Source organism: Hylemonella sp. GW821-FHT12C09 (assembly GCF_058807395.1).
In genome coordinates this window covers 1-57,671 of record NZ_JBXAQQ010000004.1, presented here as the reverse complement: position 1 = coordinate 57,671, position 57,671 = coordinate 1, and the positions used below count along the sequence as shown (strand labels likewise).

The 57,671-nt window shown below is 65.1% G+C and carries 48 protein-coding genes and 2 tRNA genes (1 of these 50 running past the window's edge); 17 read left to right on the top strand and 33 right to left on the bottom strand.

Going from position 1 to position 57,671, the window contains the following annotated elements; genetic code table 11:
• Positions 1 to 220, top strand: the 3' end of a protein-coding gene (locus AC1RRP_RS08190) for a DUF3237 domain-containing protein (protein WP_493035009.1). Its footprint begins 248 nt before the window's first position; the window shows 220 of its 468 coding nt (coding positions 249-468); the start codon falls outside the window, past its left edge; the stop codon is at positions 218 to 220.
• Positions 221 to 238: 18 nt separating this feature from the next.
• On the opposite strand, the gene AC1RRP_RS08185 is transcribed toward AC1RRP_RS08190, so the two are convergent.
• The gene (locus AC1RRP_RS08185) at positions 239 to 676 is read right to left on the bottom strand and encodes a DUF2917 domain-containing protein (RefSeq protein WP_493035007.1); all 438 of its coding nucleotides are present in this window, start codon (positions 674 to 676) and stop codon (positions 239 to 241) included.
• Between the two features lie 145 nt (positions 677 to 821).
• Here AC1RRP_RS08185 and AC1RRP_RS08180 point away from each other — a divergent pair, with 145 nt between their 5' ends.
• Positions 822 to 1,778 (top strand): LysR substrate-binding domain-containing protein, encoded by a 957-nt coding sequence (locus AC1RRP_RS08180; protein ID WP_493035005.1) that lies wholly within the window; start codon positions 822 to 824, stop codon positions 1,776 to 1,778.
• A 16-nt stretch (positions 1,779 to 1,794) separates the two neighbouring features.
• Here AC1RRP_RS08180 and AC1RRP_RS08175 read toward each other — a convergent pair whose 3' ends face one another.
• Entirely contained in the window at positions 1,795 to 2,235 is a 441-nt protein-coding gene (locus AC1RRP_RS08175; RefSeq protein WP_493035003.1) for a PilZ domain-containing protein, read from the bottom strand.
• A 346-nt stretch (positions 2,236 to 2,581) separates the two neighbouring features.
• Here AC1RRP_RS08175 and AC1RRP_RS08170 point away from each other — a divergent pair, with 346 nt between their 5' ends.
• Positions 2,582 to 2,800, top strand: coding sequence for a SlyX family protein (locus AC1RRP_RS08170; RefSeq protein WP_493035001.1), 219 nt, complete (start codon positions 2,582 to 2,584; stop codon positions 2,798 to 2,800).
• A gap of 14 nt (positions 2,801 to 2,814) precedes the next feature.
• Here AC1RRP_RS08170 and AC1RRP_RS08165 read toward each other — a convergent pair whose 3' ends face one another.
• From AC1RRP_RS08165 to AC1RRP_RS08120, 10 genes are all read right to left on the bottom strand, one after another.
• Entirely contained in the window at positions 2,815 to 3,282 is a 468-nt protein-coding gene (locus AC1RRP_RS08165; protein WP_493034999.1) for a nuclear transport factor 2 family protein, read from the bottom strand.
• A gap of 2 nt (positions 3,283 to 3,284) precedes the next feature.
• Positions 3,285 to 3,728 (bottom strand): cyanase, encoded by a 444-nt coding sequence (gene cynS / locus AC1RRP_RS08160; protein WP_493034997.1) that lies wholly within the window; start codon positions 3,726 to 3,728, stop codon positions 3,285 to 3,287.
• 37 nt (positions 3,729 to 3,765) lie between these two features.
• Positions 3,766 to 4,620 carry an ABC transporter ATP-binding protein gene (locus AC1RRP_RS08155; protein ID WP_493034995.1) on the bottom strand — a complete coding sequence of 285 codons (855 nt, stop codon included), beginning with the start codon at positions 4,618 to 4,620 and terminating at the stop codon, positions 3,766 to 3,768.
• The gene (ntrB, locus tag AC1RRP_RS08150; RefSeq protein ID WP_493034993.1) at positions 4,610 to 5,467 is read right to left on the bottom strand and encodes a nitrate ABC transporter permease; all 858 of its coding nucleotides are present in this window, start codon (positions 5,465 to 5,467) and stop codon (positions 4,610 to 4,612) included. Before ntrB ends, AC1RRP_RS08155 begins: the two co-directional genes overlap by 11 nt.
• Before the next feature lie 10 nt (positions 5,468 to 5,477).
• On the bottom strand, positions 5,478 to 6,881 hold the full coding sequence (locus tag AC1RRP_RS08145) for a CmpA/NrtA family ABC transporter substrate-binding protein (protein WP_493034991.1): 1,404 nt from the start codon (positions 6,879 to 6,881) through the stop codon (positions 5,478 to 5,480).
• 174 nt (positions 6,882 to 7,055) lie between these two features.
• Positions 7,056 to 7,628 carry a histidine phosphatase family protein gene (locus AC1RRP_RS08140; RefSeq protein ID WP_493034989.1) on the bottom strand — a complete coding sequence of 191 codons (573 nt, stop codon included), beginning with the start codon at positions 7,626 to 7,628 and terminating at the stop codon, positions 7,056 to 7,058.
• A 14-nt stretch (positions 7,629 to 7,642) separates the two neighbouring features.
• Positions 7,643 to 8,023, bottom strand: a complete 381-nt coding sequence (locus AC1RRP_RS08135) for a PilZ domain-containing protein (protein WP_493034987.1) — start codon at positions 8,021 to 8,023, stop codon at positions 7,643 to 7,645.
• 78 nt (positions 8,024 to 8,101) lie between these two features.
• Positions 8,102 to 10,684 carry a sensor domain-containing phosphodiesterase gene (locus AC1RRP_RS08130; RefSeq protein ID WP_493034985.1) on the bottom strand — a complete coding sequence of 861 codons (2,583 nt, stop codon included), beginning with the start codon at positions 10,682 to 10,684 and terminating at the stop codon, positions 8,102 to 8,104.
• Complete coding sequence (locus AC1RRP_RS08125) at positions 10,681 to 11,505, bottom strand: creatininase family protein (protein ID WP_493034983.1); 825 nt, start codon at positions 11,503 to 11,505, stop codon at positions 10,681 to 10,683. The genes AC1RRP_RS08130 and AC1RRP_RS08125 overlap by 4 nt, the downstream gene beginning before the upstream one ends.
• A gap of 52 nt (positions 11,506 to 11,557) precedes the next feature.
• Entirely contained in the window at positions 11,558 to 12,784 is a 1,227-nt protein-coding gene (locus AC1RRP_RS08120) for a class I SAM-dependent methyltransferase (RefSeq protein WP_493035518.1), read from the bottom strand.
• 252 nt (positions 12,785 to 13,036) lie between these two features.
• Between AC1RRP_RS08120 and AC1RRP_RS08115 the strand changes: the two genes are divergently transcribed.
• The 12 genes from AC1RRP_RS08115 to AC1RRP_RS08060 all read left to right on the top strand — a co-directional run bounded on the left by AC1RRP_RS08115 (position 13,037) and on the right by AC1RRP_RS08060 (position 29,057).
• Positions 13,037 to 15,190, top strand: a complete 2,154-nt coding sequence (locus tag AC1RRP_RS08115) for a protein-disulfide reductase DsbD family protein (protein WP_493034981.1) — start codon at positions 13,037 to 13,039, stop codon at positions 15,188 to 15,190.
• Positions 15,191 to 15,206: 16 nt separating this feature from the next.
• A complete protein-coding gene (locus AC1RRP_RS08110) occupies positions 15,207 to 15,818 on the top strand; it encodes a redoxin domain-containing protein (RefSeq protein ID WP_493034979.1) in 612 nt (203 codons plus the stop codon).
• A complete protein-coding gene (locus AC1RRP_RS08105; RefSeq protein WP_493034977.1) occupies positions 15,818 to 16,240 on the top strand; it encodes a CoA-binding protein in 423 nt (140 codons plus the stop codon). The genes AC1RRP_RS08110 and AC1RRP_RS08105 overlap by 1 nt, the downstream gene beginning before the upstream one ends.
• On the top strand, positions 16,233 to 16,601 hold the full coding sequence (locus AC1RRP_RS08100; RefSeq protein ID WP_493034975.1) for a hypothetical protein: 369 nt from the start codon (positions 16,233 to 16,235) through the stop codon (positions 16,599 to 16,601). The genes AC1RRP_RS08105 and AC1RRP_RS08100 overlap by 8 nt, the downstream gene beginning before the upstream one ends.
• A 44-nt stretch (positions 16,602 to 16,645) precedes the next feature.
• Complete coding sequence (hemE, locus tag AC1RRP_RS08095) at positions 16,646 to 17,746, top strand: uroporphyrinogen decarboxylase (RefSeq protein ID WP_493034973.1); 1,101 nt, start codon at positions 16,646 to 16,648, stop codon at positions 17,744 to 17,746.
• A 376-nt stretch (positions 17,747 to 18,122) separates the two neighbouring features.
• On the top strand, positions 18,123 to 20,195 hold the full coding sequence (gene priA / locus AC1RRP_RS08090) for a replication restart helicase PriA (RefSeq protein ID WP_493034971.1): 2,073 nt from the start codon (positions 18,123 to 18,125) through the stop codon (positions 20,193 to 20,195).
• A gap of 312 nt (positions 20,196 to 20,507) precedes the next feature.
• Complete coding sequence (locus AC1RRP_RS08085; protein WP_493034969.1) at positions 20,508 to 21,113, top strand: restriction endonuclease subunit S; 606 nt, start codon at positions 20,508 to 20,510, stop codon at positions 21,111 to 21,113.
• Between the two features lie 21 nt (positions 21,114 to 21,134).
• On the top strand, positions 21,135 to 22,661 hold the full coding sequence (locus AC1RRP_RS08080) for a type I restriction-modification system subunit M (protein WP_493034967.1): 1,527 nt from the start codon (positions 21,135 to 21,137) through the stop codon (positions 22,659 to 22,661).
• Entirely contained in the window at positions 22,654 to 23,781 is a 1,128-nt protein-coding gene (locus tag AC1RRP_RS08075; RefSeq protein WP_493034965.1) for a virulence RhuM family protein, read from the top strand. The genes AC1RRP_RS08080 and AC1RRP_RS08075 overlap by 8 nt, the downstream gene beginning before the upstream one ends.
• Complete coding sequence (locus AC1RRP_RS08070) at positions 23,771 to 24,997, top strand: restriction endonuclease subunit S (RefSeq protein ID WP_493035516.1); 1,227 nt, start codon at positions 23,771 to 23,773, stop codon at positions 24,995 to 24,997. Before AC1RRP_RS08075 ends, AC1RRP_RS08070 begins: the two co-directional genes overlap by 11 nt.
• Positions 24,994 to 28,305 carry a type I restriction endonuclease subunit R gene (locus AC1RRP_RS08065; RefSeq protein WP_493034963.1) on the top strand — a complete coding sequence of 1,104 codons (3,312 nt, stop codon included), beginning with the start codon at positions 24,994 to 24,996 and terminating at the stop codon, positions 28,303 to 28,305. The genes AC1RRP_RS08070 and AC1RRP_RS08065 overlap by 4 nt, the downstream gene beginning before the upstream one ends.
• Positions 28,306 to 28,307: 2 nt before the next feature.
• Entirely contained in the window at positions 28,308 to 29,057 is a 750-nt protein-coding gene (locus AC1RRP_RS08060; RefSeq protein WP_493034961.1) for a M48 family metallopeptidase, read from the top strand.
• Between the two features lie 217 nt (positions 29,058 to 29,274).
• Here the strand turns inward: AC1RRP_RS08060 and katG are convergent, their stop codons facing one another.
• The 3 genes from katG to AC1RRP_RS08045 form a co-directional block, all read right to left on the bottom strand.
• The gene (gene katG / locus AC1RRP_RS08055; RefSeq protein WP_493034959.1) at positions 29,275 to 31,479 is read right to left on the bottom strand and encodes a catalase/peroxidase HPI; all 2,205 of its coding nucleotides are present in this window, start codon (positions 31,477 to 31,479) and stop codon (positions 29,275 to 29,277) included.
• 309 nt (positions 31,480 to 31,788) lie between these two features.
• The gene (locus AC1RRP_RS08050; RefSeq protein WP_493034957.1) at positions 31,789 to 32,754 is read right to left on the bottom strand and encodes an AEC family transporter; all 966 of its coding nucleotides are present in this window, start codon (positions 32,752 to 32,754) and stop codon (positions 31,789 to 31,791) included.
• Positions 32,755 to 32,772: 18 nt separating this feature from the next.
• A complete protein-coding gene (locus AC1RRP_RS08045) occupies positions 32,773 to 34,179 on the bottom strand; it encodes an ATP-binding protein (RefSeq protein ID WP_493034955.1) in 1,407 nt (468 codons plus the stop codon).
• A gap of 182 nt (positions 34,180 to 34,361) precedes the next feature.
• On the opposite strand from AC1RRP_RS08045, the gene AC1RRP_RS08040 reads away from it, so the two are divergent.
• Entirely contained in the window at positions 34,362 to 36,485 is a 2,124-nt protein-coding gene (locus AC1RRP_RS08040) for an ATP-dependent helicase (protein ID WP_493034953.1), read from the top strand.
• Entirely contained in the window at positions 36,482 to 37,603 is a 1,122-nt protein-coding gene (locus tag AC1RRP_RS08035; RefSeq protein WP_493034951.1) for a phospholipase A, read from the top strand. Before AC1RRP_RS08040 ends, AC1RRP_RS08035 begins: the two co-directional genes overlap by 4 nt.
• Before the next feature lie 135 nt (positions 37,604 to 37,738).
• Here AC1RRP_RS08035 and AC1RRP_RS08030 read toward each other — a convergent pair whose 3' ends face one another.
• From AC1RRP_RS08030 to AC1RRP_RS07945, 18 genes are all read right to left on the bottom strand, one after another.
• Positions 37,739 to 38,134: a carboxymuconolactone decarboxylase family protein gene (locus AC1RRP_RS08030; RefSeq protein ID WP_493034949.1), complete on the bottom strand. Its 396-nt coding sequence runs from the start codon at positions 38,132 to 38,134 to the stop codon at positions 37,739 to 37,741.
• An 82-nt stretch (positions 38,135 to 38,216) separates the two neighbouring features.
• Positions 38,217 to 39,554, bottom strand: coding sequence for an MATE family efflux transporter (locus AC1RRP_RS08025; RefSeq protein WP_493034947.1), 1,338 nt, complete (start codon positions 39,552 to 39,554; stop codon positions 38,217 to 38,219).
• Between the two features lie 131 nt (positions 39,555 to 39,685).
• Positions 39,686 to 40,087, bottom strand: coding sequence for a hypothetical protein (locus tag AC1RRP_RS08020; RefSeq protein ID WP_493034945.1), 402 nt, complete (start codon positions 40,085 to 40,087; stop codon positions 39,686 to 39,688).
• Between the two features lie 166 nt (positions 40,088 to 40,253).
• Positions 40,254 to 40,329 (bottom strand) — tRNA-Phe (locus AC1RRP_RS08015).
• A gap of 47 nt (positions 40,330 to 40,376) precedes the next feature.
• Positions 40,377 to 41,057 carry a response regulator gene (locus AC1RRP_RS08010; RefSeq protein ID WP_493034943.1) on the bottom strand — a complete coding sequence of 227 codons (681 nt, stop codon included), beginning with the start codon at positions 41,055 to 41,057 and terminating at the stop codon, positions 40,377 to 40,379.
• A 36-nt stretch (positions 41,058 to 41,093) separates the two neighbouring features.
• Positions 41,094 to 43,382 (bottom strand): sensor histidine kinase, encoded by a 2,289-nt coding sequence (locus AC1RRP_RS08005; RefSeq protein WP_493034941.1) that lies wholly within the window; start codon positions 43,380 to 43,382, stop codon positions 41,094 to 41,096.
• Positions 43,379 to 44,017, bottom strand: coding sequence for a DUF4390 domain-containing protein (locus AC1RRP_RS08000; RefSeq protein WP_493034939.1), 639 nt, complete (start codon positions 44,015 to 44,017; stop codon positions 43,379 to 43,381). Before AC1RRP_RS08000 ends, AC1RRP_RS08005 begins: the two co-directional genes overlap by 4 nt.
• Positions 43,968 to 45,290, bottom strand: a complete 1,323-nt coding sequence (gene rsmB / locus AC1RRP_RS07995) for a 16S rRNA (cytosine(967)-C(5))-methyltransferase RsmB (protein ID WP_493034937.1) — start codon at positions 45,288 to 45,290, stop codon at positions 43,968 to 43,970. The genes AC1RRP_RS08000 and rsmB overlap by 50 nt, the downstream gene beginning before the upstream one ends.
• 100 nt (positions 45,291 to 45,390) lie before the next feature.
• Positions 45,391 to 49,590 (bottom strand): DNA-directed RNA polymerase subunit beta', encoded by a 4,200-nt coding sequence (gene rpoC / locus AC1RRP_RS07990; protein WP_493034935.1) that lies wholly within the window; start codon positions 49,588 to 49,590, stop codon positions 45,391 to 45,393.
• A 20-nt stretch (positions 49,591 to 49,610) separates the two neighbouring features.
• Positions 49,611 to 53,723 (bottom strand): DNA-directed RNA polymerase subunit beta, encoded by a 4,113-nt coding sequence (gene rpoB / locus AC1RRP_RS07985; RefSeq protein ID WP_493034933.1) that lies wholly within the window; start codon positions 53,721 to 53,723, stop codon positions 49,611 to 49,613.
• Positions 53,724 to 54,022: 299 nt separating this feature from the next.
• Positions 54,023 to 54,400, bottom strand: a complete 378-nt coding sequence (gene rplL / locus AC1RRP_RS07980) for a 50S ribosomal protein L7/L12 (RefSeq protein WP_493034931.1) — start codon at positions 54,398 to 54,400, stop codon at positions 54,023 to 54,025.
• A gap of 40 nt (positions 54,401 to 54,440) precedes the next feature.
• Positions 54,441 to 54,947, bottom strand: a complete 507-nt coding sequence (gene rplJ / locus AC1RRP_RS07975; RefSeq protein ID WP_493034929.1) for a 50S ribosomal protein L10 — start codon at positions 54,945 to 54,947, stop codon at positions 54,441 to 54,443.
• Between the two features lie 234 nt (positions 54,948 to 55,181).
• Positions 55,182 to 55,877, bottom strand: a complete 696-nt coding sequence (gene rplA, locus AC1RRP_RS07970) for a 50S ribosomal protein L1 (protein ID WP_493034927.1) — start codon at positions 55,875 to 55,877, stop codon at positions 55,182 to 55,184.
• Complete coding sequence (gene rplK / locus AC1RRP_RS07965) at positions 55,878 to 56,309, bottom strand: 50S ribosomal protein L11 (RefSeq protein ID WP_057674553.1); 432 nt, start codon at positions 56,307 to 56,309, stop codon at positions 55,878 to 55,880.
• 121 nt (positions 56,310 to 56,430) lie between these two features.
• The gene (gene nusG, locus AC1RRP_RS07960; RefSeq protein ID WP_493034925.1) at positions 56,431 to 57,015 is read right to left on the bottom strand and encodes a transcription termination/antitermination protein NusG; all 585 of its coding nucleotides are present in this window, start codon (positions 57,013 to 57,015) and stop codon (positions 56,431 to 56,433) included.
• Positions 57,015 to 57,398 carry a preprotein translocase subunit SecE gene (secE, locus tag AC1RRP_RS07955; RefSeq protein ID WP_057674551.1) on the bottom strand — a complete coding sequence of 128 codons (384 nt, stop codon included), beginning with the start codon at positions 57,396 to 57,398 and terminating at the stop codon, positions 57,015 to 57,017. The genes nusG and secE overlap by 1 nt, the downstream gene beginning before the upstream one ends.
• Before the next feature lie 112 nt (positions 57,399 to 57,510).
• Positions 57,511 to 57,586 (bottom strand) — tRNA-Trp (locus tag AC1RRP_RS07950).
• A gap of 9 nt (positions 57,587 to 57,595) precedes the next feature.
• Positions 57,596 to 57,671: EF-Tu C-terminal domain-related protein (locus AC1RRP_RS07945; protein ID WP_493035514.1), on the bottom strand; the 76-nt coding region annotated here is incomplete at its 5' end.

Genomic DNA, 57,671 nt, shown 5'->3' with positions numbered 1-57,671 from the left:
GATCTTCGTGCAGAACCGGGCGGTGCGCGTGGCCGAGCCCGAGGTGATGAGCCGGCTCATCCGCGGCGAGGCGGTCGACCCGCAACTGATCTACTTCCGCTGCAGCCCGAGTTTCGAAACCGCGTCACCCTCCCTGGGCTGGATCAGCGAACGGCTCTTTGTCGGCACGGGCGTACGCCGCCCGGACCGCGTGGAGATGCAGTTCTTCACCGTGGCCTGAATTGCGCCACGAACGGGCTCAACGGCGCGTGAGCACGCGGTAGCCCGCGAGCAGCAGGAGTTCGGGATAGGCCACCAGCCCGCGCAGAAAGCGCAGCAGTGCACCGCCGGCCAGTTGCGCTGCCGTGTAAAGGTCTCCCAGTGATTGCAGCAGCGGTTCGGACCGGTGCTGCGGGCGGGCCGCGGCCAGCGGCAGCCATTCGAAGCCCAGCACGTCCTGGTCCAGCGACTCCAGCACCAGATGCCGCCCGGGCGCCACCGCCAGCCGATCCCCGGCCCGCAGGAAATAGTCGCCCGCGTCCGGACCGTGCCCGGTGGGCCGCTCATCCAGCGTGACCCAGGCCCGGCCCTCCCGTATGCGCAAGGTACCGGCGCCGCGCGGACGCAGGCTCAGCACCTGCCCAGCCGCCAGATTCCAGCAGCGTGCGACGCCGATCGCGTCGAATGATTGTTGCAATTCGTGATCGCCGAGAGAGACCATGACTGACTCCTTTTGAGAGTGTTCGGCATTGCATCATCAGCAAAATCTGCTGGTCCGTCTAATGAAGTCCAGTTAGGCTATTGATTCCGGATACGCATCAATCAACCCCCCACGGTATTCCATGTCCAGCCCTGACTTCCCGCCCCGCAGCCGCCCCATCGGGGTAGGCCAGTTGCGTGCCTTCGCGGCCGTCGCGCGGCACCTGAATTTCCGCGCCGCCTCGGAAGAACTGGCGCTCACGCAGAGCGCGGTGACACGGCAGATCCAGGCCCTCGAGGACGAGGTGGGCGTGAGCCTGTTCCTGCGCCACACGCGCGCCGTGGAGCTCACTGCCGCCGGGGTGCAGCTGCTGCAGGTCGTGCTGCCCTCGCTGGAGCGGCTGGACGGCGTGGTGCGCCAGGTCCGCCGCAGCGCCGGGCGCAAGAGCGTGGCCATCAGCACCTGGGCCTCTTTCGCCTCCATGTGGCTGATCCCGCGGCTCGAGGCCTTCCAGAGCCAGCACCCCGACATCGACATCCGCATCGACGCCTCGGACGCGCTGATCGACCTGGACACCGCCGATGTGGACCTGGTGCTGCGCTACACCCAGGCCTCCAGTGTGCCGGCGCACGCCGTGCACCTGTTCGACGAACAGCTCACCCCGGTGGTCAGCCCCTGGCTGCTCAAGAACCGGCCCCTGCAGCGCGCCGAGGACCTGGCGCATTTCACCCTGATCGAGGCCAACGAGGCGCAGCACAGCCACCCCATGACCTGGCTGACCTGGCGGCACTGGCTGGACGTCTACCGCCTGCGCAAGCTCGAACCCAAGCGCTGGCTCTACTTCGGTTACGCCTACCAGATCGCCCAGGCTGCACTGGCCGGCCAGGGCGTGGCACTCACACGCATGCCGCTGGTGGCCGACAGCCTGCGTTCCGGGGACCTGATCGAAGTGTTGCCCGGCATGCGCCTGGACTCGCCCATGGCCTACTGGCTGATCGCGGCGCCGCACAGCCATGCGCGGCCCGAGGTGCAGGCTTTCTGCGAGTGGCTCACGGGACAGGCAGCGCAAACGCGCCAGGCGATCGGCAAGGACCGCTGACGCGACCAGCCAAGACTCAGGCGGTGGCGCCCACCAGCACCGAGAGCTCGCGTGCCAGCAGGGCCGGATCCTGGGAGTTGCGCTCGATCAGCTGGCGCAGGTGCGTGACGCTGTCGAGGTCGATGTGCAGGCACTGCAGGCCCAGCTGGCTGCCCTGCACGCGCGTCACTGCCACCTCCATGGCAATGAAGACGGTGGGTGACAAGAGCAGGCGCAAGCGGCCGCGCACCCCCACCGGACAGGGCAGGGCTGCGCCCATGTCGACCAGCGCCCCCTTGAGGGAGACATCGAGCACCTGGACCTCGCGCATATACCCCGCAAGATTGAGCCGCGCCGGCGCCTGGTACACCGAGCGCAGGAAACGACGGTAGGCCGTCGAACGGTTGAGCACCGGAACAGCGTCCATCACCTCGACGGGTTCGGGGCGCGTGGCGAATTTCTTCCAGGTCTTGAACATGGTGTCGCGCCCTCCGTGTTGGTGTGGTTTGGATGTCGCAAGTCTTGCACCCGATGTGCAAGTCTCGCTCAGTAACGATAACCCGGATCCCTGTGGGAAACCCTCAGAAATCGCACTGTTACGAATGAACGACCAACACATTGCAGCTTAGGGCCGAGACTTGAGAAAGCACTTGAAGTACGACGTCTTCCGGCAGCAACAGTTCGCCAAAGAACACTTGCCTATCGACGCGGCCTCGCCCCCGAAATGGCACTGGTCTCGCACGTGCACACCGTCCGCCAAGGCACCATGGCTTGCAGTGCGCACCACCCAGCGGCAAGGCGGCTTTTTGAGGTCCAATACGGCCATGGATTCCACCCAAGACACCGACACCCGCCTGACCGAGCTGGAGATCAAGGCCAGTTATGCGGAAGACCTGCTGGATCAGCTGAATCAGACCATCTATCGCCAGCAACAGCAGATCGACCTGTTGCTGCGCGAAGTCATGGGCCTGCGCCAGCAGCTGCCCGAAGGCAGCGCGCCGGTGCTACGCAATCCACGCGACGAACTGCCGCCGCACTACTGAGGGGGGCTGTCCGCCTAGAGGCCGAGATCAATCAGGCCGGGATGGTCGTCGGGACGCCGACCCAGGGGCCAGTGGAATTTGCGTTCCTCGGCCCGGATGGGCTGGTCGTTGATGCTGGCAAAGCGTCGCTGCATGTAGCCGAGCGCATTGAACTCCCAGTTCTCGTTGCCGTGCGAGCGGTACCACTGACCCGAATCATCGTGCCACTCGTAGGCAAAGCGCACCGCAATGCGGCTCTCACTGAAAGCCCAGAGCTCCTTGATGAGCCGGTAGTCCAGCTCACGCGCCCATTTGCGCTGCAGGAACTGCCGCACCTGCTCGCGCCCCACTGGGAACTCGGCACGGTTGCGCCAGCGCGTGTCTTCGGTGTAGACGAGCACGACGCGGTCGGGATCACGCGAGTTCCAGGCGTCCTCGGCCAGACGCGCCTTCTCCGCTGCGGTCTCGGCAGAAAAGGGCGGCAGCGGGGGCTTGGCTTCCATGCTCAGTACTGCTTGTAGGGCAGGAACTTGCCCGAGAGCACCACGTTGACGCGGTCGCCTTTGGGGTCGGCCTGGCGCTGGATGTCCATGCTGAAGTCGATGGCGCTCATGATGCCGTCGCCGAACTCCTCGTGGATCAGCTCCTTGATGGTGGTACCGTAGACGTTGACGATCTCGTACCAGCGGTAGATCAGCGGGTCGGTCGGCACGGCGGTGTCCAGCGAGCCCTTGTAAGGCACGACCTGCAGCCACTTCTGCTCTTCGTCGTTGAGGCCGAAGATCTTGCCGAGCACCTTGGCCTGCTTGGCATCGAAGGTCATCTGGCCCAGGCAGCCGGCCGTGACCCACTCCTTGCTCAGGCCGACCTTTTTGGCCACGTCCTCCCATTTGAGGCCCTTGGCGACCTTGACGGTGATGATCTTCTCGGTGACGTCGTTGCGGTTCATGTGAACTCCTTCATGTTGTGGTGGCGAAAAGAAAACTTCAGTGCGCTGTGGCACGGGTGACCAGAAAATCCACGATGTGGTTGCGCAGCGCGTAATAACCGTCCAGGTGGTGCAGGCCGGCGCGGCTGCGTTCACGCGGCAGCGGGTTGACCACCACCTCGGCAATGCCGCCGGGCGTGTAGACACCTTCGTGCTCACTGCCGTTGCTCATGAGCAGGATGCGGTCGGCCAGCAGAATGGCCTCGTCCACATCGTGCGTGATCATGAAGACGGTCTGCTGGGTCTGGCGCACGATGCCCATCAGCTCGTCCTGGATGGTGCCGCGCGTGAGCGCGTCCAGCGCGCCGAAGGGTTCGTCCAGCAGCAGCATCTTGGGCGCGATGGCAAAGGCGCGGGCGATGCCCACGCGCTGCTTCATGCCACCGGACAATGCGCTGGGTTTGCGATCGATGGCGGGGCTCAGGCCCACCATGGCCACGTACTTCTCGACATGCACGTTCACCTTGGGCGCGGGCCACTCAGGCCAGCGCGACTTGACGGCAAAGGCAATGTTCTGGCGCACCGTCAGCCAGGGCATGAGTGCGTGGCCCTGGAACACCACACCGCGTTCCAGGCTGGGGCCCACCACTTCTCGGCCGTCCATGAACACGTGCCCGTTGGAGGCCTGGTCCAGGCCGGCCAGCACGTTGAGGATGGTGGTCTTGCCGCAACCGGAGTGGCCGATGATGCAGACGAACTCGCCGCGGTCCAGGGTGAAGGACACATCGGCAAACACGGGCTTGCCGGCCTGGTAGGTCTTGCCCAGCTGTTCGATCTTGAGAAAATCTTTCACGCCGAATTCCTTTGCTTGCGCAGCGCCGGCCAGTCCTTGCGCCGGCATCTCACTCCACATAGGTCACCGCCTTTTGCAGTCGGCCGAAGAGCAGGTCCAGCCCCATGCCGACCAGGCCGATGACCAGGATGGCAAACATCACATTGGTCAGCGACAGGTTGTTCCACTCGTTCCACACAAAGTAGCCGATGCCGGTGCCGCCCACCAGCATCTCGGCCGCGACGATGACCAGCCAGGCGATGCCCATGCTGATGCGCATGCCGGTGAGGATGGTGGGCGCCGCCGCCGGCAGGATCACCAGGAAGGCCTTGCGAAGGGGGCTGACCTCCAGCGTGGCGGCGACGTTGAGCCAGTCACGCCGGACCGAGGCCACGCCAAAGGCCGTGTTGACCAGCATGGGCCAGACCGAACAGATGAAGATGACAAAGATGCCCGACACCGAGGAGTCCTTGATGGTGTAGAGCGCCAGCGGCATCCAGGCCAGCGGGCTGATGGGCTTGAGCACCTGGATGAAGGGGTCCAGGGCACGGTGCAGCAGCGGCGACATGCCGATGGCAAAACCCAGGGGAATGGCGACCCCGCACGCCAGCAGGAAGCCCAGCGCGACCCGGCCCAGCGAATGGGCCAGCTGGATGGCGATGCCCTTGTCGTTCGGTCCGTTGTCGTAGAAGGGGTTGGCGAGGTGGCCCCAGACCGTGGCGCCCATCTGGGCGGGCGTGGGGAAACCGCCGCTCTTGCTCACGCCCGGGTCCTTGCCCATCATGCGGGCGTACTCCAGCTGCTCGGGCGTCAGGTTCGCCGCCGGCGCAGCCGGGCTGCCCGTGGCCGTGGCGAGGTACCAGATGCCCAGCAGGGTCAGCAGGATCAGGGTCGAGAGCAGGGCCGAGCGCAGTCGCAGCGATTGCATACGCGTGCCTTCAGGACGTCTTGCGGATGGGGAAGCTGCGCGCGTACTCGGCGGCCTGGGCCGGGTCGAACTCGCGGCCCATGATTTTGAACTTCGGGTAGGCGCCATCGGGCACCTTCTGGTCCAGTTCCTTCATGTGCTTCTTCGCGTCGGTCAGCAGGAACACCTTCTCGGCGATCTGCCTGTAGTTGACATCGCCCTTGATGTAACCCCAGCGCTGCATCTGCGTGAGCATCCACACCGCCATGCTCTGCCAGGGCATGGGATCGAAATCGGCGCGGTCGGGCACGTTCCGGATGCCGCCCAGGCCGTCGGCAAACTTGCCGGTCAGCACCTGGGTCAGCACCACCTCGGGCTGGTTCAGGTACTGGGCCGGCGCGATGACCTTGGCGATCAGCTCGCGGTTCTCGGCCTTGCGCGCCATGGCTGCCGCCGTCAGCACCGCACGGTACAGGGCGGCGAAGGTGTTCGGGTTCTTCTGAATGAACTCGGTGCTGGTGCCGAAGGCGCAGCAGGGGTGGCCGTTCCACAGGTCCTTGGTGAGCACGTGGATGAAACCCACTTCTTCGTATACCGCGCGCTGGTTGAAGGGATCGGGGCCGAGGAAGCCATCGATATTGCCGGCGCGCAGGTTGGCCACCATCTCGGGCGGGGGCAACACGCGGATCTGGATGTCGGTATCGGGGTTCAGCCCGTGCTCGGCCACGTAGTAGCGCAGCAGGAAGTTGTGCATGCTGAACTCGAAGGGCACGGCGAACTTGAAGCCCTTCCAGTCCTTCGGGTTGCGCTTGTCCTTGTGCTTGAGCGCCAGCGTGATGGCCTGGCCGTTGGTGTTCTGGATGGTGGCCACGTTCATGGCAGACGCGGTCGAGCCGATACCGAGGGACATGGCCAGGGGCATGGGGCTGAGGAAGTGCGTGGCGTCATACTCCTTGTTCAGCATCTTGTCGCGGATCAGCGCCCAGCCAGCCGTCTTGGTCACCTCGACGCTCAGGCCCTGCTTGCTGTAGAAACCCAGCGGGTGCGCCATGATCAGCGGCGTGGCGCAGGTGATCGGGATGAATCCGATCTTCAGCTCCTTCTTCTCCAGCGCGCCTTTTTCCTGCGCCATGGCCTGCAGGCTGGCCACGGGCAGCACGCTGGCGATGGCCGACATGGCCGCCCCCTTGCCCACGGCGCGCAGGAAACGGCGGCGTACCGCGTCCTGCGGGAACAGGGCCTTGACCAGCGTGGCCTCGATGAACTCGTTGCTGTAGGCCTCGAACTCGGCCGTCTCGCTGCGCGCCCGCAGCGTGGCAGCGGCCTGCGCGCTGGCGACCTCCTGCTGATGCTCGGCCACCGTGTGCTCGCGCCCGCAACTGCACTTGAGCATCAGCGGACGGTCAGCGTTGTAGGGATCGAAGTAGGGGGTCATGGCAGCACCTCGGGTAGTGGAATGCCATGTCTTATGCAATAGTCAGGCCAGCTTGTGTACAAGGCGGAGTCCCCCGGCAGCCAGCGGCAAGGCGGGCGGGCGGGGATCGTGCACGCGACTGGTGCGCGCGCGGGCACCACCTTGAGGCCCGCCCCCCGATGAAGAAGGGAAAGGTCAGGACAGGGGCGGAGGCGCGTAACGCACCGTGTCCTGCGGCCGGCCCTGGCGATCCACCCGCACCAGCACCATCTCGCTGCTGGCCACGCCACCACCCGCATAGGTGCTGATGTTCACCTGGTGCGTGACCAGGATGGGCGCGCGGTCCGGCGGACCACTGAGCAGGCGCGCCACGAAAGCCTGCAGGGCCTCGTTGCGCCGAGACGCCAGTTCGTATCGTCCGAAGAAGGAACCCAGGCTTTCCTCCACGCTCACCGCGCCAAAACCGAGCAGCTGCGCCGTCTCCAGGCAGCGGCACCAGGGGCTGGACCAGACCTGCGCCCTTTGCACACCCTGGCTGCGCAGCCACAGGCCGGCGGCGCGGGCCTGCTCACGGCCGGCCGGCCCCAGATTGCGTTGCGTGGCACAGTCGCCCCGGCGAAAGCCCGGCGGGTCGCCCACACCCGGGGCATCGGCGTGGCGCATGAGCAGGATGTGGCGGCCCGAGGCCAGCAACTCGCCAGGCGTGGCAGCGTAGCCCGGCGGTGCCAGCATCAGGGCGGGCAGACCCAGGACGAGACGGCGTTGCATCGAAGAAACCGGGCTCAGGCTTCGGCGCGGCCCTGGGTCACCAGGGTGGCGAGGTCACGCTCCAGCAGGGCCGGGTCATCGGCATTGTGTTCGACCAGCTGGCGCAGGTGCGTCATGCTGTCGAGGTCCAGGCGCTCGCAGTGCAGGCCGACATGGATGCCCTCGACATGGGCGACCGTGGTCTCCATGGTGATGGCCGCATCGCTGGCCAGTTCCAGGCGCAGCAGGCAGGCGTCACCCACGCTCCCGCCCCAGCTGGCCGGGACTTCGACCAGCGCGCCCTTGAGCGACACATCATGCAGAAACGCCTGGCTTTCGCGTTCGCCCAGGCGCAGACGCACCGGCGCGTGGAAAACGGAACGCAGGAACTGACGGCGATCGTGGGAGGTGTTCAAAGGCGGCTCCTGTTCCTGGAACGGATTCGGAGAGTATCCGCAGCGCGGCCGGGACTGTCAAACCGGCCCTGGGAGCCTTCAGCCGCGCAAGCCCATGCGCGCGAGCCAGTCTTCCAGCGGCTGCGGCTGGGCAAACAGATAGCCCTGCATGCGGTCGCAATGGTGGGCCTTCAGGAAATCGGCCTGGGCGCGGTTCTCGACACCTTCGGCCACCACTTCGAGGCCCAGGTGCCGCGCCATGGAAAGTATGGAACTGACGATGGCCGTGTCGTTGACGTCGTGTGGTGTGTCCTGCACGAAGCTGCGGTCGATCTTGAGCTCGAACAGGGGCAGGCGCTGCAGGTAGCTCAGGCTGGAGTAACCGGTACCGAAGTCGTCGATCGAGAAACGGATGCCCATCTTCACGAGTTCGATGATGCGGCGCAGGGAGTTGTCCCAGTCCTGGATGAACAGGCTCTCGGTCACCTCGAAGACCAGCTGCTGCGCCGGCGCGCCGGTCTCCAGCAGGATGGCCTGCACGCGCGGCACGAAATCCTCGTTGCGGAACTGGCGCGCGCTGACGTTGACCGAGAGCGATTGCGTGAGCCCTGCGCCCTGCATGCGCGCCAGGGTCTGGCAGGCCTGCCCGATCACCCATTCCCCCAGCGGCAGGATCAGGCCGGTTTCCTCGGCCAGCGGGATGAAACGCATGGGCGGGACCAGGCCGCGCAAGGGGTGCAGCCAGCGCACCAGCAACTCGCCCGCGACCTCCCGACCCTGGGCGTCGACCTGGGACTGCACATGCAGGCGCAACTGGCCGCTGGCCAGCGCCTCCTTGAGCTCCTGCTCCAGGGCCAGCCGCTCCTCCACCTCGTGCTGCATGGACAACTCGAAGAAGGCGATGCGGTTGCGCCCGGCAGACTTGGCGCGGTACATGGCGGTATCGGCCTCGCGCAGCAGGTCGTCGATCTGCTGGCCGGCCTTGGGGAACAGGCTGATGCCGAGGCTGCCCGTGCTGGTGTAGCTGAAGTTGTCGATCAGGAAGGGCCGGTCCAGCGCGGCGCGCACCTTCTCGGCCACGGCCATCGCCCCGCGGGCGCTGGCTTCCACGTCCTGGCCGAGTTCGTTGATGAGCAGCACGAATTCGTCGCCGCCGATGCGCGCCACCGTGTCCTCGGCGCGCAGCAGGGCCTGCAGGCGCCTGGCCACCTCGGTCAGCAGGTCATCCCCCACCGAATGGCCGCGCGCATCGTTGATCTGCTTGAAGTTGTCCAGGTCGACGAACATCACGGCACCGTACTGGTGGCTGCGCCGTGCCTGCGCCAGCGCCTGCTCGATGCGGTCGCGCAGCAGGCTGCGGTTGGGCAGGCCGGTGAGGGCGTCGAAATAGGCCAGGCGGAAGGTGTGCGCCTCCGCCTCCTTGCGCTCGGTGATATCGGTGTTGAAGCCGTGCCACAGGGTACCGCCGTCGGGCAGACGTTCGGGCTGGGCATTGCACAGGCGCCAGCGCAGGCCCTGCTCGGGCAGGATCACCCGGTACTCGATGCGCCAGGGCTGCAGGGTCTCGGCCGATACCCGGATCGAGTCGAGCACGGGCTGCAAGTCGTCCGGATGGATGCGCTGCAGGGCCAGTGCGGCGTCCTCGCGCACCGACTCGGGCGTGACCTCATAGATCGTGCGGATGCCTTCGCTGGCGAAGGGAAAGCTCAGGTCGCCGTGGGAATCCAGCCGGAACTGGTACAGCGAGCCGGGCACGTGGCGGGCCAGGTTGTCGAGCAGCGCAACCTGGTCCTGCAGCTGCTGCTGCCAGCGCAGGCGTTCGGTGATGTCGCGGAACACGATGCTGCTGAGCCATTGCCCGTCATGGTCGCGGTAGAGCGCCGAGGTGATCTCCACCTCGAACAGCGTGCCATCGCCACGTCGCATGCGCAGTTCGCCGCGGGCCTGGCCTTCACGCTGGCGAACGTCCAGCAACCGCGCCAGACGGAGATCGCTCAGGTCCAGCACGCCCGTGCGCCCACGCTCGCGTATCTCTTCCTCGTTCATGCCCAGCATGGCGCAGGCGGCGGCATTGGCTGCCAGCACTTCGCCGCCGGGTCGCGTCTGCAAGACGCCGTCGAGCGTGTGGTCGAACAGCTTCTGGTAGCGGTCCACCGCCAGCTGCAGCTCGGACTGCTTCTTGCGCAACTCCAGCTGCGCCACCACCTGCCGCGCCAGCAGGGCCAGGGTCTGGCGCTGTGCCTCGCTGAAGTCACGGGCCTGCCGGTCGATCACGCACAGCGTGCCCAGGGCCTGGCCATCGGGCATGACCAGGGGTGCACCAGCATAGAAGCGGATGTGGGGTTCCCCCGTGACCAGCGGGTTGTCGCGAAAACGCGGGTCCAGGCTGGCATCCGGAACGACCATGAGCTGCGCCGGCTGCTCGATGGCCACGCTGCAGAAAGCCTGGCTGCGCGGCGTCTGGTCGGCGTCCAGTCCCACGCGTGACTTGAACCACTGGCGCTCTTCATCGATCAGGCTGACCAGCGCGATCGGCATCCCCAGCCACGTCGAGGCCAGCTGTGCGATCTCGTCGAAACCCGCCTCGGGCGGCGAGTCCAGCACCCCATAACTTTGCAGGGACTGCAAGCGCCGCTGCTCGGCCGTGAGAGGGGCGCCGGGAGCCGGGTGGGCCGGATTCATATCGTCGCCAGCGTGTCCGGCGGCAGGCGGTCGATCTCGGCCAGCAGCTGCGCCAGTGCGCGGCCGGCGGCATCGAGCACGGTGCGGCCCTGCTCGGCCGTGGCCGCAGCCGCATTGCCCACGGCACCCGCCGAGTTGTAGTCCTGTATCTGCCAGCCCAGCTTGGCACTCTTGCCGTTGCCCAGGATGGGGAAGGCCTGCGCGCGCTGCTGCGAAGCGGAGGCAAAGTTCCGCGCCAGCGCCATCTGCACGCGCCCGGGCTTGAGCGCCAGCATCATGGCGGTCTCGATCTGGCCGGCGTGGATGCCGAAGCGGTGCTCCTCGGCACTGAACTGGCCTTCGACCTGCGCGCCCAGCGGCAGGTTGAACCAGTTGACGCTGTAGACCAGCATCCCCAGCCGCGCGCGCAGGTCACGCGCCACGATGTCCATCACGCCGACCTGACCGCCGTGTGCATTGAGCAGCACCAGTTTCTTCAGGCCGGCGCGCGCCACCGATTCGCCGATCTCGGTCCACAGGCTGATCACGGTGTGCGCCGACAAGGTGAGCGTACCGGGGAAGGCCTGGTGCTCGGGGCTCAGGCCCACGGCCTGCGTGGGCAGGAAGAGCACGGGCAGATCCGCGGCAATGTGCGGCAGGGCAGCGGCCACCACGCCATTTGCAAGATCCGAGTCCACGCTCAGCGGCAGGTGCGGGCCATGTTGCTCGGTGGCGGCCACCGGCAGCACGGCAATGGCCCGCGCCAGGTCGAGTGAGGCGAAGTCACGCGTGCAAAGGTCAGCCCAGAAACGCGGGGGGGTACCGGGGGTAGATGTGCCCATGCGCCTATCTTAGGGCAAGGCTCTCAAGGCAAGGCCGGACCAGGGCCGCCGGTCAATGCGGGTACATCCAGCGACGCGACCAGGGCAGGCCACGGGCCGGACGGCCCGCCTTGCGGCACAGCACCTGGTAGAGCGAGATCTCGTCGTGCTCGAAGGCCCACTGGCAGCCCGCCAGGTAGACACGCCAGATGCGCCAGCGACGCTCGCCCACCATGTCGCGCAGCGTCGCGCCGCCCGCTTCGAAGGCCTGGCTCCACAGCCCGGTGGTGCGCGCGTAGTGGCGGCGCAGGCTTTCCACGTCCAGCGCCTCCAGGCCGCCGGCCTGCAGGGTCTTGAGCACGGTGCTGATGTGCGGCAACTCCCCCTGCGGGAACACATAACGGTCGATGAAGCGGCCGCCGCCGTAGGCGGTCTCGCCGTCGTTGACGTCGGTGGACGTGATGCCGTGGTTGAGCACCCAGCCTTCGTCGGCCAGCAGGCCGTTGATGCAGGCGAAATAACCTTCCAGGTGCTTGAGACCCACGTGCTCGAACATGCCCACGCTGGTGATGCGGTCGAACTGGCCCTGCACGTCGCGGTAGTCCTGCAGGCGGATCTCGATGCGGTCCTGCAGGCCGGCCGCGCGCACGCGCTCCGTGGCCAGCTCGAACTGGCGCTGCGACAGCGTGATGCCGGTGCAGCGCGCGCCAAACTTCTCGGCCGCACGGATCACCAGCGCACCCCAGCCGCAGCCGATGTCCAGCAGGCGCTGCTTGGGCTGCAGCTGCACCTTGGTCAGGATGTGGTCGATCTTCTTGAGCTGCGCTTCCTCGAGGCCCTCGTCGCCATGCTCGAAATAGGCGCAGGAATAGACCATGCGCGGGTCCAGCCAGGCCTGGTAGAAGGCATTGGAGACGTCGTAGTGGTACTGGATGGCCGCGCTGTCGCTCTTCTGGGTATGCTGGAAGTGGCGGGCGATGCGCGTGAGCCGACTCTCGCTCCGGCTGCCGGCTTCGGCCAGGCGGTGCGCCATCTCCAGGATGTCGTCCACGCTGCCCTCCACATCGATCAGGCCTTCGACATAGGCCTCGCCCAGGCTGTCCAGTGTGGGAGAAAGCAGCAGGGGCACGGCGCTGGCCTTGCGCACCCGGATCACGACCTTGGGGGTGCTGAAATCGCCCAGGCGCAGGCCCGAACCGGGTGCCGGGTTCTCGCCCCATTGCACGAGCAGGGGCAGGTTGGATCTGGACTTGAGTTGAGCCACCCAGGGGCTCAACACCGCCTCCATGCTGGACGTCATCATGAATCTCCCTTGGATCGAGCTTTTCATGGACAGGCCAGGATGGACGGCCTGCGGTCATCTCCACGCATTATTCGGACCCGGGCCCGGGCGTGGAATTTGATAGTGTCTATGAGGCCCATAGGGAATTCAAGGTTTTCAGCCCTGGCTTATATTCATGGTTGGCCTGCGCTGCCCGCCCTGCGGTTGGCGTCTGCGGGGAACTTGCACCCGTCTGGCGCACTCCCACCTGTTTCCCCCACCCTGGTACCCATGACCTCTCTCCGGCTTCTGCGCTCCCTGCTGCTGGCCCCGCTCTTTGCCGCCGCCGCCCTCTTTGCTCCGTACGCCAGTGCACAGGTGAGTGCCCAGAAGGCCGTCGTCACCACCGACCAGGCCCGTACCGAACTGCTGGCCCATGCGCCTGAAGGCGTGTCCCCCGGCCAGCCGGTCTGGGTGGGCCTGCAGATCGCGCACAAGGAACACTGGCACACCTACTGGAAAAACGCCGGCGACTCCGGCCTGCCCACCGTGCTGGAATGGACGCTGCCGCCGGGCGTCCAGGCCGGCGAGATCGCCTGGCCCATCCCGAAGAAGATCTCGGTCGGTCCCCTGGTCAACTACGGTTATGAAGGCACGCTGCTGCTGGCCGTGCCGCTGACCATCACGCCCGACTTCAAGCCGCCCCTGCTGGGTGACGAGCTCACCGTCAAGCTGCGCGCCAGCTGGCTGATCTGCAAGACCGAGTGCATCCCCGAGGAGGGCGAGTACACCCTGCGCATTCCGCTCAAGGGCTCCACCGCGCTGAATGGCCCCACTTTCGAGGCCGCGCTGAAAGCCCAGCCCCGGGCGTTGGACGCCGGCAAGAACAGCCGCATCCAGATCGACGGCCAGACCCTCAAGCTCACCGTTGCGGGCCTGCCCGCCAGCCTGCAGGGCAAGCCGCTCGACGCCTTCCCCGAAATCGCCGAAGTCATCAACCCCTCGACACCCTGGCAGCAACGCTGGCAGGGCGCCGTGTGGACGGCTGAACTGCCGCTCATGGCGCAACGCAGTGCCAGCCCCGCGCGGCTGCCCGTGGTGCTGACCCAGGGGGGCCAGGGCTGGCGCATCGAGCTGCCGGTCAACGGCAACTGGCCGGCCAGCGCCGCGCCGGCCGCCCTCTCGCCGGCGCTGCAGGCGGCCCTGGCCGCCAATGCCGCACAAGTGCCGGCGGCCGCGCCGCCGCTGGGCTTCTACGCCGCCCTGCTGGGCGCGCTGATCGGCGGCCTCATCCTCAACCTCATGCCCTGCGTGTTCCCGGTGCTGGCCATCAAGGTGCTGAGCTTCACGCGCCACGCCGACGACCACCGCAGCCACCGCATCAGCGGACTGGCCTATACCGCCGGGGTCATCGTCAGCTTCGTGCTGCTGGGCCTGCTGCTGCTGGGCCTGCGCGCCGCCGGCGAGAGCCTGGGCTGGGGCTTCCAGCTACAGGACCCATGGGTGGTGGCCGCCCTGGCCGCGCTGTTCACCGTCATTGCGCTCAACCTGGTCGGCGTGTTCGAGTTCGGCCAGTTCGCGCCCAGCTCGCTGGCGGCCTTCCAGGCGCGCCATCCGGTGATCGACGCCTTCCTCACCGGCGTGCTGGCCGTGGCCGTGGCCTCGCCCTGCACCGCGCCTTTCATGGGCGCCTCGCTGGGCCTGGCCGTCACGCTGCCGCCCGCGCAGGCCCTGTTGATCTTCGCCGCGCTGGGCCTGGGCCTGGCACTGCCCTACCTGACTGTCAGCTTCGTGCCGGCCTTCGCGCGCCTGCTGCCCAAGCCGGGGGCGTGGATGGACGCGCTGCGCAAACTTCTGGCCTTCCCCATGCTCGTCACGGTGGTCTGGCTGGTCTGGGTCATGGGCCACCAAAGCGGCGTGGACGGCGCGGCCGCCCTGCTGACCCTGCTGATCGCGCTCAGCGCCGTGATCTGGGCGCTGACGCTGCAGGGCCGCCTGCGCACGGTGATCGCCGCGCTGCTGGTCGCCGCCGGCGCCTGGGCGGCCTGGGCCCTGGGCCCCTACATGTTCAAGATCGAGAACACCACGGCCAGCCAGGCCAGCGGCGAACGCTGGTCGGCCTGGAGTCCCGAACGCGTGCAGACCCTGCTGGCCGGTGGCCAGACGGTCTTCGTGGACTACACCGCCGCCTGGTGCGTGACCTGCCAGTACAACAAGCAGACCACGCTGGCCGACGCGCAAGTGCTCGCCGACTTCGATGCCAAAAACGTCGTGATGTTGCGCGCCGACTGGACCCGGCGCGACCCGGCCATCACCGCCGCCCTGGCCCAGCTGGGCCGCAACGGCGTGCCGGTCTACGTCTTCTACCGCCCCGGCCGTGCGCCCCAGGTGCTGTCCGAAGTGCTGAGCGTGGGCGAAGTGCGCCAGGCACTGGCCGCCCTCTGAAACACCGGAGTTCACCGTGATACCTCGCCTGCTCGCCGCCCTGTTCTTCCTGTGCAGCGTTCTGTTGCCGGGCCCGGCCTCGGCCGCCTTGGGCCTGGGCCAGACCGCCCCCGACATGGCACTGACCGACCTGCAGGGCAAGCCGGTCCGCCTGAGCGACTACCGCGGCCGCCACGTGGTGCTCGAATGGAACAATCCGGGCTGCCCCTTCGTGCGCAAGCACTACCGCAGCGGCCAGATGCAGGCCCTGCAGGCCGAGGCCCGGGGCAAGGGCGTGGTCTGGCTCACGGTGAACTCCACCGCCGACGGCAGCGCCGACTTCCTGACACCGCAGCAGATGGCACGCTGGCTGGCCGAGCAGAAGGCCGCGCCCAGCTCTGCCGTGATGGACGAAAGCGGCGCGCTGGGCCGGGCCATGGGCGCGCGCAGCGCGCTGCACATGTTCATCCTCAACCCGCGCGGTGAACTCATCTATGCCGGCGCCATCGACAGCATCCCCTCGACCAAGGCGGAAGATATCCAGACCGCCACCAACTACGTGCGCCAGGGCCTGAAGGAGGCGCTGGCCGGCCAGCCGCTGAGCGTGGCCACCAGCCGGCCCTACGGCTGCCCCATCACCTACCGCTGATGGACCAGGCCGACGACATCCGCTGGGTTCTGGACCACTGCCGCACGGTGGCCGTGGTCGGCCTCTCGCCCAAGCCGCACCGCGACAGCTACATGGTGGCGCGCTACATGCAGGCCCACGGCTGGCGCATTGTGCCGGTCAACCCCATGGCCAGCGGCCAGACCATCCTGGGCGAGCCGGTCTATCCCAGCCTGACGGAAGCGGCGCGCCACGAGCGCATCGCGCTGGTGAACTGCTTTCGCAACAGCGCCGACATCCCGCCCATCGTGGACGAGGCCGTCGCCATCGGCGCGCAGGCCGTGTGGATGCAGCTGGGCGTGGAACATGCAGCCGCCGCAGAGCGGGCGCGCCAGGCCGGGCTGCGCGTGGTGCAGAATCGCTGTCTGAAAATCGACCACGCACAGAACCAGAACCATGAGTGAGACAGCTACCCCCGGCATCGTCGACGGCCCCGAGCCGATCTACGTGCCTTTTGAAGAGTTCCGCACCGGCCTGCCCGCCGGGCGTTTCCGTCTCATCGTCAACCCGGAGCGTGCGCGCAAGTACGTCAAGCACCGCCTGATGCTGACCGCGCTCATCCTGCCCATCATCGGCACCGGCATCGGCATGGCCTATTTCGGCTACCCCTGGCTGGGCCTGGGCCTGGTGCTGTTCGGCGTGGGCGCGCACCGCGTGGTGGCCCACCAGGCGCCCAAGATCCTGCTCTACATGGCCACGCACGACATCCGCATCTACCGCGAAGCGATCGACTTCGAGATCCTGGAAGTGCGCCTGGCCCAGTAGCCGGCCCGGCCGGGGGCCCGGCCAGCCTGCGACAATCGGGGGCTATGAGTTCCAGCTACGCCCCCCTGCAAAACGACACCTTCCTGCGCGCCTGCCTGCGCCAGGCCACAGCCTACACCCCCCTGTGGCTCATGCGCCAGGCCGGGCGCTACCTGCCCGAGTACTGCGCCACGCGCGCCAAGGCCGGCAGCTTCATGGGCCTGGCCACCAACGTGGACTACGCCACCGAGGTCACGCTGCAGCCCCTGGCGCGCTACCCGCTCGACGCCGCCATCCTGTTTTCCGACATCCTCACCGTGCCCGACGCCATGGGCCTGGGCCTGTCCTTCGCGCAAGGCGAGGGCCCGCGCTTTGCCACGCCCGTGCGCGACGAGGCCGCGGTCGCCAGGCTGGCCGTGCCCGACCTGGACAAGCTGCGTTACGTCTTCGACGCCGTCACCTCCATCCGCAAGGCCCTGAACGGCCGCGTGCCGCTGATCGGCTTCTCCGGCAGCCCCTGGACCCTGGCCTGCTACATGGTCGAGGGCGCGGGCTCGGACGACTATCGCCTGGTCAAGAGCATGCTCTACAGCCGCCCGGACCTGATGCACCGCATCCTGCAGGTCAACGCCGACGCCGTGGCCGCCTACCTGAACGCGCAGATCGACGCCGGCGCGCAGGCCGTGATGGTCTTCGACAGCTGGGGCGGCGTGCTGGCCGACGGTGCCTTCCAGGAATTCAGCCTGGCCTACACGGCGCGCGTGCTCGCCGGCCTCAAGCGCAACGGCGTGGACGGCAAGATCGTGCCGCGCATCGTCTTCACCAAGGGCGGTGGCCTGTGGCTGGAACAGATGGGCCAGCTGGACTGCGAGGTGCTGGGCCTGGACTGGACCATGAACCTGGGCAAGGCGCGCGCGCTGGTCGGCGGCAGCAAGGCCCTGCAGGGCAATATCGACCCCAATGTGCTGTTCGCCCCGCCTGCGGCCATCGAGGCCGAGGTCAAGAAGGTGCTGGAAAGCTTCGGCGCCCCGCACCGCGACCCCAAGGCCAGCGGCCCCACGCAGATCTTCAACCTGGGCCACGGCATCAGCCAGTACACCCCGCCGGACCATGTGTCCGCGCTGGTCGAAGCCGTGCACACGCATTCGCGGCGGATGCGGGCCTAGACCGTCAAGACCGGGCACGTCATGGTTTTCCCGAATTCCGGTGCCCAAGCCTGGCAGCCCCAAAAATGCTCAGTGCAGACTCACTTATGCACAAAATCCGTGCTGCGGTGCGCCAAAGTGCCCCCCGGGGGGTGACTGTTGCTACAAAACCAATAGCGTCGGTAAGTTGTTGATTTATAAGAAATTAGCTCTTTGCTTTTTTTGAGGGCATTTTGAGCAAAGCCTTGATTTTCAAGGCTTCGGCGCGGCTCATGACAAGCTATCAACAAAGTTATCCACAGAAACCTTGGATCGTTCTCAAAGTCATTCCAGATCAAGCACTTAGCGCGACTTTCGACAGTCGGCATGAAGACTTGGCCCCAAGCACCTCCTTCGCATGACGCAGCCGCTTCCCGTCCTGGTCCAGACCCCGGCCCACAGCCAGGTGGCCGGCACGCTGAGTTATCTGAGTGAGCCGGCACTTGCGGCTGGCACGCTGGTGCGTGTGCCGCTGGGCCGGCGCGAGACCCTGGGCATCGTCTGGGATGCTGCATCGCAAGGGCAAACCGAGGTCGAAACCAGCCGCCTGCGCCCCATCGCCACCGCGCTCACCGCCCTGCCCCCGCTCAGCGCCGCCTGGCGCCAGCTGGTGGGTTTTGCCGCCAGCTACTACCAGCGCGCCGCCGGCGAGATCGCCCTGGCCGCGCTGCCGCCCCAGCTGCGCGAACTCAGCAGCGAACAGCTGGCGCGCCGCCTCAAGCGCCCGGCCGTGGCCGCCGGCGGCGCCCCCGCCGCCAGCCGGCCCACGCTGACGCCCGAGCAGGCCGAGGTGCTGGCGCAGATCGAGGCCCAGGCCGGCCCCTTTTTGCTCTTCGGTGCCACCGGCAGCGGCAAGACCGAGGTCTACCTGCGCTGCGTGCAGACGCTGCTGGAACGCGAGCCCGAGGCCCAGGCCCTGGTCATGGTGCCCGAGATCAACCTCACGCCCCAGCTGGAGGAACGCTTTGCCGCGCGCTTTGGCGCCGAGGTGGTGGTCTCGCTGCACAGCGGCATGACCAACCCGCAGCGCCTCAAGGGCTGGCTGGCCGCCCACAGCGGCGCGGCGCGCATCGTGCTGGGCACGCGCATGGCGGTGTTTGCCTCCATGCCGAAACTGCGCCTGGTGGTGGTCGACGAAGAACACGACCCCAGCTACAAGCAGCAGGAGGGCGCACGTTACTCGGCGCGCGACCTGGCCGTCTACCGCGGCCGGCTCGAAGGCGCCAAGGTCATCCTGGGTTCGGCCACGCCCTCACTGGAGTCCTGGCACCACAGCCGCCCGCTCGCCGAAGGCGGGCGTTATGTGCGCCTGCTCATGCCCAGCCGCGTGGGTGACGGCAGCGCGCTCCCGCTGGTGCGGCGCGTGGACATGAACCACCAGCCCAAACACGCGGTCTTCTCGCCCCCGCTGCTGGACGCCATCAAGGCCCGCATCGCCAAGGGCGAGCAAAGCATGGTCTTCCTGAACCGGCGCGGTTACGCCCCGGTGCTGCATTGCAGCGACTGCGAGTGGAAAAGCGAGTGCCCGCACTGCAGCGCCTACCGCGTCTTCCACAAGCTGGACCGCACCCTGCGCTGCCACCACTGCGGTTTCACTGAACGCGTGCCGCGTGCCTGCCCCGGCTGCGGCAGCCCCGACATCCGCCCCATGGGCCGCGGCACCGAGAAGCTGGAAGAACACCTGGCCGAACTGCTGGCCGACGTGCAGCGGCGCGATGGCACGCCGGTGCGCATCGCCCGCATCGACGCCGACACCACCAAGCTCAAGGGCGAACTCGAAGCCCAGCTGGCCCAGGTGCACAGCGGCGAGGTGGACGTGCTGGTGGGCACGCAGATGATTGCCAAGGGCCACGACTTCCGCCGCATCACCCTGGTGGCCGCCGCCAACCCCGACAGCGCACTCTTCTCCAGTGACTTCCGCGCCCCCGAGCGCCTGTTCAGCCTGCTCATGCAGGCCGCCGGCCGCGCCGGGCGTGACGCGGGCATCAGCGCGCAGAGCGAGATGTGGGTGCAGACCCAGCACCCCACGCACCCGCTGTACGAAAACCTCAAGAAACACGACTACCCGGGTTTCGCCGCGCAGCAACTCAAGGAACGCGAACAGGCCGGCCTGCCGCCCTACAGCTTCCAGGCGCTGGTGCGGGCCGAGGCGCGCACGCAGGAGACCGCGCAGGCCTTCCTGAACGCGGCCAGCACCTTGGGCACAGAAGCGGCCGCCTTACTCAAGGTCACGCTCTACCCGGCCGTGCCCATGAGTGTGCAGCGCGTGGCGAATGTGGAGCGGGCGCAGATGCTGATCGAATCGCCCTCACGCGCGGCGCTGCAGCGTTTTCTGGCGGGCTGGCATGACACGCTGCATGCCGTACGGCAGGGGCCCGAAGGCAAGGGGCTGATCCGCTGGGCGGTGGATGTGGATCCGTTGACGATTTGACGGACGGCACAGGAGCCGTTGCGGGCCATCCTTCGGCGGGCGTAACCGACTCAGCGGTTGCAGTTCTCCAGGCTCGGGGTCGGAACTCACGGCTTCGGGCTCATTCCCGTCGTTAAGGGTGGAGTCCCCCAAAGAGAATTCCAGCGTGAAGCTTACGGCCCGAAGAGAGGCCTGAGGGCTTGACCGAAGAAGTCCTGGCGTTGCAACGCCAGGCTATGCGACATAGGCGCGAATCTACCCAGAATAACAGCATCAATCGATATGATGCAAATAAATCCAACATCCTTCTAAAATTTGTATAAAATATGCGTCATGACGATTGATGCACAAAGTTTTGCTATCGGTGGATTGGCCTCCCTGCAGGGGGGCTACCCCTTTCGCGGCTCTATCGAGGAGTCGGCCGATGGTGGCACTCTGGCTGTGCAGATGAAGGACGTTGACCCCGACCATGGGGTGAACTGGTCAGGCGTTATCCGCACATCCCTCGCTGGCCGCAAGGAGCCAGACTGGCTCAAAGCCGGTGACGTGCTGTTTGTTTCCAAGGGCGCTAGGTTCTACGCTGTCTGTATTGACGAGCCTCCCAGTGCCGCCGTGTGCAGCCCACACTTCTTTCTGCTTCAAGTGATGCCACGGGCGCCGCTGCTGCCGGCCTTCCTGGCGTGGCAGATCAACCAACCCCCATTCCAGCGTCAGCTTCAACAAGCAGCTGAAGGCAGCAGCCAGTTGAGCATCCGTCGACCCGTACTGGAATCGCTCACGCTGTGCTTGCCGTCGCTGGCAGACCAGCAACGCATCGTGGCTCTGGCCGACCTCGCCCGTCAGGAGCGCCACACCCTGCACCAACTCATTTACAACCGCGAGCAACAACTCCAGGCGCTTGCGGAAGGTCTGGCGCATGCCGCACAGGCTGCTCACTGAACAACCCAGGGAATCAACACCATGAACGACACCACCACCGAAATCACCTCTGTCAGCCAGGACGATATCAACGCCGCCGTCTGGGCCGCCTGCGACACCTTCCGCGGCACCGTGGACCCGAGCATCTACAAGGACTTCGTCCTGACCATGCTGTTCCTCAAGTACGTGTCGGATGTCTGGCAAGACCACTACGACGCCTACAAGAAGCAGTACGGCGACCACCCCGAGTTGATTGAGGAAATGCTCAAGAACGAGCGTTTCGTGCTGCCCGCCAGCGCCAGCTTCTATGCCTTGCACACCTTGCGGCACAGCCCCGGCAACGGCGAACGCATCGACAAGGCCTTGCATGCCATTGAAGAGGCCAACATCACCAAGCTGCGCGATGTGTTCCAGGACATCAGCTTCAACCAAAACAAGCTGGGCGACGAGCAGCAGAAGAACGACATCCTGCGCCACCTGCTGGAAGACTTCGCCAAGCCCGAGCTGGATTTGCGCCCCAGCCGCGTCGGTCAGCTCGACGTGATCGGCAACGCTTACGAGTTCCTCATCAAGAACTTTGCATCCACTAGCGGCAAGAAGGCCGGCGAGTTCTACACCCCGCCCGAAGTCTCCGCACTCATGGCACGCCTGATGGCGCCGCAAGAGGGCGACGAAATCTGCGACCCCACCTGTGGCTCAGGCTCGCTGCTGATGAAATGCGGCCGCCTGATCCGCGAGAACACCGGTTCACGCAAGTACGCGCTCTATGGGCAAGAAGCCATCGGCAGTACCTGGGCGCTGGCCAAGATGAACATGTTTCTGCACGGAGAGGACAACCACCGCATCGAATGGGGCGACACCATTCGCAATCCCAAGCTGCTCGACGGCGCGGCCAGCCTCAAGCACTTCGACATCGTGGTGGCCAACCCACCGTTCAGCCTGGAAAAGTGGGGCTTCGAGGGGGCTGACGCCGACAAGTTCGGCCGCTTCCGCCGCGGCCTGCCGCCGCGCACCAAGGGTGACTACGCCTTCATCCTGCACATGATCGAAACCATGAAGCCCGGCACCGGCCGCATGGCGGTGGTTGTGCCGCACGGGGTGCTGTTCCGTGGCGCCGCCGAGGGGCGCATCCGCCAGAAGCTGATCGAAGAGAACCTGCTCGACGTGGTGATCGGCCTGCCCGAAAAGCTGTTCTACGGCACCGGCATCCCCGCCGCTGTACTGGTGTTCCGCAAAAACAAGGCCGACGACAAGGTGCTGTTCATCGACGCCAGCCGCGACTTCGAGGCCGGCAAGAACCAGAACCTGCTGCGCGAGGCCGACTTGCAGCGCATCCTGACCACCGCCGCCGCACGGCAGAGCGTGGACAAGTACGCCTACCTCGCCACCCCGGCCGAGATCGCCGAGAACGACTACAACCTCAACATCCCGCGCTACGTGGACACCTTTGAGGAAGAAGCCGAAATCGACCTGATGGCCGTGCGCAAGGAGCGCGAGCAACTCAAGGCCGAACTGGCCAGCCTGGAAACGCAGATGGCCGTCTATCTCAAGGAGCTGGGTTATGAATGAGCGCAAAGCCCCCTCCCGCAAGGCGGGCGCCAAGGCCATAACAGTCGCCCCCGGCCTCACGCGTTCATCGGCCGCCGAGTACCTGACCTTCGTGGCCGCTGCAGGCCAGGGCGGCGTGGAGGCCATCTACGCCGACGAAAACGTCTGGCTGAGCCAGAGGATGATGGGCCAGCTCTACGACGTGAACGTCCGCACGATCAATGAGCACCTGAAAAAAGTCTTTGCCGACCGTGAACTGCAAGAGGACTCAGTTATCCGGAAATTCCGGATAACTGCCACCGACGGCAAAAGCTACGACACCCTGCACTACAACCTGAGCGCCATCATCGCGGTGGGCTACAAGGTCAACTCCGAGCGTGCGGTGCAGTTTCGCAAATGGGCCAGCGCCATCGTCGAGTCCTTCACCCTCAAGGGCTTCGCGATGGACGACGAGCGCCTGAAAAACGATGGCTCAGTCCTGACCCAGCGGTATTTCGAAGAACAACTGCAGCGCATCCGGGAAATCCGGCTGTCCGAGCGCAAGTTCTATCAGAAGATCACCGATCTCTATGCCACGGCCATCGACTACGACGCCCAGGCCCTGGCCACCCAGCGTTTTTTTGCCACCGTGCAGAACAAGCTGCACTGGGCCATCCACGGGCAGACGGCGGCAGAGGTCATCCACAGCCGCGCCGACGCCAGCAAAGACCACATGGGCCTCACCTCCTGGAAAGACGCCCCTGCGGGCAAGATTCAAAAATTTGACGTGGTAGTGGCCAAGAACTACCTGACGGAAAGCGAAATGGCGCAACTGCAGCGCCTGGTGTCCGCCTATCTGGATCTGGCCGAAGACATGGCTCTGCGCCAGATCCCCATGACCATGCAGGACTGGGAGACGCGCCTGAACCGCTTCATCGCCGCCACCGATCGGCAGGTGCTGCAGGACGCAGGCCAGGTCACGGCAGAGATCGCGAAAGCCCACGCCGAGAGCGAGTTCGAGAAATACCGGATCGTGCAGGATCGGCTGTACCAGTCGGACTTTGATCGTTTGCTGGAAGGGCGGGGTGGCGCGGGTGAGACGCTTGTAGTCGAAGCAGAGCCGCAACCGCCTAAGAAGAAGGGGGGGCGTGATGCTGCCTGAAGGATGGAAGAAACAAACAGTCGACGAATGCGCAGACTTATTGACTGGCAATGCGTTCCGCAGTGAAGACTATGTGGAAGCTGGGGAATCAGCAGTAAGGTTACTTCGCGGAGACAACATCATTCAAGGCTCGCTACGCTGGGACGATGCTAAGCACTGGGCAACTCCCTACGCCGAAGCTCTCCAACGATATGAAATACGAGCGGGTGACATCGTCCTTGCGATGGATCGTCCAATTGTGAATGCCGGGCTGAAGTGCAGCGTTGTTCGACAGCAGGATTTACCTTCGCTATTGGTTCAGCGAGTGGCCAGACTTCGCGCGAAGAAGAATTTCGATCAAGGTTACCTGGCACATGTTCTACAGACGCACCGGTTCATCGAGCATCTGAGAGGGCAAAAAACCGAGACGGCGGTTCCTCACATCAGTCCGAATGACATCAGAGGGTTTGAGTTTCCATGCCCATTGAACCCCGATGAGCAGCGCCGCATCGCCCAAATCCTCTCCACCTGGGATCAATCTATTGCTATTGCTGAGCGACAGTTGACGAACAGCATCCAACAGGCAGAAGAATTCAGTAACGCGGTGCTTAGTGGACACAAGCGGTTTGGCAATTTCGGCCTATGGAAACCCAAGCCGTTGTCAGAGATGATTCGAGAAAGCCGTGTGGTGGGCTCAGGCGGCCATGTGGCCAAGAAGCTCACTGTCAAGCTATATGGGAAAGGGGTCGTCGGCAAGTCTGAGAAGCGGCTAGGTAGTGAATCGACGCAGTATTACCGCCGCTCCGCAGGGCAGTTCATCTACAGCAAGCTCGATTTTTTGAACGGCGCGTTTGGCATCGTCCCCGATCCGTTGGATGGCTATGAGAGCACGCTTGATTTGCCGGCCTTCGACTTTCTCGATGGGGTTGATCCCAGATGGTTCCTGCACTACGTCTCAAGAGAGTCCTTCTATGTTGCGCATCTTGGTTTAGCTAACGGCGGGCGGAAGGCTCGGCGTGTTAATCCAGCCGACCTTCTGCGCATCTCAATTAAAGCTCCATGCCTGGCGGAGCAAGTACGCATTGCCGATGCGATAGACCTCTTGCAGGCGGCGGTAGACCTCCATGATCGGCAGCTTGCCCTGATGAGAGGAGAGAAAGCCGCCCTCATGTCCCAACTCCTAACCGGCAAGCGTCGCGTCAAGTTGCCCGAAGCCGAAACAGAGGTGCAGGCATGAACACCACGCCCAACTCCCGCGAACAGTACAGCGCCCATCTGCCCGCGCTGTACCTGCTGTGCAACCTGGGCTGGAACTTCATCACCACGGCGCAGGCACTGGCCCTGCGCGGCAGCACGCGCGAGGTGCTGCTCAAGCCCCGGTTGGTCGAGGTGCTGCAAACCCGGCGCTACGAATACAAGGGCCAGTGGTATCCGCTGTCACCCAGCGGCATCGACCAGATCGTGCGGGAGTTGTCGGCGCTGAGCCTGGCCGAGGGGCTGATGCCCGCCAACGAGCGGCTGTACGGCAAGCTGGCGCTGGGCATCACGGTGACGGAGTTCATGCCCGATGGCAAGAAGCACCAGCCCACCATTCCCGTGATCGACTGGGCCCAGACAGAAGCCAACCGCTGGGATGTGACCGAAGAACTGGAGGTGCTGGCCGCTCAAGGCACGCACCACCGCACGCCCGATGTGGTGGCCTATGTGAACGGCATTCCGCTGGTGGTGATCGAGGCCAAGCGGCCCGAGTCGGGCGGCGGCAGCCACCCCGCCAAGGCGATGGTGACGGAGGGCATCAGCCAGCACCTGCGCAACCAGCGGCCAGACGAGATTCCCAACCTGTTTGCCTACGCCCAGCTGCTGCTGTCCATCAGCCAGACCGAGGGGCGCTACGGCACCACGCACACGGCGGCCAAGTTCTGGGCCAAGTGGCGGGAAGAGGAGTTTGACGAGGCGCACATGCAGGCGCTCAAAAATGCTGCTCTCAAGTCCGACGTGCGCGCTGCGCTGTTCGAGGGCAAACCTGCCGCGCTGGCTGCGTATTTCGACACGTTGTGGAGCGCGCCCATGCAGGCCACCGAGCAGGACCGCTTGCTGGTGAGCCTGTTGACTCCGGCACGGTTGCTCGAATTCCTGCGCGGTTATGTGTTGTTCGACCGCAAGGTGGGCAAGATTGTGGCCCGCTACCAGCAGTTCTTTGGCATCTGTGCGCTGCTGGCGCGCATCAGCCAGAAGAAGCCTGAATCGCAAGGCGGTGGCCGCGAGGGTGGCGTGGTGTGGCACACCACGGGGTCGGGCAAGAGCTTCACCATGGTGTTCCTGACCAAGGCGCTGCTGTTGGTCGATGCCCTGAAGGAATGCCGCGTGGTCGTGGTAACCGACCGCATTGACCTGGAAACCCAGCTCGCCCGCAACTTCATGAGCGGCGGCGCCTTTGGCTCCAGCATCGCCACGCAGAAAGACGGCGAGAAGAGCCGCACGCTGTCTGGTCGTGACCTGGCCCAGCGCATCGGCAAGGGCACTGAGCGCATCACCTTCACGCTGGTGCACAAGTTCAATACAGCGTCCAAGCTGCCGGAGTGCCGCAACGACTCTGCCGACATGATCGTGCTGGTCGATGAAGGCCACCGCAGCCATGGCGGCGAGACGCATGAGCGCATGAAGAAGGCGCTGCCCAAGGCAGCCTACATCGCCTTCACCGGCACCCCTTTGCTCAAGAACGAAAAGACGGCCAACAAGTTCGGCCCTATCGTGCACGCCTACACCATGCAACGTGCGGTGGAGGACGAAACCGTGGCCCCGCTACTTTACGAAGAGCGTGTGCCCGAGCTGGACATCAACGAAGAGGCTGTGAACCGCTGGTTCGAGAAGATCACCAGCAACTTGAGCGATGCCCAGCGCACCGACCTGAAAAAGAAGTTTGCCAAGAAAGGCGCCATCTACGGCGCTGCCAACCGCATTGAGTTGATTGCCTGGGACATTGCGACCCACTACAACGAGAACATCAAGAAGCTGGGGCTCGGCCTGAAAGGCCAGGTAGCCACCGACAGCAAGCTCGACGCCATTCGCTACAAGAAGTCGCTGGACGACACCGGCTTGGTGACCAGTGCGGTGGTGATCTCGGCCCCGGACACCCGCGAAGGCAATTCCGATGTGGACGAGGACACCTTGCCCGAGGTGCAGAAGTGGTGGAAGCAGGCCATGGCCACCTGCGGCAACGATGCAGAGACCTATGAGAAACAGGTGATCAATGACTTTGGCACGGACGGCGACCCCGACTTGCTGATCGTCGTGGACAAGCTGCTGACTGGCTTCGATGAGCCCCGCAACACGGTTCTGTACATCGACAAGCCGCTGAAAGGGCACAACCTGATTCAGGCCGTGGCACGCGTCAACCGCCTGCATGACGCCAAGCGGTACGGCGTGCTGGTGGATTACAGAGGCATCTTGAAGGAACTCGACACCGCCATCCGCGCCTACCAGGACCTGGAAGCCCGTACGCAAGGCGGCTTTGACATCAGCGACCTGGAGGGTCTGTATCACCCCTTCAGCACGGAGTACAAGCGCCTGCCTGCCTTGCACGATGCGCTGTGGTCGTTCTTCACTTCGGTGACCAACAAGCTCGACCGTGAGCAGTACCGGCAGGTGCTGGCACCGAAGTTCGTGAAGGGCAGCGACGGCGAGGAGTACGACGAGCGGCAGAAGCTGCGCGACGACTTCTACGAGGCACTGACTGCCTTCGGCCTGTGCTTGCAGACCGCGCTTTCATCACGCAGCTTCTTTGAAGACAAGAGTTTTTCTGAGGCACAGATTGCCCGGTACAAGGCCGACCTCCGCTTCTTCACCGAGCTGCGCCAGACCGCCCGCCGTGATGCCATGGAGACCGTGGATTACAGCGTCTACGAAGAGCAAATCCGCAAACTGGTGGACAAGCAGGTCATCGGCACAGAGGTGCGAGAACCTGAAGGGGTGTATTTGGTACATCAGTTGGGGCAAGCAGAAGACCCGAAGGACTGGTCGGAAGAGAAAACGCGCAACGAGACCGACATGATTCGCACCCGGCTACGCAAGACCATCGAGCAGGAACTGGCGGCCGACCCCTATGCGCAGAAGGTGTTTGGCGAACTGCTGCGCCAGGCCATCGCCGAAGCAGAGGCCATGTTCGACCATCCGCTTCAACAGTACGCGCTGTTCAAGTCCTTTGAGGAAAAGCTGGATGCCCGAGCAACCCCTGATATGCCGGGTGCATTGGCGGACAAGCCCCACGCGAAAGCCTACTTTGGCGCGATTCGTCTGGTGCTGGGGGACGAGGCCTTTGCCGCACTGAGTGGCGAGGCGACGGACAAGCTGGTGCAACAGGCGATTGCGATGGACACCATGGTGCGGGACGCCGTGGCAGAGAACTCACTCAACCCACAGAACATCGAAGCCGCCATCCGCAAAGGCTTGCTGCCCCTGCTGTTTGGCACGTTGGGATTGGACAACGCGAAGCTGGTGGTGGAGCAAGTCATCCAGATCACGCGTGTCGGGCTGAACAAGTCTTGAGCATGCAAGTCACTGAACGCGTCTCACAGCACCGCATCGCCTATGGCGATGAAGTTATTGCATTCAGTCTTCGTCGTCAACCGTCGCGCATCGTGACGCGCGTTGCCATTCATGTGGAGCCAGACGCACGCGTGCTGGTGGATGCGCCGGACATCGCGCCTCTGGCAGATGTGCTCGTGGCGGTGAAAAAACGGGCCCGCTGGATCAGCCGGTATGTGGACGCAGCCAGGGCACGACTGGCCCATGTACTGCCTCGGGAATATGTGAGCGGTGAATCACTGCACTATCTGGGGCGACGCTATCGCCTGAAGGTCGTTATCGACGCAGGGGCCAAGGCAGAGGCTCGGATGCGCGGCGCGTTCATCACCGTGACGACGCCCGAACAAGCACCGACCGCGATCAAGGCAGCCTTGGATGCCTGGTATCGGCAGCGAGCGCGGGAGGTTTTTGCTGACCGACTTACGGCAGTCGCATTACCTCTGCGATGGGTCAAGCAGCCTCCACCAACGCGCCTGCAGTTCATGACCGTGCAATGGGGCAGCTGCTCACCCTCAGGGCGCATCACACTGAACCCGTTGCTGGTGAAGGCTTCGCGTGAGTGCATCGACTACGTGCTGCTCCATGAGCTGTGCCACCTGCTTCACCACAACCACAGCCCCAAGTTCTACCGGACCCTGGTTCGGCACATGCCGAACTGGACAGCGGTGAAGGAGAAGCTCGACAACATGGCGGAAGAAGTGTTCCGCGCCTGAATACATCAAATCAAGACCAATGACAGGGAGGATGAATGGCAACTACTGGTCTAGAGCCGCCCCTGAATTGGCTTGCGGCGAGAGACTGCAGTCAGCCTGAAGCTATAACCTGCAGACGCTCGAAATCTTCTAACAAGCCGACACCGCCAGCCATACTCTGCACCCCAAGACAAAGGCCACCCGAAGGTGGCCTTTGTCCTATCTACCCGAAGACGGATCACTTCAGATCAAAACGATCCAGGTTCATCACCTTGGTCCAGGCCGCAACGAAGTCACGCGCGAACTTGGCCTTGCTGTCGTCCTGTGCATAAGCCTCGGCAATGGCGCGCAGTTGCGAGTTGGAGCCGAAGGCCAGGTCCACGCGGGTGGCGGTCCACTTGGCGGCGCCGGTCTTGCGGTCCTTACCCTCGTAGGCGTTGTCGCCCGTGGGCTTCCAGGCGGTGGACATGTCGACCAGGTTGACGAAGAAGTCGTTCGTCAGCTGGCCCGGGCGCTGGGTGAACACACCGGCCTTGCTGCCGCCCACATTGGCGCCGAGCACACGCAGGCCACCGACCAGCACGGCCATCTCGGGCGCGGACAGGGTGAGCAACTGCGCCTTGTCGAGCAGCATTTCCTCGGGCGAGACGCTGTAAGCCTTCTTGCGGTAGTTGCGGAAGCCATCGGCTACCGGCTCCAGCACGGCGAAGGATTGGGCGTCGGTCTGCTCCTGCGTGGCGTCGGCGCGGCCGGGGGTGAAGGGCACCTCCACCGGCTGGCCGGCGGCCTTGGCGGCGGCTTCCACGCCGGCGTTGCCGGCCAGCACGATCAGGTCGGCCAGGGACACTTGCTTGCCACCGGCAGCGCTGGCGTTGAAGGCCTTCTGGATGCCTTCGAGCACGGCCAGCACCTTGGCCAGCTGGGCCGGCTGGTTGGCTTCCCAGTCTTTCTGGGGGGCCAGGCGGATGCGCGCACCGTTGGCACCGCCGCGACGATCCGAGCCGCGGAAGGTGGAGGCGGAGGCCCAGGCGGTCGACACCAACTCGGCCACCGGCAGGCCCGAGGCCAGCACCTGGGCCTTGAGCGCGGCGGCGTCCCTGGCGTCGATCAGCGCGTGCTTGACGGCCGGGATGGGGTCTTGCCAGATCAGGTCTTCGGCGGGCACCTCGGGGCCCAGATAGAGGTTCTTCGGCCCCATGTCGCGGTGGGTGAGCTTGAACCAGGCGCGGGCGTAGGCGTCGGCGAACTCGTCGGGGTGGGCCAGGAAGTGGCGCGCGATCTTTTCGTAGGCCGGGTCGAACTTGAGCGAGAGGTCGGCCGTGGTCATCGAGGGCGCGTACTTCTTCGACGGATCATGTGCGTCGGGGATCATGTCCTCGGGGGCGACGTTCTTGGCGCGCCACTGGATGGCGCCGGCGGCCGTCGTCATCTGCTCGTAGTCGTACTTGAACAGCACCTTGAGGTAACCCATGTCCCACTGGGTGGGGTTGGGCTTCCAGGCGCCTTCGAAGCCGCTGGTGGTGGTGTCGCCACCCTTGCCGCTGCCGTGCTTGTTGATCCAGCCAAAGCCCATTTCCTCCATGGGCGCGGCCTCGGGCTCGGGGCCGACCAGGGCCGCATCGCCCGCGCCGTGCATCTTGCCGAAGGTGTGGCCGCCGGCGACCAGGGCCACGGTTTCGTAGTCGTTCATGGCCATGCGCGCAAAGGTCTCGCGCACGTCGCGGCCTGAGGCCACCGGATCGGGCTTGCCGTCCGGCCCTTGCGGGTTCACGTAGATCAGGCCCATCTGCACGGCGGCCAGGGGGTTCTCCAGCTGGCGCTCGCCGCTGTAGCGGCTGTCGGGCTTGTCGCTGGTGGCCAGCCACTCCTTCTCGGCGCCCCAGTAGATGTCCTCTTCCGGCGCCCAGATGTCGGCCCGGCCGCCACCGAAACCAAAGGTCTTGAAGCCCATGGTTTCCATGGCCACGTTGCCGGCCAGGATGAAGAGGTCGGCCCAGGAGATGGCATTGCCGTACTTCTGCTTGATCGGCCAGAGCAGGCGGCGCGCCTTGTCCAGGTTGCCGTTGTCGGGCCAGCTGTTCAGGGGCGCAAAGCGCTGGTTGCCGGTGTTGGCGCCGCCGCGGCCGTCGGCCGTGCGGTAGGTGCCGGCGGCGTGCCAGGCCATGCGGATCATCAGGCCGCCGTAGTGGCCCCAGTCGGCCGGCCACCAGTCTTGCGATTCGGTCATCAGGGCGGCCAGGTCTTTTTTGAGGGCCTGGTAGTCCAGCTTGCTGAAGGCCTCGGCGTAGTCGAAGTCCGGGTCCATGGGGTTGGAGGCCGGCTGGTGCTGGTGCAGGATGGACAGGTTGAGCTGCTTGGGCCACCAGTCGGCGTTGGACTGGGCGCCGTGCGTGGCACGGGCACCGCCGGCGGCATGGAAGGGGCACTTGGCTTCATTGGACATGGTCTTCTCCTTGGGGTTGGGATGGAAACTTCAGGCAGGAAGAGCTCAACTGGCCATCGCCAGGGCGGCGAGGCATTCGATCCAGACCGGCTGGCGATGGCTGGCAGGGGTCAGGTTCTTTTTCATGATGGCACTCCTTGCGTGAAAGTGCGTTGACTTTAGGATCTTTCTATTTAAACGGCCATTTGATTTGCAATATCTATTGAATAGGGTGTGGCTATTCATGGATGGACAATCATAGGTATTTACCCTAGAGACCTCTGCATGACCCGCGTCGCGCATGACGGGAGTGATGCAGAGGGGCCCGGCTCAGGTCATCAGGCCGACCGCGCCCGAGAAGCTCAGGAAGGCCACGGCCGTGGAGACCAGGATGATGCGGGCGATGCGCCCGTTGTCGGCGCCAAAGCGCTCGGCCAGCAGCGAGACGTTGCTGGCGCTGGGCAGGGCTGCGGCCAGCACCATGACGGTGAGCGCAAAGCGGCTCAGCGGCACGCCCATCTGCACGGCGCCCACGCCCACCAGCAGCACCAGCAGGGGGTGCAGCAGCAGCTTGAAGACGGCCACGGGCACGTAGTCGCGCAGGGGGATGGGCGGGTGCTTGCTTTCCACCGTGAGGATCTGCGAACGCGCGAGCACGGCACCGATGGTGAACAGGGCCACGGGGCTGGCCGCGTCGGCCAGCAGGCCCACGGTCTTGTGCACCGGGCCGGGCAGTTCGAGCTGGACGTAGGAGGCCAGGCCGCCCAGCAGGATGGCCCAGGGCATGGGGTTGGTCAGCATGCCGCGCAGGGCATTCTTGAGCGCCACGGTGGTGCCGTGTTTGTCGGCCCCGTCCAGGCGCGACAGCGCAATGCACAGCGAGGTGGTGATGACCATGTCCACCAGCATGCCCACGATGATGGGCGCGGCCGCCAACGGCCCCAGCAGGGCCACCAGCAGGGGCACGCCCATGAAACCGGTGTTGGGGAAGGCCGCCACCAGGGCGCCAAACGAGGCGTCGTTCCAGCGGATGCGGTCGCTCAGGGTGACGGCGATGGTGAAGCCCACCATGACCAGGCCGCAGAGCAGCCACACCACAAAGACCGAGTAGTCGAGCAGCTGCGCGATCGGGGTGCTGGCGCCGAAGCGGTAGAGCATGCAGGGCAGCGCGAAGAACAGCACGAAGCCGTTCAGGCCGGGGATGGCCTCCAGCGGCAGCATGCGCCGCCGCGCGGCCAGGTAGCCGCAGAGCACAAGGGCGAAGAAGGGGAAGGTGACCGAGAAGATTTGAAGCACAGCCGGGATTGTCCGCGATCAGAAGAGCATCAGAAAGGCAGCCAAAGGCACCACAGCCAAAGGAATCGGTGCTTGTGCGGTCAACCGTTCCACATCGACCTGCGGTACCGCGCTCTTACTCACCACGACGCAAGCCTCGCAGCCCAACTGCTGCGCGAGCCGGGCAGCCTTGAGCACTTCTTTGTCCTGGATCTGGTTGCGGTACTTGACCTCCACGCCTATCGAGCTGTGCCCCAGGTCCACGATGAAATCAACCTCGTCGTCATTACGCCGCCAATAGCCCAGCTCAACCAACCCAGGCCAGCGCCGCAGATGGTTGGCCACCACGTTCTCCGCATAAGCCCCCATCAGGGTGGCGTCCGCCACCATCTGTTCCTGGCTGAGTTTCATCACCGCATTGCGCACGGCCAGATCCACCAGATAGGTCTTGAAATTGCCAGCCTTGGGCGTGGCCTTGGTACTGGTGTGCTTGTGCAGGCGCCAGACCAGATCGGTGGCTTCAAGCAAAGGGAAATAGCTTTCGATGGTGCTGCGTGCCAAGCCGATCTCCTTGCTCACGGCCGAGAGATTGCTTTCGCGCCCCGGGTCCTTGAGCAGGCCCAGGTAGAAACGACGCAGCATCTCGGGTTTGCGAAATTCGGCCGCCACCAGCAGGTCTTCGAAGATCACGCGCTCGACCTGGTTTTGGTAGAGGTATTCCTGTTTGGCGAGCAAGGTGGGGAGGTTCCAGACTTCGGGGAAGCCGCCTTCGAAAAGGAATTGCTCAACTTTTCCTCGGTACTGATCAAACTCATGGGTTGCACCAAGTGACTCAACTAAGTCTTGTGCATTCTGCTGCTGATAAATCCGACCAACCTTTCCCAATATCTTTCCGATACGGTCTGCTGGTTTGCCAGTTGGACTCAAATGGCCGCTTTGCGGGCAACTCCACCACTCCCGAAAACTGAACGGCAGCACGTGGTAATCCTTGATGCGCCCCAGCAAACTCTCGCGTGATTTCTTGAAGATGGGCGCACTGGCCGAGCCCGAAACGATGAAACGCACCGGCGTCTTGAGGTCGTAGAATTTCTTGAGATACAACTCCCAGCGCGGAAAGCGCTGGATCTCGTCGAGAAAGAGATAGGTCACCCCCTGCTTGGCCGCCAGGGCAGCAGCCGCTACCAGTTCGTTGAAGAAGCGGTCTGCATCAAAGCCAGGCAACTCCAGCCCTGGATCCTGCATCGAGAAGTAGACGATGCGCCGGGCCTGGGCCTGCCCATCGGGCGCGTCCGCGATCAGTTGCTGGATGCACTGTTGCAGCAAAGTGCTCTTGCCCACCCGACGCGGGCCGGTCAGCGACACCATCTGCGGCAGCTGCTTCACATCCGCGTACAAATCGTCAAACACATCGCGCCGAAACGCGGGCACACTGGCAAAGGCCTCCACGTCCTCCTGCCACCAGGGGTTGTAGGGCGCCAGTATGGCAAACCGCCCGAAAGAACTGGATGCATCAACAGTCATAGTCTTAAATTTTGCATATTTACTGTCATGACGTCAAATAATCTTTAATCCTCCGAGGCCAAGCGAACACCCCGCTATCATCGACCTGATCAGTTTTTTCATCACGCATGTCGTCATCCCCCTCCCACGGCCTCAATCTCGCGCAGCAGGACGCCGTCAATTTCCTGCAGGGTCCCTGCCTGGTGCTGGCCGGCGCCGGTTCCGGCAAGACCCGCGTCATCACCCACAAGATCGGCCGCCTGATCCAGGCCGGGCTGGAGCCCAGGCGCATCGCGGCCATCACCTTCACCAACAAGGCGGCGGCCGAGATGCGCGAGCGCGCCAAGGGCCTGATCGGCAAGGCCGCGAAAGAGGTGCGCATCTGCACCTTCCACGCCCTGGGCGTGCACCTGCTGCGTGAAGACGGCGAGGCCGTGGGCCTGAAGCCGAAGTTCTCCATCCTGGACAGCGACGACGTCACCGGCATCCTGAAGGACGCCGGCGGCAGCACCGACGCGGCCACCGCGCGCCAGTGGCAGTGGACCATCAGCCTGTGGAAGAACATGGGGCTGAACGCCGAGCAGGCCGAGGCCATCGCCAAGGACGACAACGAGCGCATCACCGCGCGCATCATGGCGCGCTACGAGGAGCGCCTGACGGCCTACCAGAGCGTGGACTTCGACGATCTGATCGGCCTGCCGCTCAAGCTGCTGCGCGACCACGCCGAGGTGCGGACCAAGTGGCAGAAGATCATGGGCCACATCCTGGTCGACGAGTACCAGGACACCAATGCCACGCAGTACGACCTGCTCAAGCTGCTGGTGCCGCCCGACCCGCGGGACGCGCGTTTCACCGCCGTGGGCGACGACGACCAGTCCATCTACGGCTGGCGCGGCGCCACGCTGGACAACCTGAAAAAACTGCCGGTGGATTTCCCCACCCTCAAGGTCATCAAGCTGGAGCAGAACTACCGCTCCACCGGCGCCATCCTGCAGGCCGCCAACAACGTGATCGGCCCCAACCCCAAGCTCTTTCCCAAGCGCCTGTGGAGCGAGCTGGGCGAGGGCGAGCCGGTGCGGGTGGTGGACGCCGACAGCGAGGAACACGAGGCCGAGCGCATGGTGGCGCGCATCCAGAGCCTGCGCTCGGAATCGCAGCACAAGGAGTTCCGCCACTTCGCGGTGCTCTACCGCGCCAACCACCAGGCCCGCGTGCTGGAGCAGGCCCTGCGCAAGGCGCAGATCCCCTACAAGGTCTCGGGTGGCCAGAGTTTCTTCGACCGCGCCGAGATCCGCGACCTTTGCGCCTGGTTCCGCCTGTGGGTCAACAACGACGACGACCCGGCCTTCCTGCGCGCCGTGACCACGCCCAAGCGCGGCATCGGCCACCAGACCCTGCAGCAGCTGGGCACCTTTGCCGGCCAGTACAAGCTGAGCCTGTTCGAAGCGCTGTTCTCCAATTCCCTGCCCTCGGTGCTGAACGCGCGCGCGGTGGGCAGCCTGCACGAGTTCGGCCGTTACGTGAACGACCTCGAATACCGCGCCCGCCACACCGAAGGCGCCGAAGACGCCATGGCCTTCCTGATGGACTGGCTCAAGGACATCGGCTACGAGAAGCACCTCTACGACGGCGAGGACAGCGAGAAGCTGGCCGCCTCGCGCTGGACCAATGTGCTGGATTTCTGCGACTGGATGGCCAAGCGCTGCGGCGGCGAGATCGACGACACGGCCGGCGTGACGCTGGCCAGTGCAAAGAAGTCGCTGCTCGAAGTGGCGCAGACCATCTCCCTGCTCTCGACCATCAGCGAGCGCGACAAGGACCAGGATGTGGTGACCCTCTCCACCCTGCACGCGGCCAAGGGCCTGGAGTGGCCCCACGTGATGATGGTGGGGGTGACCGAGGGCATGCTGCCCTTCAAGCTGGACGAGGGCGCCGACTCCCTGGGCGGCTCCACGCGCGAGCACGAGGCCGTCAACGAGAGCGTGGCGCTGCGCCTGCAGGAGGAGCGCCGCCTGATGTACGTGGGCATCACACGCGCGCAGCGCTCGCTGGCCGTGAGCTGGCCCAGGAAACGCAAGAAGGGCCGCGAGATGGTCAGCGTGCAGCCCAGCCGCTTCATCGCCGAGATGGCGCTGAACCAGGCCACGACCCGCGAAGACCCGCGCGAGAAGCTGCGCGCGCTGCGCGCCGAGTTCGCCAAGAAGGCGCTGGACACGGCGGCCGCCCAGGCCCTGGCGGGAGATGCTGCATGAGCCTGCGGCGGGCATGGGCAGGGCTGGTGCTGCTGGGCGGGGCCGTGTCGGCCTGGGCCCAGGCAGCCGATCCATCGCCGGCCAGCGGCTGGCAGGCATGCGCGCAACAGACCCAGGACGCGAGCGCACGCCTGGCCTGCTACGACCGCTGGGTGCAGGAGCAGGGCCAGCCTGCGCAAACCGGCGCCACCCCCCCGGCAGCCGCGCCAGCCGAACCCGGCGGCAAGACCAGCGCGTCGCCCCGGCCGCCGGAGTGCCGCAGCGGCCCGCAGTCGGCCCTTTCGCGCTACTGGGAGCTGGAAGACGGCAGCGACTGCGGCCGCTTCAACATCCGCGGCTACCGCCCCATCAGCCTCTCGTACATCCACTCGGACACGGTCAACCGGGCGCCCAGTTCGCCCACGGCCGGTCACAGCGCCAGCAGTGAAACGCCCTACCTCATCAACGAGGGGCGCATCCAGCTCTCGGTGCGCACCAAGGTCGGCCAGGGTTTGCTGCCGGTCAGCCATTTCGGGGGGCGTGATTCCCTGTGGTTCGGCTACACGCAGCAGTCCTACTGGCAGCTCTTCAGCGGCTCGATCTCGCGGCCCTTCCGCACCACGGACCACGAGCCCGAGATCATGTACATCGTGCCCCTGCCGGCCGAGCTGCCAGGCGGCTGGCGGCTGCGCTACGGCGGTGTGAGCTTCAACCACCAGTCCAACGGCCAGAGCCTGCCGCTGTCGCGCAGCTGGAACCGCGCCATCCTGATGGCGGGCATGGAAAAGGGCGAGCGTTTCACGGTGACCGCCCGCCTGTGGAACCGCATCCCCGATGGCGACGAGATCGACGACAACCCGGAGATCGACCAGCTCATCGGCCGCGGCGAAGTCACCGGCGGCTGGCAGGTCAACAAGGACAACACCCTGCTGCTGACGCTGCGCCACGCCATGACCAGCCCCGCCAACGGCTCCTACCGGCTGGAGTGGCTGCAGACCCTGGGGGAGGCCAACCGCAACGGCAGCCCGAGCGGGCTGCGCATGCATGTGCAGCTGTTCAACGGCTACGGCGATTCGCTGGTGGACTACAACCGCGGGCGCACCGTGCTCAGCATCGGCCTGAGCCTGGTGGACTGGTAAACCGCCGAGTTCACCGCGGCCTGCACCTCGCGGTTGAGCTGCTGCACCTGTGCGGCCGGCGTCTTCGAAGGCACGAACAGGGCGACGGCGAGCACAAGGCCCAGGGTCGGCAACCATGATGTCGTGGCGCGCTCCTCAGGGTTTGGCCGCCTTGGCGGCTTCGTCCTTGAACACCTGCTGCGCGATCTTGAAGGAGTCGAGCCCGGCCGGTGCGCCGCAGTAGATCGCCGCCTGCAGGAAGATTTCGCACATCTCCTCCTTCGTGACGCCGTTGTTGAGGGCGCCCTTGATGTGCAGCTTGAGTTCATTCGGGCGATTGAGCGCCGTCAGCATGGCCAGGTTGAGCATGCTGCGCGTCTTGCGCGGCAGGCCGTCGCGTACCCAGACCTCGCCCCAGGCGTTCTCGGTCAGGAGCTGCTGTATCGGCGCCATGAACTCGTCGGCGTTGGCCAGCGAGTTGTTGACGTATTCGTCGCCCAGCACGGCTCTGCGCACGGCCAGGCCGGCCTTGTATTTCGGGTTCTCGTCCATGGTGTCTCCGTCGTGGTTGCTTGGTCGAGACCACTTTACAGGGATCACCGCCAACGGCGACACGGTACAAGCCCCTAGCGACTCAATCGCCCCAGCGCACGTAATACACCGCCAGCGCCGTGACCAGGCCGTACAGCAGCATGGCCGCGCTGATGAGGGCAAACATGCCCGCCACCGGCACCTCGTGGTGCACCAGCAGCCAGCCGCCCGCGGCCACCAGCAGCAGGCGCAGCGTGCCGGCCAGCACCGGGCCCAGCAGCTTGCCCGCGCCCTGGGCGGCAAAGTACAGGCACAGGCCGAAGGCGAAGAAGCCGTAGGCGGGCGCGACCCAGCGGAAATAGCTGCCCGCGTAGGCGATCACCTGCGCCTGTTCCGTGAACAGCCGCGACCAGGCATCGGGGAAAACCGCCACCAGCAGGCCGAGGCCGCCGACGATGGCGGCGGCCAGGCTGGCACCCGTCCAGGCCACGCGCCGCGCACGCGCCACCAGGCCCGCGCCCAGGGCCATGCCCACCAGGGGCAGGCAGGCCACGCCGATGGCAAAGGTGACGGGGATGAGCAGGAACTCCAGACGCGCGCCGATGCCGTAACCGGCCAGGGCCTCGGTGCCAAACCCGGCCACGATGCGCGTGATGATGAGGATGGTCAGCACGGTCTGCAGCGAGGAGATGCTGGCGACGGCGCCGACCTTGAGGATGTCGTGGAAGTGGCCGCGCGCCAGCAGTCGGGTGGAGAACACCAGGCGCACGCGGCCCTGGCCCGAGCGCAGGTGGCGGTAGAGATACAGCGCCCCCAGGCTGAAGGCGATGACCTGCCCCAGCGCGATGCCGGCCATGCCCAGGCGGGGCACCGGCCCCCAGCCCAGGCCCAGCAGGCCGCCCAGGATGATCTGCCCCAGGGCCACGCCCAGCAGGGTGAGCGACGGCGTTTTCATGTTGCCCGCGCCGCGGATGACCGAGGCCAGGGCATTGGCCAGCCAGATGCTCAGGGCCCCGGCAAAGGCGATGTGCGCATAGGACAGGGACTGCTCCAGCGCCGCGCCCTGCCCGCCGATCAGCGCGAACAGGGGCCGCCCCCAGAGCAGGATGAGCGCGCTGAAGAACAGCCCCAGCACCGCACTGACGATCACGGCATGCAGGGCCAGCGCATCGGCCCGGGCCTGCTGGCCGGCACCGATGGCCCGGCTCACGGCCGCCGAGATGCCGCCACCGATGGAGCCGGCCGACAGCATCTGCTGCAGCATGATGAGCGGAAAGACCAGCGCCATGCCGGCCAGCGCCGGCGTGCCCAGCAACCCCACGTACACGGTCTCGGCCACGCTCACCAGGGCCGTGGCCACCATGGCGAACATATTGGGCACGCTGAGCCGCCAGAGGGTGGGGAGGATGGGCGCGGTGGTCAGGGAATGGGGAAGGGCCATGGGATCTTGAAGGGGCCGCCACCGGCCCGTGTGTCCCATGATGGCAGGGTTCCCGGTTTTCTGCTGCGCGCCTGGGCGACAGGCCGGCCCTCCTCGGCAGCAATAAAAAAGCCCCTTGTGGGGCTGCTTGCTCAGGCGGCTTGCGCGGTGGCAGGGCTCGGCGTGCGCCCCGTCCAGACAGCACACAAGGTGTCTGCCAGCTGTTCAGGCACCTCGTTGTCAAAGCTCATCAGCAAGTCGGGCGCCTGGGCTGCCGAGGCCGATTTCAGGATGCTGGCCAGGGTGGCGCGCTGCGCATCGGTGGCCACGTGGCTGTGGCGCTCGGCCAGGCAGGCCAGGGTGGCGTCGCGCAGGCGGTCGGACCCCAGCACGTGCCAGGCGTAATCGATCTCGTAACGCTCGAAGGCGTCTTTCAGGCTCTCGCCGTTGATCTTGGCTTCTTCGGCGAAATGGTTCAGCGTGCGGGTGCAGATGGCACTCATGACGCTGGCAACCTGCTCGGCGTGCTCGTGCACGGAATTGTCGATGGCCATGGAGGGCTCCTGATAGGTGATGAGCGTGAGCCCAGGGTGCGGCTGGGGCATCGCCTGGTGGGCCGATGGCAGACGCTGGAAACAGGGACCGCACAGCTCGGAGGCGACAAGGCCCGGTGCGGGAAAACAAAAAAGCCACCCCTGAGGATGGCTTTCCGAGAGATTCTGGTGGCCTGGGGCGGAATCGAACCACCGACACGCGGATTTTCAATCCGCTGCTCTACCAACTGAGCTACCGGGCCTGGAGAGATGGAATTATAGCAGCACTCCGGCGGCCTTCCGGCCGGGCTCAGACGCTGTTGCGCTTGCCGCGGCTCAGGTCGACGCCGAGCTGCTTGAGCTTGCGGTAGAGATGGGTGCGCTCCAGGCCGGTTTTTTCGGCCACGCGGGTCATGGAGCCGCTTTCGCGCGCCAGGTGGTACTCGAAGTAGGCCTTCTCGAACTCGTCGCGCGCCTCGCGCAGCGGCTTGTCGAGCTGGAAGTTCTGCTGTGCCTGCGGGCCGGTTTCGACACTGGCCATCAGGGGCTGGCCCAGGCCGGCCAGGGTCTCGCCACCGGCCACTGGCGGCTGGCCGCCAGCGAGGGAAGGTGCCGCCGGCTGCGGGGCGTTGCGCACCAGGCCCTGCTCCACCGCCTTGAGCAGCTTTTGCAGGGTGATGGGTTTTTCCAGGAAGGCCTGGGCGCCGATCTTGGTGGCCGCCACGGCGGTGTCGATGGTGGCGTGGCCACTCATCATGATGACGGGCATGGTCAGCAGTCCGGTGGTGGACCATTCCTTGAGGAGGGTGACCCCGTCGGTGTCGGGCATCCAGATGTCGAGCAGGACCAGGTCGGGGCGCTCACGCTGGCGGGCGGCACGCGCTTGCGCCGCGTTCTCGGCCACTTCGACGGTGTGGCCCTCGTCGTTCAGGATTTCCCACAGCAGGTCGCGTATGCCTAGCTCGTCATCGACTACCAGTATGTTTGCCATGATGTGAACGCGGGTCTCTCGTAGTTCGGGCGGGATTCAGGCCGGGGCCGGTTTCTCCACTGCGAATGATAACGATACTTGCGCCCCCACCACCTGATCCTCGGCCAGGCGATTCGCCAGGTCGATCCGGGCCCCGTGCTCGTCGGCAATTTTCTTCACGACGGCCAGGCCCAGGCCCGTGCCCTTGGCCTTGGTCGTGACGTAGGGCTCGAAGGCGCGTTTGAGGATGGCCTCGGGGAAACCCACGCCCCAGTCCAGCACGCTCAGGCGCACGCGGCCGCTGGCTTCGACCCATTGGGTGCGCACGATGACGGGAAATTCCGGCCCGCTGCGCCCGGCGGTGTCAGTGGCGTCCTGCGCGTTCTGCACCAGGTTGTGCAGCACCTGGCGCAGCTGCTGGGCGTCGCCCATGACCCGGGGGCAACGCTCGTCGAGATCGGCGCGCACCGGCACGCGGGCACCGTCGCCCCCATAGAGATGCATCACTTCGCCTACCAGGGCGTTGAGTTCCAGCGGCTTGAGTTCGGCAGCGGGCAGGCGCGCGTAGTCGCGGAATTCATTGACCAGGCGCTTCATGGCGTCGACCTGGTCGACGATGGTCTTGACCGATTTGGTGAGCACGGTCTGCTCGGCCGGCTCGACCTTGCCGCTGAGCTTCTTCTCCAGCCGCTCGGCGGAGAGCTGGATGGGCGTGAGCGGGTTCTTGATCTCGTGCGCCAGGCGGCGCGCCACCTCGCCCCAGGCCTGGGCACGCTGGGCCGAGACGATCTCGGAGATGTCGTCGAACACCAGCAGCCAGTCCTTGCCCGGCAGCTCGGCACCACGCGCCACCAGGGTGAGCGTGCTTCCCTCACTGGTGCCGGCCGCCGGCGAGCCCGAGGGAGGGCCGAGTTCAAAGGATTGCTGCCAGTGGTCCAGCGCGTGTTCGGCGCGTTCCTCCACGAAACGGTCGAACTGCTGCTGCACGTTCCTGGCGAAGTCGGCCAAGCCCTCGATGTCCGCCAGGCGCTTGCCCTCCCAGGCCGCCAGCGGCACGCGCAGGATGCGCGTGGCACCGGGGTTGACGGAACGGATCACGCCCTGCGCATCCAGCACCATGACGCCGGCGGTCAGGTTGTCCAGGATGGTCTGCAAATTCTCGCGCGCAGCATTGACCTGCTCCATGCTGCTCTCCACCGCGCCACGCGCGTCGGCCAGCTGCTGGGTCATGTCGGCAAAGGATCGCGTCAGGCCGCCTAGTTCGTCGCGCCCCTGCAGCGCCGCCTTGGGCGTCAGGTCGCCGGCGGCCACCTGGCGCACGCCGTCGGCCAGCAGCAGCAAGGGCCGCGTGATCTGGTTGCCCAGCACCACGGCCAGCAGCACGGCGCCAAACACCGCCAGGAACAGGCTGAGCGTGAGCGTGCCGATGTACATGCGCCGCAGGCCCTGGCGTGCCAGGGCGCGCTCCTGGTACTCACGGTGGGCCTCGGTCACGGCCAGGGCGTTGGCCACCAGGGTCTCGGGCAAGGCCTGGGTCACCACGAGAAAACGCGGCTCGTCCAGCATGTCCAGCCCGGTGCGCGGCACCAGCACCAGGGCCTTGATGCGCGCCTGCGCCGGTGCCATGGCGCTGCCGTCTTCCAGGCCCTCGACCCAGGTCACGGCGCGCTGGGTGCGCGCACTGCGAAACTGCGAAGGCACCGGTTTTTCGGGGTTGAGCTGGAAGCGCGACTCGCCCACGCTGGCCAGCACCTGGCCGTTGCTGCTCCAGAGCGTCGCGTCACGCACCTCGAGCTGCTCGCGCAGGCGTTCGAGCATCAGGCCGGCCACCACGTCGGGCGTGTCCTGCAGCTGCGCAGCCGAAGCGCGCGTCTTGCTGGCCAGGTCGTTGGAGAGCGTCTCGATCGTGGCCCGCCCCAGACCCAGGCCGGCTTCGAGCGCGCCCTCGACCTGCACGTCGAACCAGCTCTCGATCGAGCGCGAGACGAACTGGTAGGACACCACGTAGATCAGCAGACCGGGCGCGAAACCGGCCAGCGCAAAGACAGCGGCCAGCTTGACCAGCAGGCGGCTGCCGAAGCGCCCCTGCCGCAGGCGCTTGAGCAGGCGCCAGGCCACCCAGCTGATGACGGCCAGCAGCACCACGGCCACCACCACGTTCAGCGTGAACAGGCGCGCGTAATTGCGCTCGTACATCTGTCGGTTGTCGGTGGCCTGGGTCAGCAGGAAGAGCAGCACCAGGCCGATGGCCACGACGATGGCCAGCACCACGCCCAGGGTCCAGCGCAGGGCTTTGGACTTCTGCCGTTCCAGGCGCGCATTGGCGCCCGAAGCAGGCGTTGTCACTTCAGGCTCTCCGGCTGCAGGCGCTTGCTCGCGCTGACGGCCAGCAGCCAGTCGCTCTCCCCCAGGGCACCGATCTGCAGCGGGCGCGGTAGCTGGGTGATGTCCAGGCGGAAGCGGAATTCGAAGCGATGCTGCACCCCGGCCTCCAGCTCGGACAGGTTGGCAATGCGCCAGCCCGAAACCCGCCGGATCACGCCCAGGGCCTCGTCCAGCGTGTCGAAGGTCTGCGCCAGGGCCACGCCCCCCTCACTGCCGCTGACCGGGCCGGCGCCTGCAGTGAGTCGCCAGCGGCGGATCAGCGGCTGGAACACCAGGCGCATGTGGCGCTGGGCGCCGCCCACGCGCTTGTCCAGCCAGTACCAGCGCTCGCGATAGACCTCGGCTTCCTCGACGAAGATCACCGGCAGGCCCTTGTAGAGGGCATCCTGCACGGCCGGCGGCAGCTGGAACTTGACGGTGGCCGCCAGTTCGACGCCATCGCCGCTGCGGCTCAGGTCCATCTGGGTGACTTCGGCCACGGCCGGCTGGGCGTGCAGGACCAGCGGCGACACGCCCAGCAGGGCGCAGGCCAGCAGCACGGACAGGTCAGCCCGCGCCCTTTTCCAGCAGTGCGTAATAAAAGCCGTCGTGGTCACTGCTCTGATTGTCCGTGACCGCGGCGCTTCTCCGCGACATGGAGGGCCATAAATGCCCGGGCGAAGGCAGCAAACTGGCTTCTCTGTTGTGTGCAAGAAACGCCCGGACCTGATCCTCGCCCTCGGCCCGGAACACCGAGCAGGTGCAGTACACCAATCGTCCGCCCGGCTTGAGCAGCGGCCAGAGCGTCTTGAGCAGGCGCGCCTGTTGCGCCGCGAGCTGGGCCACGTCGCTTTCACGGCGCAGCCAGCGCACGTCGGGGTGGCGGCGCACGATGCCCGAGGCGGTGCAGGGTGCGTCGAGCAGGATGGCGTCAAACGCCTGTCCGTCCCACCAGCGCTCGGGTGTGCCCGCATCTGCCGCCAGCACGCGGGCCTGCAGGCCCAGGCGCTGCAAGGTGTCCGCTATGCGCTGGCAGCGCTGGGGATCGATGTCCAGGGCCGTCACCTCGGCATCGGCCAGCTCCAGCAAGTGGGCGGTCTTGCCGCCGGGGGCGGCGCAGGCGTCGAGCACGCGCAGCCCGGTGCGATGCGCGAGGCCCTGCAGCAGCAGAGGGGCGGCCAGCTGGGCTGCCGCATCCTGCACCGACACCCGCCCCTGGGCAAAACCCGGGAGCTGCTGCACCGGCACGGGTGCGGCCAGTGTCAGCCCCTGGGCACCATTGCGGCGAGCGCTGAAGCCGGCGGCCGACAAGGCATCGAGGTAGTCGGCCACGCTGCCCTGGCGCAGGTTCACCCGCAGCGTCATGGGCGCCTGGACATTGTTGGCCTGCAAGATCGCCTGCCAATGCTGCGGCGTCTCGCGCTGCAGTCGTGTGATCCACCAGGCCGGGTGGTTCCAGCACGCGACGGGGTCGGTGTCCGTCTGCGCCACCAGGGCGCTGCGCTCACGCAGGAAACGGCGCAGGCAGGCGTTGACGAAGCTGGCCTGGGCGTGCATGGCCTCGGTGCGCTTGGCCGCTTCCACCGCCTGGTTGACGAGGGTATGGATCTCATAGGGCCCGTCCTCGCGCCAGCCCAGCGCCAGCGCCAGGCACAGCAGCGCATCGGCCGCGGGGGGCGGCTTGCGCGGGGCCAGCAGGCGCCGCAAGGCCTCGGCGCGGCCGAGTTCGCGCAGGGCGGCGTAGACCAGCGCCTGCACGCCGGGGCGCAGCAGCGCGGGCACGGCCTCGATGGCCGCCGTCCCCGAGGTGCCGGCGCGGATAGCCGCCAGTGCGGCTGCGCCGGCCTGCAGCTGGCGCCACAGCGCAGGGGCCTGCCCGGTATCACTCATGCATCGATCCTCGTCATGGCCGTATTCTGTCCTGAGACAGGCAAAAAAATGCCCCAAGCGCTGCAAGCACCTGGGGCATACGCGTGGGGCGCGACCGGTTTTACTCGGTGGCGGCGCCTTCGCTGCTCTGGGCCAGTTCGGCCGCTTCCGCGTCGGCGATGGCGCGGCGCTCGGCCTCGTCCATGTTCTCGCGGATCTTGCGGGCGTCGTGGTAGGCCATGCCGGTACCCGCCGGGATCAGGCGGCCGACGATGACGTTTTCCTTCAGGCCACGCAACTCGTCGCGCTTGCCCATGATGGCGGCTTCGGTCAGCACGCGCGTGGTCTCCTGGAAGGAGGCGGCGCTGATGAAGCTGTCAGTGGACAAGGAAGCCTTGGTGATACCCAGCAGCAGGTTGGTGTAGGTCGACGGGATCTTGCCTTCCTTGCGCAGGGCGTCGTTGGTGTTGAGCATCTCCGAACGCTCGACCTGCTCGCCGCCGATGTAGCCGGAATCGCCAGGGGCCTCGACCACGACACGGCGCAGCATCTGGCGAACGATCACCTCGATGTGCTTGTCGTTGATCTTCACACCCTGCAGGCGATAGACGTCCTGGACTTCGTCCACGATGTAACGCGCCAGCTCTTCCATGCCCAGCAGGCGCAGGATGTCCTGCGGATCGGCCGGACCGTCAACGATGCTCTCGCCCTTGTTGACCACCTGGCCTTCGTGCACCACGATGTTCTTTTCCTTGGGCACGAGCTCTTCCCAGACCTTGCCTTCCGGATCGGTGATCTGCAGGCGGACCTTGCCCTTGGTCTCCTTGCCGAAGGACACGGTGCCCGTGACCTCGGCCAGGATGCCCTTGTCCTTGGGAGAACGGGCTTCGAAGAGTTCGGCCACACGCGGCAGACCACCGGTGATGTCGCGCGTCTTCTGGCCTTCGATCGGGATACGGGCCAGCACTTCGCCGGGGCCGACGTCCTGGCCGTCACGCACCTGGATCAGGGCGCCGACCTGGAAGCCGATGGTCACCGAGTGGTCGGTGCCGGGAATCTTGACCTCGTTACCCGAGGCGTCGATCAGCTTGACCTGCGGACGCACGACCTTGACGGAACCGCGACGCTTGGGGTCGATCACGACCAGGGTGGACAGGCCGGTGACTTCGTCCACCTGTTTGGCCACGGTCAGACCTTCCTCGACGTTCTCGAAATGCGCCTTGCCGGCGAACTCGGTGATGATCGGGCGCGTCAGCGGGTCCCAGTTGGCCAGGATGGTACCGGCCTTGATCTGCTGGTCGGCCTTGACCGTCAGGATGGCGCCGTAAGGCACCTTGTGACGCTCGCGCTCGCGGCCATGCTCGTCCTGGATGACGATCTCGCCGGAACGGGCGATCACCACCAGTTCCTTCTTGCTGTTGGTCACATAGCGCATCGTGGCGTTGAAGCCGATGATGCCGTTGGACTTGGCTTCCACGCTGGAGGCGATGGCCGCACGCGAAGCGGCACCGCCGATGTGGAAGGTACGCATGGTCAGCTGCGTGCCCGGCTCGCCGATCGACTGGGCCGCGATCACGCCGACCGCCTCGCCCATGTTGACCAGGCCGCCGCGGCCCAGGTCACGGCCGTAGCACTTGGCGCACAGACCGAAGCGCGTGGCGCAGGTCAGCGCAGTGCGGACCTTGACCTCGTCGACGCCGGCGGCTTCCAGCTCCTCGATGATGTCCTCGTCCAGCATGCTGCCGGCGTTCACCAGCACGACGCGGGATTCCGGATGCAGCACGTCCTCGGCCGCGGTGCGGCCCAGGATACGGTCACGCAGCGACTCGATCACCTCGCCGCCTTCGACGATGGCGCGCATCAGCGAACCTTCGCTGGTGCCGCAGTCGTCCTGCGTCACCACCAGGTCCTGCGTCACGTCCACCAGACGACGGGTCAGGTAACCCGAGTTGGCCGTCTTCAGCGCGGTGTCGGCCAGGCCCTTACGGGCGCCGTGCGTGGAGATGAAGTACTGCAGCACGTTGAGGCCTTCACGGAAGTTGGCCGTGATGGGCGTCTCGATGATGGAGCCGTCGGGCTTGGCCATCAGGCCGCGCATGCCGGCCAGCTGACGGATCTGCGCAGCGGAGCCGCGCGCGCCGGAGTCGGCCATCATGTAGATGGAGTTGAAGGACTCCTGGTCCACCGTCTTGCCGTGGCGGTCGGTGGTCTTCTCGGTGCGCAGCTGGTCCATCATGACCTTGGAGACCTTGTCGCCAGCCTTGCCCCAGATGTCCACCACCTTGTTGTAGCGCTCGCCGGAAGTCACCAGACCCGAGGTGTACTGCTGCTCGATGTCCTTGACCTCTTTTTCGGCCGACTCGATGATCTCGTGCTTTTCCTTCGGCACCAGCATGTCGTCGATGCAGATCGAGATGCCGGCCTTGGTCGCCAGACGGAAGCCGTTTTGCAGCAGCTTGTCTGCGAACACCACGGTTTCCTTCAGGCCGCACTTGCGGAAGGACACGTTGATCAGCTTGGAGATTTCCTTCTTCTTCAGCGCCTTGTTGATGTTGCTGAAGGGCAGGCCCTTGGGCAGGATCTCCGACAGCAGCGCACGGCCGGCCGTGGTCTCGACCAGCTTGGTCTCGGGCACGAACTCACCCGTGTCCTTGTCCTTGGTCCACTCGGTCAGACGCACGTTCACGCGGGCAGTCAGCTCGACCTGGCCGTTGTCCAGCGCGCGCTGGACTTCGGTCGTGTCGGCGAAGATCATGCCTTCGCCCTTGCCGTTGGTGCGCTCACGGGTCGTGTAGTACAGGCCCAGCACCACGTCCTGCGAAGGAACGATGGAGGGCTCGCCGTTGGCGGGGAACAGCACGTTGTTGGAGGCCAGCATCAGGGTGCGGGCTTCCATCTGCGCTTCCACCGACAGCGGGATGTGCACGGCCATCTGGTCGCCGTCGAAGTCGGCGTTGAAAGCGGCGCAGACCAGCGGGTGCAGCTGGATGGCCTTGCCTTCGATCAGGATGGGCTCGAAGGCCTGGATGCCGAGGCGGTGCAGCGTCGGTGCGCGGTTCAGCAGCACCGGGTGCTCCTTGATCACCTCTTCCAGAATGTCCCACACCACCGGCGTGCCGGTTTCGACTTCCTTCTTCGCCGCCTTGATGGTGGTGGCGATGCCCATGGCTTCCAGGCGCGAGAAGATGAAAGGCTTGAACAGTTCCAGGGCCATCAGCTTGGGCAGGCCGCACTGGTGCAGCTTGAGGGTCGGGCCCACGGTGATGACGGAACGGCCAGAGTAGTCGACGCGCTTGCCCAGCAGGTTCTGGCGGAAACGGCCGCTCTTGCCCTTGATCATGTCGGCCAGGGACTTGAGCGCGCGCTTGTTGGCGCCCGTCATGGCCTTGCCGCGACGACCGTTGTCCAGCAGGCTGTCCACGGCTTCCTGCAGCATGCGCTTCTCGTTGCGCGCGATGATCTCGGGCGCCTTGAGCTCGAGCAGGCGACGCAGGCGGCTGTTGCGGTTGATGACGCGGCGATACAGGTCGTTCAGGTCGCTTGTGGCGAAGCGGCCGCCGTCCAGCGGCACCAGCGGACGCAGGTCCGGCGGCAGCACGGGCAGCACTTCCAGCACCATCCACTCGGGCTTGATGCCGGACTTCTTGAAGGCCTCGAGCACCTTGAGGCGCTTGGCGTTCTTCTTGACCTTCAGCTCGGAGCCGGTCAGGTCACCGCGCAGACGCTCGATCTCGCTGTCGATCTCGATGCCTTGCAGCAGGTCCTTGATGCCTTCGGCGCCCATCTTGGCGGTGAACTCGTCACCGTATTCCTTGACCTTGGCGTCGTAGTCGTCCTCGGACATGATGCTGAATTTCTTCAGCGGGGTCATGCCGGGATCGGTCACCACATAGGCTTCGAAGTACAGCACGCGCTCGATGTCGCGCAGCGTCATGTCCAGCACCAGGCCCAGACGCGACGGCAGGGACTTCAGGAACCAGATATGGGCGCAGGGCGCGGCCAGGTCGATATGACCCATGCGCTCGCGGCGCACCTTGGTCTGCGTGACTTCAACGCCGCACTTCTCGCAGATCACGCCGCGGTGCTTGAGGCGCTTGTACTTGCCGCACAGGCACTCGTAGTCCTTGATGGGGCCGAAGATCTTGGCGCAGAACAGGCCGTCACGCTCGGGCTTGAAGGTGCGGTAGTTGATGGTCTCCGGCTTCTTCACTTCGCCGAAAGACCAGGAACGGATCTTCTCGGGCGAGGCCAGGCCGATCTTGATGGCATCGAAATGCTCATCCGGCGTGAACTGCTTGAACAGGTCGAGTAGGGATTTCATATGACTCTATCCTTTGCGAATTAGGAGCGCTCGAGCTCGATGTCCAGGCCCAGGGAACGGATTTCCTTGACCAGCACGTTGAACGACTCGGGCATGCCAGCTTCGATGGCATGCTCGCCCTTGACGATGCTCTCGTAGACCTTGGTACGGCCCTGCACGTCGTCCGACTTGACGGTGAGCATTTCCTGCAGCGTGTAGGCGGCGCCGTACGCTTCCAGTGCCCACACTTCCATTTCGCCGAAACGCTGGCCGCCGAACTGGGCCTTGCCGCCCAGCGGCTGCTGGGTGACCAGGGAGTAGGGGCCGGTCGAACGGGCGTGCATCTTGTCGTCCACCAGGTGGTGCAGCTTGAGCACGTGCATGTAGCCGATGGTCGTCGGGCGCTCGAACTGCTCGCCGGTACGGCCGTCGAACAGGCGGGCCTGGGTGCGGGCGTCGGTCAGGCCCTTGGCCTTGACGACCTCTTCCGGGTAGGCCAGCTTGAGCATGTTGCGGATTTCCTCTTCCGAGGCGCCGTCGAACACCGGCGTGGCAAAGGTGACACCGGTCGACAGGTTGCCGGCCATCTCCACCACTTGTGCGTCGCTCAGCTTGCTCAGGTCTTCCTTGCGGCCGGACGTGTTGTACAGCGTCTCGAGGAACTTGCGCAGCTCGGCCGCCTTGGCTTCCGCCTGCAGCATGTCGCCGATGCGCTGGCCGATACCCTTGCCGGCCCAGCCCAGGTGCACTTCCAGCACCTGGCCCACGTTCATGCGCGAAGGCACGCCCAGCGGGTTGAGCACGATGTCGCACGGCGTGCCGTCGGCCATGTAGGGCATGTCTTCGACCGGGACGATCTTGGACACCACGCCCTTGTTGCCGTGGCGGCCGGCCATCTTGTCACCCGGCTGCAAGCGACGCTTGACGGCCAGGTAGACCTTGACCATTTTCAGAACACCAGCAGGGAGTTCATCACCCTGCGTGAGCTTCTTGCGCTTCTCTTCGAAAGCCAGGTCGAAGCTGTGGCGGGTCTGCTCCAGCGAGTTCTTGATGCTTTCCAGCTGGCTGGCGACTTCGTCGTCGGCCGGGCGGATGTCGAACCAGTGGAACTTCTCGACGCCGGCCAGGTAGGCCTTGTCGATCTTGCTGCCCTTGGCCAGCTTCTGCGGGCCGCCGTTGGCGACCTTGCCGTTGAGCAGCTTCTCGATACGGTCGAAGGCGTCGGCTTCCACGATGCGCAGCTGGTCGTTCAGGTCCAGGCGGTAACGCTTGAGCTCGTCGTCGATGATCTGCTGGGCGCGCTTGTCGCGCGTGATGCCTTCACGGGTGAAGACCTGCACGTCGATCACGGTGCCCTGCGAACCCTGGTCCACACGCAGCGAGGTGTCCTTCACGTCGGACGCCTTCTCGCCGAAGATGGCGCGCAGCAGTTTTTCTTCCGGCGTCAGCGTGGTCTCGCCCTTCGGGGTAACCTTGCCCACCAGCGTGTCGCCGGGCATGACTTCGGCGCCCACGTAGATGATGCCGGACTCGTCCAGGCGGTTGAGCTGCTGCTCGGACAGGTTGGGGATGTCGCGGGTGATTTCCTCGGCGCCGAGCTTGGTGTCACGTGCCATGACCACCAGCTCCTCGATGTGGATCGAGGTGTAGCGGTCTTCGGCGACGACGCGCTCGGAGATCAGGATCGAGTCTTCGAAGTTGTAGCCGTTCCAGGGCATGAAGGCCACCAGCATGTTCTGGCCCAGGGCCAGTTCGCCCAGGTCGGTCGATGCGCCGTCGGCGATCACGTCACCCTTGGCCAGCTTGTCGCCCTTCTTGACGATGGGACGCTGGTGGATGTTGGTGTTCTGGTTGGAACGCTGGTACTTGATGAGGTTGTAGATGTCCACACCCACTTCACCGGCCGAGGCTTCGTTGTCGTTCACGCGGATCACGACGCGGGTGGCGTCGACATAGTCGACCACGCCGCCGCGGTTGGCGGTGACCACGGTGCCGGAGTCGACCGCCGAAACGCGCTCGATACCGGTACCGACGAAGGCCTTCTCGGGGCGCAGCACCGGCACGGCCTGGCGCTGCATATTGGCGCCCATCAGCGCGCGGTTGGCGTCGTCGTGCTCCAGGAAGGGAACCAGCGAGGCGGCTACCGACACGATCTGTGCGGGCGACACGTCCATGTACTGGATGCGCTCGGCACCGCACAGGATGGACTCGCCGGTTTCACGGGCCGAGACCAGCTCGTCGGTCAGGCGGCCATCCTTGTCCAGCGTGGCATTGGCCTGGGCGATGACGTACTTGCCTTCCTCGATGGCCGACAGGTAGTCGATCTGCATCGTCACCTTGCCGTCCACCACACGGCGGTAGGGCGTCTCGATGAAACCATACTCGTTGAGGCGGGCGTACAGGGCCAGGGAGTTGATCAAGCCGATGTTCGGACCTTCGGGGGTCTCGATCGGGCAGACACGGCCGTAGTGGGTGACGTGCACGTCACGCACTTCGAAGCCGGCGCGCTCGCGGGTCAGACCGCCCGGGCCCAGGGCCGAGACACGACGCTTGTGCGTGATCTCGGACAGGGGGTTGGTCTGGTCCATGAACTGCGAGAGCTGCGATGCACCGAAGAACTCCTTGAGGGCCGCGGAAATCGGCTTGGAGTTGATCAGGTCGTGCGGCATCAGCGGCTCTTGTTCAGCCTGGCCCAGACGCTCCTTCACGGCCTTCTCGATACGGGCCAGGCCGGCACGGTACTGGTTCTCGGCCAGCTCGCCGACGCAACGCACGCGACGGTTGCCCAGGTGGTCGATGTCGTCCACTTCGCCGCGGCCATTGCGCAGGTCCACCAGGATCTTGACCACGGCGAGGATGTCCTCGTTGGTCAGCACCATGGGGCCGTTCGGGTCGTTGCGACCCATCTTGGCGTTGAACTTCATGCGGCCCACGCGCGACAGGTCGTAGGTGTCCGGGTTGTAGAACAGGCGCTGGAACAGGGCCTGCACGGCGTCTTCGGTCGGCGGCTCGCCGGGGCGCATCATGCGGTAGATGGCCACGCGGGCAGCGAACTCGTCGGTCGTTTCGTCGATGCGCAGGGTCTGCGAGATGTAGGCGCCCTGGTCGAGTTCATTGGTGTAGATGCACTGCAGGTCCTGCACACCGGCGGTGCGCAGCTTCTTGAGCAGGGCGTCGGTCAGCTCGTCGTTGGCCTTGGCGATGATCTCGCCGGTGTCCGGGTCGACGATGTTGCGGGCCACCACACGGCCAACCAGGAAGTCTTCCGGCACGCTGATGTGGGTGGTGGCGGACTGCTCCAGATCACGTGTGTGACGCGCGGTGATGCGCTTGTCCTTGGCAACGACGACCTTGCCGCTCTTGTCGGTGATGTCGAAACGGGCGACTTCACCACGCAGGCGCTCGGCCACGAATTCCATCTGCGCGCCGCTGTCCATCAGGCGGAAGTTGTCGTTGACGAAGAAGTTCGCCAGGATCGATTCCGGGTTCAGGCCGATGGCCTTGAGCAGGATGGTGACCGGCATCTTGCGACGGCGGTCGACGCGGAAGTACAGGACGTCCTTCGGGTCGAACTCGAAGTCCAGCCAGGAGCCGCGGTAGGGAATGATGCGAGCGGAGAACAACAGCTTGCCCGAGCTGTGGGTCTTGCCCTTGTCGTGTTCGAAGAACACGCCCGGCGAACGGTGCAGCTGCGACACGATGACGCGCTCGGTACCGTTGATGATGAACGAACCCTTGGTCGTCATGAGCGGCACTTCGCCCATGTACACCTCTTGTTCCTTCACTTCTTTCACGACCTTGTTCTGCGGCGTCGAGGACTCGCGGTCGTAAATGATGAGCTGCACACGCGCGCGCACGGCCGACGCGAAGGTCAGGCCGCGGGTCTGGCACTCGCGCACGTCGAAAGCGGGCTTGGCCAGGTTGTATTCCAGGAACTTCATCTCCACAAAACCGTTGTGCGAGACGATGGGGAAGGCGGCTTCGAAAGCGGCCTGCAGGCCTTCGGGCGTGCGTTTGGTGGGCGCAAGATCTGCCTGCAGGAAAGCCGTGTAGGCGTCCTTTTGCATCTGCAGCAGGTAGGGGATTTCCAGCACGCTGTCGCGGCTGCCGAAACTCTTGCGAATCCGCTTGCGTTCGGTATAGGTATAGGCCATTAGATCTGCTCCACGGGCTTGAGAGGTCTTTGGCGACTGGCGCGCCGGGCATCACACCCAGCAGGCTTGGTGGTTGGCCGCTACCAACCAATGGCGGACGGCCGCGCGTTGCACGCGGCCCGAACCAAGGCGTCTTCTGCAGTCGGGTCAGAAGTCACTCAAAAAACGTCTCGTCTTGGCTTTTCCGTTGACCTGGAGGTCCCCGGGAAAGCCGGCAACGAGCCGGCTTTTGAGTGCGCTCTGTAAGCGCCAAAGGCTGGAGGCCTTTTCAGACACTCCAGCCTTCGAGCAAGACCGAATTACTTCAGTTCGGCCTTGGCGCCGGCTTCCACCAGCTTCTTGACCGCTGCATCAGCGTCGGCCTTGGGCATGGCTTCCTTGACAGCCTTGGGAGCGCCGTCCACCAGATCCTTGGCTTCCTTGAGGCCCAGACCGGTGATTTCGCGCACAGCCTTGATGACCGACACCTTGTTGGCGCCAGCTTCCAGCAGCATCACGTTGAACTCGGTCTTCTCTTCAGCAGCAGCGGCACCAGCGCCACCGCCAGCAGCAGCGGGAGCAGCCATGGCGGCAGCGCTCACACCAAACTTCTCTTCGATGGCTTTCACCAGGTCGTTGAGGTCCATGACCGTCATGCTGTCCAGCGCGGTCAGAAATGCGTCTTTATCGAATGCCATTTTTAATTTCCTAACAATTGGTTAACAGGGTTGCCGCGCATCAAGCAGCAGCAACTTCGCCTTCGCCTTTTTTGGCCGCCAGGGCACCCAGCACCACGGCGGTGCGGGAGATCGGCGACATCAGCAAGCCACACAGCTGGGCCAGCAGCACTTCCTTGGAGGGGATGCTTGCCAGCTGCTTGACGCCGTTCACGTCCAGGGCCTTACCTGCAAATGCACCACCGCGTATCACCAATTTGTCGTTGGTTTTCGCGAAGTCAGCCACCACTTTTGCAGCGGCGACGGCATCGACAGAGAAGCCATAGATCAGCGGGCCGGTCATCTGGTCGGCTGCCACTTCAAACTGGCTACCCGCCACAGCACGGCGGGCCAGCGTGTTTTTCAACACGCTCAGGCTCACACCATTGCTGCGGGCGGTGGCGCGCAGTTTGGTCATGTCAGCGACCGTGATGCCGCGGTATTCCGCCATCACGAGCGTTTGAGCTTTAGCGGCGAGGCCGGTCACATCACTGATGACCGCTTCTTTCTCACTGCGATTCAGACTCAAGGTCTAACTCCTTCAAAATGTGTCCGTCGACTCAAGGTCTGCGAACACGCCTCATTGCAGCGATCAACTGTTCAGGAACTCATTCCATCTGCAGCGGGATCGCCATCTACGCTGGCTTTCACTGATTAAGCACAGCAGGACTGTGCGCCAACGGTCTTGGATGGCCCGGCCTGTCTTGCAACCGGCCGGCCCACCACATCGACCAGCCGTTTCCAGCCGGTCAAATTTTCGCGATTACGCCGAGATGGTCTGGGTGTCGACGCGGACACCCACACCCATCGTGGACGAAACAGCAATCTTGCGCAAGAAGACACCCTTGCTCGAAGCCGGCTTGGCCTTGTTCAGCGCCTCGATCAGCGCAGCCAGGTTACCCTGGAGCTTGGTGGCATCAAACGAGCGGCGACCGATCGTGCTGTGCACGATACCGGCCTTGTCCACGCGGAACTGCACCTGACCAGCCTTGGCGTTCTTCACGGCCGTGGCGACGTCAGCGGTAACGGTACCAACCTTGGGGTTGGGCATCAGGCCACGGGGGCCGAGCACCTGACCCAGAGTACCGACGACGCGCATCGCGTCCGGAGCAGCGATCACGATGTCGAAGGGCATGTCGCCAGCCTTCACACGGGCAGCCAGGTCGTCCATGCCGACCACGTCGGCGCCGGCGGCCTTGGCTTCTTCAGCCTTGGCGCCCTGGGCGAACACGGCCACGCGCTTGGTCTTGCCAGTGCCGTGCGGCAGCACGACGGCGCCACGCACCACCTGATCCGACTTCTTGGCATCGATACCCAGCTGCACAGCCACGTCGATGGACTCATCGAACTTGGCGGTCGCAGCGTCCTGGACGATCTTCAGCGCATCAGCCAGCGGGTACAGCTTGTTGCTGTCAACCTTGCCCTGCAGGGACTTCTGTTTCTTGGTGAGCTTGGTCATTTACACGCCCTCCACATTCACGCCCATGGAACGGGCAGAACCAGCGATGGTACGAACGGCAGCGTCCAGATCGGCGGCCGTCATGTCCTTCATCTTGGTCTTGGCGATTTCCTCGAGCTGGGCCCGGGTGATCTTGCCGACCTTGTCCTTCAGCGGATTGGACGAACCCTTGTCCAGCTTGATGGCCTTCTTGATCAGCACCGTTGCGGGCGGCGTCTTGATCACGAAGGTGAAGCTCTTGTCCGCGAAGGCGGTGATCACCACCGGCAGCGGCAGACCGGGCTCGACGCCCTGGGTCTGGGCGTTGAACGCCTTGCAGAACTCCATGATGTTCAAACCGCGCTGGCCCAGAGCGGGGCCAATCGGCGGCGAGGGATTGGCCTTACCAGCCGGCACTTGCAGCTTGATAAAACCGACGATTTTTTTCGCCATGCTTTTCTCCTTACGGGTGATAACGCCTGGGCAATGTGCCTCGGCTCCCCGGGGTTAACGACTCACTTACCACATCCGCGCCGAGTCGAAAAACGCGAACTGAAAACTCTTGCCGAACCTCTCAGGTCTTTTCGACCTGTGAGAACTCCAGCTCCACCGGTGTCGAGCGACCGAAAATCGTGACCGCCACGCGCACCTTGTTCTTCTCGTAGTTGACTTCCTCGACCGTACCGTTGAAGTCGGTGAAGGGGCCTTCCTTGACACGCACGTACTCGCCCACTTCGAACTCAACCTTGTGACGCGGCTTGTCGGAGCCTTCCTGCATCTGGTTGACGATCTTCATGACCTCGTCTTCGGAGATCGGAGCCGGTCGGTTCTTGGCGCCGCCCACGAAACCCGTCACCTTGTTGGTGTGCTTCACCAGGTGCCAGGTGTCGTCATCCATCACCATTTCCACCAGCACATAGCCGGGGAAGAACTTGCGCTCGGTGGTGCGTTTCTGACCGTTCTTGATCTCGACCACTTCTTCCATCGGCACCATGATGCGGCCGAACTTGTCCTGCAGACCGGAACGGTTGATGCGCTCGATGATGTTGCGCTCGACCGCCTTCTCCATGCCGGAGTAGGCGTGCACGACATACCAGCGCAGGTCCGGATTGGCCGGCTTGGCAGCCGGTGCGGACGAAGCATCTACCACGTCAGTCATTACTTCCTCCAGCCCAGAATCAGATCAAAGATGAACCACTCAAGGGTCTTGTCGGTCAGCCACAGAAAAAGGGCCATCACCACCACGAAGGCGAAGACGTAGGCCGTCATCTGGATCGCTTCCTTGCGGGCCGGCCAGACCACTTTGCCGACTTCGCGCCAGGCATCGCGCCCGAAGGCCCACAGATCCCGCCCCGTCTGGGCCGAGAAGAACACGACGACCGCAGCCACCAGAGCCGCCAGCAGCGCCCCCCACTGCACCAGGGCGCCCTGCTTGCCCAGCCAGTAGAAGGCCACCAGGCCAGCCAGCAGCAGCAGCACTGCCGCAGCCAGCTTGAGCTTGTTCGCTCCGCTACCGACCGTTTCCACTTGTGACGTTGCCATTTTCTAAATTCCGCTTAGCGCCTGTATCAAAACCACCGCGCCTCTTTAGACGCTGAAGCCCGCCACGGCGGTGGCGGGCTTTTTATGCACCAACCCGCTTCAGCAGGTCAGGTGGCAGGGGCAGTAGGAATCGAACCTACAACCTTCGGTTTTGGAGACCGACGCTCTGCCAATTGAGCTATACCCCTACAAAACCATTAGGCCAGGATCTTGGCGACCACACCGGCGCCCACGGTCTTGCCGCCTTCGCGGATGGCGAAGCGCAGGCCTTCT

Bases quoted from the DNA above. Each gene is read 5' to 3' on its own strand.
- AC1RRP_RS08125 (WP_493034983.1), bottom strand. From the start codon at position 11,505: ATGGGCACATCTACCCCCGGTACCCCCCCGCGTTTCTGGGCTGACCTT.
- AC1RRP_RS08140 (WP_493034989.1), bottom strand. From the start codon at position 7,628: ATGCAACGCCGTCTCGTCCTGGGTCTGCCCGCCCTGATGCTGGCACCG.
- ntrB (WP_493034993.1), bottom strand. From the start codon at position 5,467: ATGCAATCGCTGCGACTGCGCTCGGCCCTGCTCTCGACCCTGATCCTG.
- AC1RRP_RS08075 (WP_493034965.1), top strand. From the start codon at position 22,654: ATGAATGAGCGCAAAGCCCCCTCCCGCAAGGCGGGCGCCAAGGCCATA.
- rplA (WP_493034927.1), bottom strand. From the start codon at position 55,877: ATGACCAAGCTCACCAAGAAACAGAAGTCCCTGCAGGGCAAGGTTGAC.
- AC1RRP_RS08010 (WP_493034943.1), bottom strand. From the start codon at position 41,057: ATGGCAAACATACTGGTAGTCGATGACGAGCTAGGCATACGCGACCTG.
- AC1RRP_RS08070 (WP_493035516.1), top strand. From the start codon at position 23,771: ATGCTGCCTGAAGGATGGAAGAAACAAACAGTCGACGAATGCGCAGAC.
- AC1RRP_RS08130 (WP_493034985.1), bottom strand. From the start codon at position 10,684: ATGAATCCGGCCCACCCGGCTCCCGGCGCCCCTCTCACGGCCGAGCAG.
- AC1RRP_RS08035 (WP_493034951.1), top strand. From the start codon at position 36,482: ATGAGCCTGCGGCGGGCATGGGCAGGGCTGGTGCTGCTGGGCGGGGCC.
- AC1RRP_RS08100 (WP_493034975.1), top strand. From the start codon at position 16,233: ATGAGTGAGACAGCTACCCCCGGCATCGTCGACGGCCCCGAGCCGATC.
- AC1RRP_RS08115 (WP_493034981.1), top strand. From the start codon at position 13,037: ATGACCTCTCTCCGGCTTCTGCGCTCCCTGCTGCTGGCCCCGCTCTTT.
- AC1RRP_RS08060 (WP_493034961.1), top strand. From the start codon at position 28,308: ATGCAAGTCACTGAACGCGTCTCACAGCACCGCATCGCCTATGGCGAT.
- rplK (WP_057674553.1), bottom strand. From the start codon at position 56,309: ATGGCGAAAAAAATCGTCGGTTTTATCAAGCTGCAAGTGCCGGCTGGT.
- AC1RRP_RS08080 (WP_493034967.1), top strand. From the start codon at position 21,135: ATGAACGACACCACCACCGAAATCACCTCTGTCAGCCAGGACGATATC.
- AC1RRP_RS08145 (WP_493034991.1), bottom strand. From the start codon at position 6,881: ATGACCCCCTACTTCGATCCCTACAACGCTGACCGTCCGCTGATGCTC.
- AC1RRP_RS08175 (WP_493035003.1), bottom strand. From the start codon at position 2,235: ATGTTCAAGACCTGGAAGAAATTCGCCACGCGCCCCGAACCCGTCGAG.
- AC1RRP_RS08040 (WP_493034953.1), top strand. From the start codon at position 34,362: ATGTCGTCATCCCCCTCCCACGGCCTCAATCTCGCGCAGCAGGACGCC.
- AC1RRP_RS08165 (WP_493034999.1), bottom strand. From the start codon at position 3,282: ATGGAAGCCAAGCCCCCGCTGCCGCCCTTTTCTGCCGAGACCGCAGCG.
- AC1RRP_RS08065 (WP_493034963.1), top strand. From the start codon at position 24,994: ATGAACACCACGCCCAACTCCCGCGAACAGTACAGCGCCCATCTGCCC.
- nusG (WP_493034925.1), bottom strand. From the start codon at position 57,015: ATGACTGACGTGGTAGATGCTTCGTCCGCACCGGCTGCCAAGCCGGCC.
- AC1RRP_RS08120 (WP_493035518.1), bottom strand. From the start codon at position 12,784: ATGACGTCCAGCATGGAGGCGGTGTTGAGCCCCTGGGTGGCTCAACTC.
- rplL (WP_493034931.1), bottom strand. From the start codon at position 54,400: ATGGCATTCGATAAAGACGCATTTCTGACCGCGCTGGACAGCATGACG.
- AC1RRP_RS08105 (WP_493034977.1), top strand. From the start codon at position 15,818: ATGGACCAGGCCGACGACATCCGCTGGGTTCTGGACCACTGCCGCACG.
- AC1RRP_RS08025 (WP_493034947.1), bottom strand. From the start codon at position 39,554: ATGGCCCTTCCCCATTCCCTGACCACCGCGCCCATCCTCCCCACCCTC.
- secE (WP_057674551.1), bottom strand. From the start codon at position 57,398: ATGGCAACGTCACAAGTGGAAACGGTCGGTAGCGGAGCGAACAAGCTC.
- katG (WP_493034959.1), bottom strand. From the start codon at position 31,479: ATGTCCAATGAAGCCAAGTGCCCCTTCCATGCCGCCGGCGGTGCCCGT.
- AC1RRP_RS08170 (WP_493035001.1), top strand. From the start codon at position 2,582: ATGGATTCCACCCAAGACACCGACACCCGCCTGACCGAGCTGGAGATC.
- rsmB (WP_493034937.1), bottom strand. From the start codon at position 45,290: ATGAGTGATACCGGGCAGGCCCCTGCGCTGTGGCGCCAGCTGCAGGCC.
- AC1RRP_RS08155 (WP_493034995.1), bottom strand. From the start codon at position 4,620: ATGTGGAGTGAGATGCCGGCGCAAGGACTGGCCGGCGCTGCGCAAGCA.
- hemE (WP_493034973.1), top strand. From the start codon at position 16,646: ATGAGTTCCAGCTACGCCCCCCTGCAAAACGACACCTTCCTGCGCGCC.
- rpoC (WP_493034935.1), bottom strand. From the start codon at position 49,590: ATGAAATCCCTACTCGACCTGTTCAAGCAGTTCACGCCGGATGAGCAT.
- priA (WP_493034971.1), top strand. From the start codon at position 18,123: ATGACGCAGCCGCTTCCCGTCCTGGTCCAGACCCCGGCCCACAGCCAG.
- rpoB (WP_493034933.1), bottom strand. From the start codon at position 53,723: ATGGCCTATACCTATACCGAACGCAAGCGGATTCGCAAGAGTTTCGGC.
- AC1RRP_RS08020 (WP_493034945.1), bottom strand. From the start codon at position 40,087: ATGGCCATCGACAATTCCGTGCACGAGCACGCCGAGCAGGTTGCCAGC.
- AC1RRP_RS08085 (WP_493034969.1), top strand. From the start codon at position 20,508: ATGACGATTGATGCACAAAGTTTTGCTATCGGTGGATTGGCCTCCCTG.
- AC1RRP_RS08030 (WP_493034949.1), bottom strand. From the start codon at position 38,134: ATGGACGAGAACCCGAAATACAAGGCCGGCCTGGCCGTGCGCAGAGCC.
- AC1RRP_RS08180 (WP_493035005.1), top strand. From the start codon at position 822: ATGTCCAGCCCTGACTTCCCGCCCCGCAGCCGCCCCATCGGGGTAGGC.
- cynS (WP_493034997.1), bottom strand. From the start codon at position 3,728: ATGAACCGCAACGACGTCACCGAGAAGATCATCACCGTCAAGGTCGCC.